General features: G+C 69.6%; 10 protein-coding genes and 1 pseudogene (1 of these 11 running past the window's edge). All 11 read left to right on the forward strand.

What is annotated here, in order from left to right:
• Nucleotides 1–721: 721 nt before the first annotated feature.
• On the forward strand, nucleotides 722–913 hold the full coding sequence (locus AB4850_RS22575) for an MbtH family protein (RefSeq protein WP_414445204.1): 192 nt from the start codon (nucleotides 722–724) through the stop codon (nucleotides 911–913).
• A 269-nt stretch (nucleotides 914–1,182) separates the two neighbouring features.
• Complete coding sequence (locus tag AB4850_RS22580; protein ID WP_414445205.1) at nucleotides 1,183–2,325, forward strand: efflux RND transporter periplasmic adaptor subunit; 1,143 nt, start codon at nucleotides 1,183–1,185, stop codon at nucleotides 2,323–2,325.
• Entirely contained in the window at nucleotides 2,322–4,319 is a 1,998-nt protein-coding gene (locus AB4850_RS22585; protein ID WP_414445206.1) for a MacB family efflux pump subunit, read from the forward strand. Before AB4850_RS22580 ends, AB4850_RS22585 begins: the two co-directional genes overlap by 4 nt.
• 8 nt (nucleotides 4,320–4,327) lie before the next feature.
• Nucleotides 4,328–5,866: an efflux transporter outer membrane subunit gene (locus AB4850_RS22590; RefSeq protein ID WP_414445207.1), complete on the forward strand. Its 1,539-nt coding sequence runs from the start codon at nucleotides 4,328–4,330 to the stop codon at nucleotides 5,864–5,866.
• A 9-nt stretch (nucleotides 5,867–5,875) separates the two neighbouring features.
• Complete coding sequence (locus AB4850_RS22595; protein WP_414445208.1) at nucleotides 5,876–7,477, forward strand: MBL fold metallo-hydrolase; 1,602 nt, start codon at nucleotides 5,876–5,878, stop codon at nucleotides 7,475–7,477.
• A 74-nt stretch (nucleotides 7,478–7,551) separates the two neighbouring features.
• Nucleotides 7,552–8,817: a Zn-dependent hydrolase gene (locus tag AB4850_RS22600; protein ID WP_414445209.1), complete on the forward strand. Its 1,266-nt coding sequence runs from the start codon at nucleotides 7,552–7,554 to the stop codon at nucleotides 8,815–8,817.
• Nucleotides 8,818–8,970: 153 nt separating this feature from the next.
• Nucleotides 8,971–20,652, forward strand: a pseudogene (locus AB4850_RS22605) (amino acid adenylation domain-containing protein); the annotation flags it as partial.
• Nucleotides 20,653–20,674: 22 nt separating this feature from the next.
• Nucleotides 20,675–33,538, forward strand: coding sequence for an amino acid adenylation domain-containing protein (locus tag AB4850_RS22610; protein ID WP_414445210.1), 12,864 nt, complete (start codon nucleotides 20,675–20,677; stop codon nucleotides 33,536–33,538).
• Between the two features lie 86 nt (nucleotides 33,539–33,624).
• Nucleotides 33,625–38,295: a beta-ketoacyl synthase N-terminal-like domain-containing protein gene (locus AB4850_RS22615; RefSeq protein WP_414445211.1), complete on the forward strand. Its 4,671-nt coding sequence runs from the start codon at nucleotides 33,625–33,627 to the stop codon at nucleotides 38,293–38,295.
• Nucleotides 38,296–38,305: 10 nt separating this feature from the next.
• Complete coding sequence (locus AB4850_RS22620; RefSeq protein WP_414445212.1) at nucleotides 38,306–51,136, forward strand: amino acid adenylation domain-containing protein; 12,831 nt, start codon at nucleotides 38,306–38,308, stop codon at nucleotides 51,134–51,136.
• Between the two features lie 26 nt (nucleotides 51,137–51,162).
• A protein-coding gene (locus AB4850_RS22625) for an amino acid adenylation domain-containing protein (protein ID WP_414445213.1) crosses the window boundary here: on the forward strand, nucleotides 51,163–57,671 show its 5' portion. 3,133 nt of this gene lie beyond the right edge of the window; 6,509 of the gene's 9,642 nt are visible here — the first part of the coding sequence; it begins with the start codon at nucleotides 51,163–51,165; the stop codon falls past the right edge of the window.

Genomic DNA, 57,671 nt, shown 5'->3' on the forward strand with positions numbered 1-57,671 from the left:
CGTGCTGCGACTGCGTCGCGCACCGACCGGTAAGTCTCCCATCTCCCATGCGCGTGCCAACCCGCAACCGCTAACTCGCGGGAAGTCCACCCGTCGTGCTTCATGCGACAGGATTTCGTCAAAAAGCGGCATGGATTAAAAAATCAGTCGTATAACTTGAGGAAAAAATGAGAATTGAACGCCAATCCGGCGATATTCATTGCGTTCCCATTTTGATCTCGGTTATTGCATGTTTTTTTGAAACTCCGATACAGGGTTATCCCGATTGCATGCCTTCCATCCCTTGTCGGATAAGGCCAAACCATTGATTGCCGAAGCTTATTAGAAAATTTTCGTTGCAATGCCACGAGAAAAACATTTAGGCAATTTAGTGTTGCTTCGCATCAATTGGGATGTTGTTGACATTGCAAAATTTGAAACTTAGACTTCTGCTCACCTTGAGAGAAGTTGCTCACCTGAGGATTCGAATCCCCGCTCCGTAAGGATAACGTAGGGTTTTCGGGGCCAACGAACCGGTGAGCGGTTTGCGAGAATGCGCGGCGTCCGAACGCTGGCGCACCACGGCGCCAAGCCGTCGAATGGTAAAAATCAAAATGCCGGAGACAGCCGCCAGGCTTAATTCTTCGTTATACGAACTAATACGCGAAGCCTCACGTATCCGCGGAATTTCTATCCGCTCCATGTTCCATGTTCTTTCGCAGGGTGATCAGCTATGAGCGAGATGTCCGAAGAAATTTACACCGTGGTCGTCAATCACGAGGAACAGTACTCGATCTGGCCTGAGTACAAGGACGTGCCGGCCGGTTGGAAAGCGGTCGGCAAGGTCGGCCCGAAGCAAGCGTGCCTCGATTACATCAACGAGGTCTGGACCGACATGCGTCCCCTCAGCCTGCGTCGACAAATGGACGCGTGAGCCTCGCGGCCCAGGCCGCGCCCTGCATCACGCATCACGCACCCTGCCATGTGGTGACCCGCTTGCCGCCCCGATCGTCGTGATCGGGGTGGGGGCCGCGCTCATGCCTGGTCGGCCCGAAGTCAGCGATTCCGGCGTGTCCCGCATCGATCCCGGTGCGGCGCCGCCGTGGCCGTCGCACGTGCCGTGCCTGGCCTTTCATCAGGGGTTTCATGTCCAACCCGGTTCAGTTCGCTCGACGCAGGCCGTTATTGGCAGCGTGCGCCGTCATGGTGATCGTGGGGCTCGCGGTGATCGTCTGGCTGTTCGCCATTCGGCCCGAGCCGCCGCAATACCTGACGGCGACCGTCACGCGTGGCGATCTGGACGAGAACGTGCTCGCCACCGGGACGATCCACCCCTCGCAACAGGTCTCGATCGGCGCGCAGGTCAACGGCCAGATCCAGTCGATTCCGGTCAAGCTAGGCGATCGCGTCAGGCGCGGCCAACTGCTCGCGACCATCGATCCGCAACTGGAACAGAACGCGCTGCGCAGCGCGCAGGCCTCGCTCGACAGCGCCCGCGCGCAGCGCGATTCGAAGCGGGCGTTGCTCACGCAATACCTGCACGAACTCGACCGCCAGGCCTTCATGCTCCAGCACGACGCCAGCTCGCGCGCGAACTACGAAGTGGCGCAGGGCAACGTGGACACCACGCGGGCCGATCTCGCGTCGCTGAACGCGCAGATTCTGGTGTCGTCGGTGGCGGTCGACAACGCGCGCACCCAGCTTTCCTACACGCACATCACCGCGCCGATGGACGGCGAGATCATCGCGATGGTCGCGCAGCCGGGGCAGACGGTGGTGGCCGCGCAGATCGTGCCGGTGCTGATGATTCTCGCCAACCTGGACACCGTGACGGTGCGCGCGAAGATCTCGGAAGCCGACGTGGTGCGCGTGAAGCCGGGCATGCCGGTGCACTTCACGATCCTCGGCGATCCCGACCGCCAATACGACAGCCGCCTGCGCGCCGTCGAGCCGGCGCCCGAATCGATCGTCGCGCAGGCCATGCAGCCCTATCAGAGCACGCAGTCGCAAGCGCCCGCCGCGATCTACTACAACGGGCTGTTCGATGTCGCGAACCCGCAGCGCACGCTGCGCGCGTCGATGACGGCGCAGGTGTCGTTCGTGCTCGGCCACGCCGCCAATGCGCTGATCCTGCCGCGCGCCGCGCTCGGCAAGCGGCTCGGCGCGCAGCGCTACGAGGTGCGCGTGCTCGCGGGCGAGGCGGCGCAGGCGCGCGAGATCCGCGTCGGCCTGATGAACGACACGGACGTGCAGGTGCTGTCCGGGCTGGCCGCGGGCGAGCATGTGATCGTCGGCACCTCGCTCGATCAGGCCTTGAAGGCGGCGGCGCAGGGGAACGGCGCGTGATCGGCGACCACGACACGCCGCCGCTGCTCGATCTGGAGAAGGTCGAGCGCCGCTTCGCGGTGGGCGACACCGAGGTCGCGATCCTCAAGCAGATCGACTTGCAGATCCGGCGCGGCGAACTGGTGGCGATCACCGGGCAGTCGGGCTCGGGCAAGTCGACGCTGATGAACATCCTCGGTTGTCTCGATCGCCCGAGCGCGGGCCGCTACCGGATCGCCGGCGAGGACGTGCGCGCGCTCGACGGCGACCAGCTCGCGCGCCTGCGCCGCGAACATTTCGGCTTCGTGTTCCAGCGCTATCACCTGCTGCCGCACCTGAGCGCGGAAGACAACGTGCAGATCCCGGCGGTGTACGCCGGCACCGCGAAGCCGGCGCGCCGCGAGCGCGCGCAGGCGCTGCTCGCGCGGCTCGGCATCGGCGCGCGCGCGAGCCACCGCCCGACCACCTTGTCGGGCGGCGAGCAGCAGCGCGTGAGCATCGCGCGTGCGCTGGTCAACGGCGGCGAGGTGATCCTCGCCGACGAGCCGACCGGCGCGCTCGATTCGCACAGCGGCCGCGAGGTGATGCGCATCCTGCTGGAGCTGAACGCGCTCGGCCACACCGTGATCCTCGTCACGCACGATCACCAGATCGCCGCGCATGCGCGCCGCATCATCGAGATCAACGACGGCCGGATCGTCGCGGATCGCCCGAACGACGCGGTGGTGGCCGTGCCGCCGGCCGGCGCGGCCGATGCGCTCGCGGGCGGCGTTGGCGGCACGGGCAGCACGCGTGGCCGCCGCGCGGATGCCACCAGCGCCGCCAGCCTCGGCGCCGCGTTCAAGATCGCGTGGATCGCGATGGTCACGCATCGCTTGCGCACGCTGTTGACGATGCTCGGCATCGTGATCGGCATCGCCGCGGTGGTGACCGTGGTCGCGCTCGGCGAGGGCGCGCAGCGCAGCGTGATCGCCTCGATCGAGGCGATCGGCACCAACACGGTGGACGTGAACCCGGGGCGCGACTGGGGCGACGAAAACGCCGGCGCGATCCACACGTTGGGGCCGGGCGACGTGGCCGTGCTGCGCGCGCAGTTCTACGTGGACAGCGTGACGCCGCTGGTGCTGTCGAGCCAGACGCTGCAACGCGGCAACGTCAAGGCGCACACCTCGGTGCGCGGCGTGGGCGCCGAGTATTTCCGGGTGCACGGCACCCGCTTCGCGGCCGGCCAGCCGTTCGACGCGGCGCAGGCGCTGCGCCGCGCGCAGGTCGTGGTGATCGACGACAACACGCGCCAGCGGCTGTTTCGCGGTTGGGAGCAGCCGATCGGCCAGATCATCCTGGTCGGCTCGCTGCCGTGCACCGTGATCGGCGTGACCGCGCGCAACGACGGCCTGTTCGGTTCGAGCCCGGACCTGCAGGTGTTCATTCCGGACACCACGGCCGTCGATCGCCTGACCGGCCAGTCGTGGTTCAACGGCATCACGGCGCGGATTCGCGACGGCGTGCCGAACCGCATCGCGGAACAGAACATCAAGACGCTGATCGCCGGCCGCCACTTGACGCAGGACTTCTTCACGAGTTCGAGCGACAGCATCATGCAGACGGTCGAGGACACCACCCACACGCTGACGCTGCTGATCATGTGCGTGGCCGTGATCTCGCTGCTGGTGGGCGGCATCGGCGTGATGAACATCATGCTGGTGTCGGTCACCGAGCGCATGCACGAAATCGGCATCCGCATGGCGGTGGGCGCGCGGCAGTCGGACATCATGCAGCAGTTCCTGATCGAAGCGGTGCTGATCTGCGTGGCCGGCGGCGTGCTGGGCGTGCTGCTCGCGTTCGCCGTGAGCGGCGTGTTCTCGCTGTTCGTGAAGGTGATCGTGCTGCGCTTCTCGGTGCTGTCGATGGCGGTGGCCTGCGCGTGCTCGACGCTGATCGGCGTGGCGTTCGGTTTCTGGCCCGCGCGCAACGCGTCGCGGCTCGATCCCATCGATGCGCTGGCGCGCGAATGAGGCACGCCATGAATCCGCTCGCGTCCTTCCGTTTCCGATCCCGTTTCTGTTCCCGATCGCGCCGCGCGTTGCTGGCGGGCGCGATGCTGGCGGCCTGCGGGCTGGCCGGCTGCGGCGCGCTGACCAAGAGCGAATACCAACGCACCCAACTCGACGTGCCCACCCAATGGGACAGCAACACGCTGCCGCTGACCGGCACGGCGTTCGCGCAGGCGGACCCATGGTGGCGCCGCTTCGGCGACCCGCAACTCGACGACCTGATCGAGCGCGCGCTGCGCACCAACAACACGCTCGCCGCGGCGGCCCTCAAGCTCTACAGCGCGCGGCTGCAGGCCGGCCTCACGGATACCAACCTCACGCCCACCCTGGCGGTGAGCGGCAGCGGCAGCTCGGCGCGCAACCTGACGCGCGGCGGCGGCTCCGTGCGCTCGTACACCACCAGCAGCACGGTCAGCTACGAGCTGGATTTCTGGGGGCACCTGGCCCGGCAGCGCGACGCCAGCAACTTCGAGGCGGTGGCCACCGAGTACGACCGCCGCAGCGCCGCGCTCACGCTGGTCAGCCAGACGGCCAGCGCCTATTGGCAGATCGGCGAGCTCAAGAGCATCGGCGCGACCGTGCGCGAGGCGATCGAAACAGCCCAGCGCACGCTGCGCTTCGTGCATATCCAGCACGTGGCCGGCGAGGCGAGCGACTACGAGGAATCGCAGGCCCTGAGCACGCTGAAGACGCTGGAAGGCCAGCAGACCGAGGTGAACGCGCAGCTCGAAGCGCAGCGCAATACGCTCGCGATCCTGTTCGACCAGTCGCCCGAGCACCGCGAACCCGAGCCGGACAGCCTGCCGATCCGCCCGATGCCGGCCGTGCCGCCGGTGGTGCCGGCCGATCTGCTCGGGCGCCGGCCCGACCTGCAGGCCGCCGAGGCGCGCCTGCGCGAATCGCTTGCGCAGGCGGACGTGCAGCGCCTGTCGTTCTATCCGACCTTCTCGCTGTTCGGCTCGGTCACCAGCGGCAGCGCCACCGAAACCACGCTGTCCAACATCCTGAAGGACCCGATCGGCACGCTCGGCGCGACGCTGTCGCTGCCGTTCCTGCAATGGAACACCGCCAGCCTGACCATCAAATCGTCGAAGGCCACCTACGACACGGCGGTCGTCACGTTTCGCCAGACCTTCTATCAGGCGCTGGCCGACACGCGTTCGGCGTGGGCCGCGTGCGTGCAATCGGATCGCGAGGTCAAGGCGCTGTCGGAGGCGGTCACCGCCGCCCGGCGCGCCGAAGCGCTGGCCGAGATCCGCTACCGGGCCGGCAACACCACGCTGACCGACTGGCTGACCCTGCAGCAGACGCGCCAGCAGGCCGACGTGCAACTGGAGGAAGCCGTGTATGCGCAATACGCCAACGCGCTGACCTTGTATCTGGCGCTGGGGGGTGACCCCGCCGCGCAGGACGTCGCGCCGCCCGATGTGCGGCAGGCCGCGCCCGGGCCGACCGAAGCACCGTATCCGCAAGCGCCCTCGGGCCGGAACCTCGAACAGTCCTCATGAGAACCCGCCATGCGATTCCAATCTGACGCCCCCGTTTTCCTGAAGCCGTCCATCAAGATGGAGCTGCTGCTCGATCGCTGGCTGGCCTGGCCGCACCTGGTGCCGCCGGTGCAGTACGCGATGAACCTCGCGTTCCGCTACCTGCCGGCGATGCAGTCGTTCGTCGGCAATCCGAAGATGCATGTGGCCGCGTCGAGCGATCCGGCCATGTTCGGCGGCCCGTTCATGGATCTGCCCGAAGCGGCCGCGCCCGAGATCGCGCGGGTGCTGGAGGAGACCAAGGCCCGCTCGGCGGACCTGATCCGCTTCGCGAACGATTTCAAGGCGTTCGACCGCCTGTTGCAGGAAGAGGCGAGCGGCTATTCGCTGGACGGCCTGTACGAGAAGCTGCCGGCCTCGCTCGCGGGCCTGACCGAACTGGTGTACGACCAGAACAACCAGCCCGCGATCCGCATCATCGAGGAACTGGTGGAGCGCACCGGCCTCACCAACCGCGCGAGCCAGGAGCTGCTGCTGACCACGGTGGCCGACGCCGACCGCAAGTTCTTCATGAACACGCCGCGCGTGAGCGGCCCGGGCAACGTGTTCGCGCGCGTGCCGTTCGCCTCGCCGCTGCTCGACCGGCTTGCGTCGATGCGCACCCAGGCCGCGCCGTTCGGCGAACTGGCCGCGCTGTTCGATGCGGCCACGCTGGAGCGCGCCGATTTCCTCGACATGTTCACCACCACGCCGCCCGCGCGCAAGCAACCCGATTACCACGGCGAGGCGGTGCGGGTGCGGCACTTCGGCCACGCCTGCGTGCTGATTCAATCGGCCGACGTGACGATCCTGATCGATCCGATGTTCACCTGGGATGCCTCGACGGAAGACGGCCGCTTCACGTACGCCGATCTGCCGGACCGCATCGATTACCTCGTGATCTCGCACTGCCACCAGGACCATTTCTCGCCCGAGGCGCTGGTGCAACTGCGCCACAAGGTCGGCCAGGCGATCGTGCCGCGCAATCGCACCGGCAGCCTGGCCGATCCGTCGATGGAGCTGGCGCTGCGCAGCCTGGGCTACACCGACGTGCGCACGGTGGGCGCGTTCGATGCCGTGCCGGTGCCGGGCGGCGAGATCCTGAGCCTGCCGTTTACCGGCGAGCACGCCGATCTCGACATCTACAGCAAGCAGACGCTGCTGGTGCGCGTGAACGAGCGGCGCTTCTTCTTCCTGGTCGATTCGGACGCGATCAACCCGGCGCTGTACCGCCTGGTGCGCGACACGGCCGGCCGGCCCGACGCGGTGTTCGTCGGCATGGAGTGCAACGGCGCGCCCCTGAGCTGGCTGTACGCGCCGCTGATGACCCGGCCGCTCGCCCGCCGCGACGACGAGTCGAGGCGGCTCTCCGCGTCGAATTCGGCGCGGGCGTGGAAGCTGCTGTCCGACCTCGGCAGCCGCACCGCGTTCATCTACGCGATGGGGCAGGAGCCGTGGCTGCGCTACGTGATGGGCGCCGAATACGCGCCCGACAGCATCCAGGCCACCCAGATCGCCGATTTCTTCGCGCGTTGCCGCGAGGCGGACATCACGTTCGAGCACCTGCATATCGGCAAGGAAATGCTGTTCTGAGCGACGCATCGGGTTCCACGTGGATCCAGACGCTGCACCGGGCCTGCTGCCCGTCCATATCGAGGAGATTTCAGATGTCCGAACTGACCAACATCGAGCTGAGTTCGACCACCTGCGTCAACGGCAAGCGTCTGTGGGACAGCCTGATGGAGCTGGCGAAGATCGGTGCGACGCCAAAGGGCGGGGTATGCCGGCTCACGCTGACCGATCTCGACCGGCAGGCGCGCGACCTGATCATCGGCTGGGCCAAGGCGGCCGGCTGCACGGTGTCGATCGACACGATGGGCAACGTGTTCATGCGCCGCAAGGGCCGCAACGATGCGCTGTCGCCGGTCATGACCGGCTCGCATACCGATTCGCAGCCGACTGGCGGCCGGTTCGACGGCATCTACGGCGTGCTCGGCGGCCTGGAGGTGCTGCGCGCGCTGAACGATCTCGGCATCGAGACCGAGCGCCCCGTCGAACTGGTGATCTGGACCAACGAGGAAGGCTCGCGCTTCGCGCCCGGCATGATCGGCTCCGGCGTGTTCGCGGGCCGCTACACGCTGGAGCACGGGCTGGGGCTGCGCGACGTGGACGGCAAGACGATCGGCGAGGAATTGCGCCGCATCGGCTACGCGGGCGACGTGCCGTGCGGCGGCCGCCCGGTGCACGCCGCGTTCGAGCTGCATATCGAGCAGGGGCCGATTCTCGAAACGGAAGGGCATGCGATCGGCGTCGTGACCGACGCGCAGGGGCAGCGCTGGTACGAGGTGCTGCTGACCGGCCAGGATTCGCATGCGGGCACCACGCCGATGCCGCGCCGGCGCGATGCGCTGCTCGGCGCGTCGCGCGTGGTGCAGCTCGTCAACGAGATCGGCCTGCGCCACGCGCCGCTCGCCTGCGCGACGGTCGGCATGATGCAGGTGCGCCCGAACTCGCGCAACGTGATCCCGGGCCAGGTGTTCTTCACCGTGGATTTCCGCCATCCGCAGGATGCCGTGCTGGCGCGCATGCACGCCGAGCTGCTGGAAGGCGTCGCGCGGCTCGCCGAGGACGCCGGGCTCGATGCCCGCGTCGATCCGATCTTCTATTACGCGCCGGTGCCGTTCGACGCCACCTGCGTGCAGTCGGTGCGGGCCGCCGCGCAGCGCTTCGGCTATTCGCATCGCGACATCGTGTCGGGCGGCGGCCACGACGCCTGCTACCTGTCGCAGGTCGCGCCGGCCTCGATGGTGTTCGTGCCGTGCATCGGCGGCATCAGCCACAACGAGATCGAGGATGCCAGGCCGGAATGGATCGAGGCCGGCGCCAACGTGCTGCTGCACGCGGTGATCGATCGCGCGTCCGAGCCGGATTGAACGGCGGCGGCGCAGCGCCGCCACACCGTGCCCATGCCGGCGCTTGCGCCGGGGTTTCCAGAACACAGCCGTGGTTGGGGGAGAGCGATGAACAGTGCAACTGGCCCGCAAGGCGAACGCGTATTGCCCGGCGAGCAGTTGGTCGCCTTGCTGATGCATCGCGCCGACGTGCAGCCCGACGCCTGCCTCTACACCTTCCTCGCGCCGGAAGGCGGCGCGGACGAATCCATCACGCACCGCGAGCTGGATCAGCGCGCGCGCCGCATCGCCTGCCTGCTGACGGCGCGCGGCGTGCCGCAGGCGCACCCGGTGCTGCTGCTGTTCCATCCCGGCATCGATTACATCTGCGCGTTCTTCGGCTGCCTGTATGCCGGCGCGATTCCGGTGCCGGCGTACCCGCCCACCCATGCGCGGCAGATCGGACGCCTGCAGGCGATCGTCGACGACGCGGCCGGCCGTTTCGCGCTGACCGGCCGGGCCGAGTTCGGGCAGATCGCGGCGATGGGCGAGCGCGGCACGCCGCTGTCGGTCGAGCAGTGGCTGCTGATCGAAGACGCGCCCGCCAGCGCCGACGGCTGGCGCGCGCCCGCGCTCGACGGTGCGGACATCGCGTTCCTGCAATACACCTCGGGCTCCACCGGCTCGCCGAAGGGCGTGATGGTGAGCCACGCCAACGTGCTGTGGAACCTGCGGCTGATCACCGGCTTCCTGTCGGCCGGCGCCGACGACGTGCTGGTGTTCTGGCTGCCGCCGTATCACGACTTCGGCCTGATCGGCGGCGTGCTCGGGCCGCTCGTGATGGGCTGCCGCGCCGTGCTGATGCGGCCCGCGTCGTTCCTGCTGAACCCGCTGCGCTGGCTGAAGACGATCGCGGCGTTTCGCGCCACGCTGACCGGCGCGCCGAATTTCGCCTACGACCTGTGCGTGCGCGCGATGGCGGGCCAGGATCTGTCCGGGCTCGACCTGAGCAGCCTGCGGATCGCGTTCAACGGCGCGGAGCCGATTCGTCAGGAGACCTTGACGCGTTTCACGCAGGCATTCGCGCCGTACGGCTTCCGGCCGGAAAGCTGGCTCGCCGCGTACGGGCTGGCCGAATCGACGCTGATGGTGTCGGGCCGCTGGGGCGTCACCGCCGGGGGCACGCCCGAGGCGCTGCCGTTCGAGAAGGCCGCGCTCGCGCAGGGCCGCGCCGTGCCGGCCACGCCGGACAGCGCCGTGGAAAGCCGCGTGCTCGTCAATACCGGCGTGCTGCTGCCGCAACACGAGGTGGCGATCGTCTCGCCCGAGACCGGCGCGCGATGCGCCGCCGGCGAGATCGGTGAAATCTGGGTGCATGGGCCGTGCGTGGCGCAGGGCTACTGGCGGCGCGAGGCGGCCACGCGGGACGCGTTCCACGCGCGGCCGGCCGGCGAGGCCACGTCGCCGGACTGCATGCGCACCGGCGATCTCGGTTTCGTGCGCGATGGCCAGTTGTATATCTGCGGGCGCGAGAAGGACCTGATCATCGTGCAAGGCCAGAACGTCTATCCGCAGGATATCGAGCTGGCCGCGTTTTCGAGCCATCCCACGCTGCGCCGCGACGGCGCGGTGGCGTTCTCCGTCGAGGCGGACGAGGGCGAGCGTCTGGTAATCGTGCAGGAACTCGATTTCGGCCAGCCGGTGGACCCGCTCGCCGTGCAGGCGATCGTGCCGGCCGTGATGGCGGCCACCGGCCACGCGCCCGACGTGGTGGTGCTGGTGAAGGCCGGGCGCATTCCGCGCACGTCGAGCGGCAAGGTGCGGCGGCGTCAATGCCGCGACGATCTGCTCGGGGGTGAGCTGCAGGTGGTGCATCGGTGGGAGCGGCCGCGCGGGAACGCGCGGGCGGGTGGGGTGGTGGGGCTGGGCTCGGGGGTGGCCGATGTTGCGGCGGCGTCGGTTGGTTCGGTTGCATCGATTGGTTCGGCGGCGGCGGGTGCATCGGCGACATCGGTTGGTTCGGCGGCGTCGGGTGCATCTGCGACATCGGTTGGTTCGGCGGTATCGGGTGCGTCGGCGGAATCGGGTGGATCAGCGCCGTCGATTACATCGGACGCGTCGACCGCATCGGTTGGCTCGGCTGCTTCGGTTGCATCCTCCGCTTCGCCTGCACCAGCACGATCCGCAGCCGACATTGAGGCGTGGCTCTGCGCGCAGATCGCCGAGCGCGTCGGCATCGAGGCCGCGCTCATCGAGCCCGAGCAGCCGTTCGCGATGGTCGGCCTGAGCTCGGTGGTGGCCGTGCAGCTTGCCGCCGCGCTCGGCGAGTGGTTGCAGATGCCGCTCACGCCGGTGGTGTTCTGGGATTACCCCACGCCCGCGCAGTTGGCCCGCCATCTGGCCTCCGCAGGCGCGAACGCGCCGATCACCAAAGTCCAAACCGAAACCAACACCCAAGCCGCCGCGCACGATGCCGAGCCGATCGCCGTGATCGGCATCGGCTGCCGCTTCCCCGGCGCGAGCGATACGCAAGCGTTCTGGCAACTGATCGACGCGGGGCACGACGGCATCCGCGAGATTCCCGCCGCGCGCCTCGCCGCGCGCACCTTCGACCTGAAGCCCGACCATCTCGCGCCGACCCGCTGGGGCGGCTTTCTCGACGAGGTCGATCGCTTCGACGCGTCGTTCTTCGGCATTTCGCCGCTCGAAGCGCAGCGCATGGACCCGCAGCAGCGCCTGCTGCTGGAAACGGCCTGGCACGCGTTCGAGGACGCCGGCATCGCGCCCGCCAGCGTGGCCGGCACGCAAACCGGCGTGTTCGTGGGCATCTCGACGCACGACTACGACGGCTTTCAGGCACAGGACGGCGACGGCCTCAACGTCTATGCGGCAACCGGCAGCGCGGCGAGCATCGCGGCGAACCGGCTCTCGTATGTCCTCGATGCGAACGGCCCGAGCCTCGCGATCGACACCGCCTGCTCGTCGTCGCTGGTGGCGGTGCACCATGCCTGCGCGAGCCTGCGTCGCGGCGAATCCGTGCTGGCGCTGGCCGGCGGCGTGAACCTGATCCTGTCGTCCGATTCGGGCCGGCCGTTCGCGCAGGGCGGCATGCTGTCGCCCACCGGACACTGCCGCGCGTTCGACGCCGAGGCGAACGGCTACGTGCGCGGCGAAGGCTGCGGCGTGGTGGTGCTCAAGCGGCTGGCCGACGCGCTGCGCGACGGCGACCCGGTGCGCGCCGTGATCGCCGGCTCGGCGATGATGCAGGACGGCCGCAGCAACGGCCTGGTCGCCCCGAACGGGCAGGCGCAGGCGCGGCTGATCCGCCGCGCGTTCGACGCGGCGGGCGTCGCGCCGGCCCAGGTCGGCTACGTGGAGGCGCACGGCACCGGCACGGTGCTCGGCGACCCGATCGAACTGAATGCGCTGAAGGGCGTGTTCGGCAGCGCAAGCTGCCGGGTAGGCTCGGTCAAGTCGCAGATCGGGCATCTGGAGGCCGCGGCCGGCATCGCCGGGCTGATCAAGGCGGTGCTCGCGCTGGAGCACGGCCTGGTGCCGGCGCAGCGCCATTACCGTGCGCCGAATCCGCATTGCCCGCTCGATGGCACGGGCCTGTCGATTCCGACCGAACGTCAGACGTGGACGAGCGGGCCGGGCGAGCGCCGTCATGCCGGCGTCAGTTCGTTCGGCTTCGGCGGGACGCTGTGTCATGTGGTGCTGGCCGAGGCACCGGTGTTCGATCTCGCGGATGCCGGGGCCGATGCCGATGGCGCTGATGGCGCTGATGGCGAGCCGCAATTGCTGCTGCTGTCGGCCCACTCCGAGCCGGCGCTGGCGGCAGTCTCGGCGCGTCTCGGCGGCACGTTGCGCGAGTCGCCGCGGCACGCGCTGGCGGACGTCGCGCGCGGCCTGCGGCGGTCGCGTCAGGCGCTGAACTGGCGCCGCGCGCTGGTGTGCGCGGATCGCGAGCAGGCGATCGCCGCGCTCGAAGCACCGCTGCGCGACGCGCGGCAGGTGCGCGGCGGCGCCGCCCCGGTCGCGTTCCTGTTTCCCGGTCAGGGCGCGCAGCGCCTGCGCATGGGGCAGGCGCTGTACCGCTCGCACGCGGCGTTTCGCGCGCACGTCGAAGCCGGCGCGCAGCGCCTTCGCGAGATCACCGGCCTCGATCTCCTGAGCGCCCTGTATCCGCTCGATCCGGCCGGCGACGCCACTGCCACGGCCGCGCTGACGGCCACGGCGCTCGCGCAGCCGGCGCTGTTCGTGATCGAGCACGCGCTCGCCCGCACGCTGCTCGACGCGGGCGTGCAACCCGTGGCGATGCTCGGCCACAGCCTCGGCGAATACGTGGCCGCCACGCTGGCCGGCGTGTTCTCGCTCGACGACGCGCTCGGGCTGGTCGCGGCGCGCGGCGCGCTGATGCAGGCGCAGCCGGCCGGCGCGATGCTCGGCGTCGCGAGCGGCGAGGCCGCACTGCGGCCCTGGCTCGACGAACCGGTGTCGCTGGCCGCCGTCAATGCGCCCGAGCGCTGCGTGGTGGCGGGGCCGGAGGCGGCCGTCGCCGCGCTCGAACAGCGGCTCGGCGAGGCCGGCGTGTCGTGCCGCCGCCTGGCGGTGTCGCATGCGTTCCACTCCGCGATGATGGCCCCGGCCGCGCCGGCCTTCGCCGAACGGCTGGCGCGCGTCGCCTTGCACGCGCCCCGGCTGCCGTTCGTCTCGAACCTCACCGGCACGTGGATCACGGCGGCCGAGGCCACCGATCCCGCCTATTGGGTGCGCCATCTGCTCGAACCGGTGCGCTTCGCCGACGGTCTGGCCACGGTGCGGGCAAGCGGTGCGCGCCTCGTGCTCGAACTCGGCCCCGGCCAGACGCTGTGCTCGCTCGCACGCCTGCAGGCCACGGGCGACCAGGCCGCCTCGATGGAATGCTGGCCGGCACTCGACCGCGACGCCGCCGACGCGCAGTCCGGCGCAGCGTGGCTGCGCATGCTCGGCGCGCTGTGGACCTGGGGGCACCCGCTTGACGAATCGCTGTTCGGCGCGGCGCGCGGGCGCCGGGCGGCGCTGCCGGCCTATCCGTTTCAGGGCGAGCGGCACTGGGTGTCGCTGCCGGCCGCGTCCATCGTTCCCGTCGTTTCCGCTGTTTCCGCCGCCCCGGCCCTGCTGGCCGTTGCGTCCGCCGATGCGGCATACCTTTCCCCCCTTGCCGAGACGCCCATCATGACTTCCGGTACGCAGGCCCTCGCCGGGCGCAGGGACGAGATCGAAGGCGCGCTGCGCGCGCTGGTCGCCTCGTCGCTGCGCAGTCGCCCCGAACAGGTCGATCCGCATGCGCCGCTGCTCGAACTCGGCGCGGATTCGCTGGTGCTGGTCCAGGTGATCCGCACCATCGAGCAGCGCTACGGCGTCACGCTGTCGGTGCGGCAGTTGTTCGAGGAACTGACGACCATCGCGGCGATCGCCGGCTATTTGGCCGAGCACAGCGCACCGCCAGTGCAGGCGGTGCCGGTGGTACCGGTGGTGCTGGCGACGGCCGTTCCGGCGACGGGCGAGGCGGGCGGGCAACCGGTCGCGGCCTCGGCCGTGGCGACTCACGGCGCGCTGCCCGCTGCGGTGGCGGCCTCGGCTGCCTTGCTGCCGCCCGCCGAGGCCGTGGCGTCGGCGTCGGCGCTGGAGCGCGTGATCCGCGAGCAACTGTCGAGCTTCGAGCGCATGACGCAATCGCAGCTTGCCGCACTGAGCGGCGTGGGTGCGGGTGCAAGCCTTGCGCAGCCCGTGGCGCTGGTTGCGCCCGGGACGCAAACCGTGGCCGCCACCGCGCCCGTCGCGGCGCAGGCCTCCGTGGCAGCACAAGCCTCGGCCGCAGCGCAGGCTCCCGTTGCAGCGCAGACCTCTGCCGCACCACAAGCCCCCGTCGCAACGCAGACCTCCGCCGCCGCACAAGCCTCGTTTGCGGCGCACGCCTCGGTCGCACCGATACCGGCCGCCAATCGCCCGTTCGTGCCGTACCAACCGGCCGCCGTCACGCTCAAGAGCGACCTGAACGGCAATCTGACGCCGCGTCAGCGCGCGTTCCTCGACCGCTTCATCGATGCCTACATCGCCCGCACGCAAGGCTCGAAGGAGCGCGCGGCGCGGTCCCGCCCGGTGCTGGCCGACAACCGCGCGTCGGCCGGCTTCCGCTTCTCGGTGAAGGAGCTGCTGTATCCGATCGTCAGCGAGCGCTCGGACGGCGCCACCGTATGGGACGTCGACGGCAACGCCTACCTCGACCTGACGATGGGCTTCGGGGTGAATCTGTTCGGACACCGGCCCGACTTCATCGAGCGCGCCCTGGAGCAGCAATTGCGCACCGGCTTCGAACTCGGGCCGCAGGCCGTGCTGGCGGGCGAGGTGGCCGAGCTCGTGCACCGGCTCACCGGCATGGAGCGCGTGACGTTCACGAACTCGGGCACCGAGGCGGTGACGCTGTCGCTGCGTCTCGCGCGCACCGTCACGCGGCGCAACAAGATCGCGATCTTCGCCGGCTCGTTCCACGGCTGGGGCGACGATACGCTGGCCGAGGCCGACCCGCGCGGCGGCAGCGTGGCGCTCGCGCCCGGCGTCCAGCCCGGGGCCGCGGCCCACACGCTGGTGCTCGATTACGGCACCGACGCGGCGCTGGAGACGATCCGCCGGCACGCGGGCGAGCTGGCCGCGGTACTGGTGGAACCGATCCAGAGCCGCCGCCCGGATTTTCATCCGCGCGAATTCCTGCACGCGCTGCGGGCGCTGACGCGCGAGCACGGCATCGCGCTGATCTTCGACGAGATGATTTCCGGCTTCCGCCTGCATCCCGGCGGCGCGCAGGCGTGGTACGACGTGCGCGCGGACATCGTCACCTACGGCAAGGTGGTGGGCGGCGGCATGCCGGCCGGCATCGTGGCCGGGGCCGCGCAGTTCCTCGATGCGGTGGACGGCGGCCAGTGGCGCTACGGCGACCGCTCGTTCCCGCAGCACACCACCACCTTCTTCGCCGGCACGTTCTGCAAGCATCCGCTGATGCTGGCCGCCGCGCGCGCCGTGCTGCTCAAGCTGATCGACGCCGGCCCGGCGCTGCAGACGCAACTCAACGCGCGCACCGCGCAACTGGCCGCGCGGCTGAACCGGATCTTCACCGACGCGCAGGCGCCGATCCACGTCGTGCATGCCGGCTCGCTGTTCCGCTTCGTGGCGTCGCAGAACGTCGATCTTCTGTTCTATCAGTTGCTGTTTCGCGGCCTGTATATCTGGGAAGGCCGCAACATGTTCCTGTCCACCGCGCATACCGATGCCGACCTGGCGCGCGTGGAGGAGGCCGTGCGTCAAAGCGTACAGGCGCTGCGCGAGGGCGGGTTCCTTCCGGGCGCGACGCCGCCCGATGATCCCGGCGGCGCCGATGGCGGCGGCCCGGGCGAAAAGCGGGCCGTGCCCGAGGCCGCCGAGCCGGCCGTCATGGCGGCTGCCGCCACGGTGGCCACGGCATTCAGAAGCACGTCCGTCGTCGCGGCCCGGACTGGCGACGGTAACGCCGCGTCCGCCGAGCCAGTCGTAACGGCTGCCACCGCGTTCAGAAACACGTCCGCCATCGCGGCCCGAACCGGCGACAGCGACGCCGAGCCCGCCGTAACGTCCGCCGCCGCGTTCAGAAGCACGTCCCCCGTCGCGGCCCGAACCAACGCCGAAGAGACCGCGCCCGCCACGCACCTCGCGCCCATGCATTTCAGCCTGTCGTTCTTCGGCCACTACGACGCCGGCTACGACGCCGGCAAGTACGACCTGCTGATCGATGCCGCGCGCTACGCCGACACGCACGGCTTTCACGCGCTGTGGGTGCCCGAGCGGCATTTCCACGCGTTCGGCGGCCTGTCGCCGAACCCGGCCGTGCTGGCGGCGGCGCTGGCGCGCGAAACCACCTCGATCCGCTTGCGCGCCGGCAGCGTGGTGCTGCCGCTGCACCACCCGATGCGCGTGGCCGAGGAATGGTCGGTGGTCGACAACCTCTCGAACGGGCGCGTGGGCATCGCCTGCGCATCGGGTTGGCATCCGAACGATTTCGTGTTCGCGCCCGAGGCGTTCGGGCAGCACCGCGAGCTGATGTTCGAGCGCCTGACACAGGTGAAATCGCTCTGGCGCGGCGAGGCGATGCGCGCGCGCGACGGCTCGGGCAAGGACATCGACGTCTCGCTTTACCCGATGCCGCGCCAGGCCGACTTGCCGGTGTGGATCACCATCGTCAACAACGCGGACACCTATCGCCGCGCCGGCGAGGCCGGCGCGGGCGTGCTGACCAACCTGATGGGGCAGAGCATCGACGAGCTGCGCGAGAACCTGCGCATCTACCGCGACGCCCTGCGGCAACACGGCCACGACGCGAGCGCGGGCCACGTGACCGTGCTGCTGCATACCTTCGTCGGCGACGATCTGGCGGCGGCGCGCGAGGCCGCGCGCCAGCCGTTCATCCGCTACCTCGAAACCTCGATCGGGCTGTTCCAGAACATGGCCCGCAGCCTCGGCATGAACATCGACGTGCAGTCGCTGAGCGCGGAAGATCGCGGCTATCTGCTCGATGTCGCCTACGACCGCTACGTGAAGTCGAGCGCGCTGATCGGCACGCCCGAAAGCTGCGAGCCGATCGTGGCGCGCCTGCGCGAGATCGGCGTCGATGAAATCGGCTGCTTCGTCGATTTCGGCGTGGCGGCGGATGCGGTGATGGCGGCCATGCCGCATCTGGACGCGCTGCGGCAGCGTTGCGCGGTGGCCGACGCGACGCCTGCCGGCGCGACGGAAAGCTTTCCGCTCAGCGAGGCCCAGCAGGGGATCTGGTTCGAATGCCAGCTCGATCGCGAGACGGCGCTCGGCTACCACGCCGTCACGGTGCTGCGCCTGAGCGGCGCGCCCGACGTGGCGGCCCTGCGCGACGCGCTGGCCACGCTGGTGGCGCGCCACGCGGCGCTGCGCACCGTGTTCGACGCCGACGGCGCGCGCCAGCACACGCTCGCCTCGGCGCCGGTCGAGCTGGGGCACGTGACGCTCGCAGATTCGGGCGACGGCGTGGAAGCCGCCGCCGAGCGCTGGCTGCGCGAGAACAATCATCGGCGTCTCGATCCGGTCAACGGCCCGCTGATGCGTTGCGACCTGCTGACGCTCGGCCCGTTCGAGCACCGGCTCGTGCTGACGTTTCACCATCTCGTGATGGATGGCCTGTCGCAGGAGGTGCTGTTGCAGGAGCTGGCCGAGTGCTACGGCGCGCGCCGCGAGGGGCGCGCTGCCGTGCTGCCCGCTGCCGTGCCGTTTTCGGCCTACGTGGCCGAGCACCGGGCGTATGCGCGCAGCGCGCAGTTCGCGCTCGACGAGGCGTATTGGCTCGGCCGCTTCGCCGGCGAATTGCCGCCGGCGCTGCTGCCGCCCGGCACCGGGCCGATGCCCGCGCGGCCGGGCAGCCGCGCCGCCGTGCACACGGTGCATCTCGACGGCGAACGCTACGCGCGGCTCGTCGCGGCCAGCCGCCGCCTCGGCGCCACGATGACGATGACGGTCGGCGCGTGCCTCGCGGTGCTGCTGCATCGCCTGACCGGCCAGCCCGACCTCGTGATCGGCATGCCGATGATCGCCGGGCGTCCCGAGATCGGCGACGCGCACCTCGTCGGCTATGCGTTGAACCTGGTGCCGGTGCGTTTCGAATGGCGCGGGCAGCCCGATTTCGCGCAGTATCTGGCGGGCGTCAAGCGGCAGTTGATCGACGCCTACGAGCACTCGCGCTATCCGTTCGGGCAGTTGCTGCGCAAGCTCGGCCTGCGCTACGAATCGCGCCGGCGCGCGCTGGCGCCCGTCATGTTCAACCTGAACCGGTCGCTGGCGGCCCCCGAACTCGAGGGGCTGGACAGCGAACTCCTGAGCGGGCCGGTGGATTTCAGCGCGCACGAACTGATGATCGACGCGATCCAGTTGCCGGAGCGCCTGGAACTGCGCATCCAGTACGGCGTGGACCTGTTCGTCGCGCAGGACATCGCGCGGATGGCCGAGCGTTTCGTGCGGCTTCTGGAGGCCGTGGCGGACGATCCGGCCGTGCGTATCGGGGCCTTGCCGATGCTGGCGGACAGCGAGCGGCGGCAGGTCCTGCACGACTGGAACGACACGGCGATGGCTTACGCGCCGTCGCTTGGCGTGCACGGGGCGTTCGAGGCGCAGGTGGCGCGCACGCCCGAGGCGGTCGCTGTGCGGTTCGAGGATCAGGCGTTGACGTATGCGCAACTCGATGCGCGGGCGAATCGGCTGGCGCATCGGCTGGTCGCGCTTGGCGTGGGTCGCGAGGTCGTCGTTGGCGTGTGCCTGCATCGCGGCATCGATCTGCTGGCCGCGTTGCTGGCCGTGATGAAAGCGGGTGGGGCGTACCTGCCTTTGGACCCGGCGTTCCCGGCCGAGCGGCTGGCGATGATGCTCGACGATGCGCAACCGGCACTGGTGCTGACGCATGACGGCTTGCTGGCTGATCACGACAAGCGGCTCGATCTGGGCGAATGGCCGGAGCAATCCGAGCAATTCGACAACGCGCGGCTTGATAGCGGCGGCAGCGAACTGGCTTACGTGCTGTACACGTCCGGTTCGACGGGCCGCCCGAAAGGCGTGCAGGTCACGCAGCAAAACGTGATGAACCTGCTGGCGTCGATGCAGCGCGATCTGCCATTGCAGGCGCACGGCCGGCTGTTGAGCGTGACGACGCTGTCGTTCGACATCGCGGCGCTGGAACTGTATCTGCCGCTGATCAGTGGCGCATGCGTGGTGATTGCGTCGCGGGAGACGGCGCAGGAACCGTCGCGTCTGGCGTGGGAGATCGAATCGCAGCGCATCACCGCGATGCAGGCCACGCCATCCACCTGGCGCATGCTGGCCGATCACGGATGGCAGCCGAAGCCGGGTTTCATGGTGTTGAGCGGCGGTGAAGCGCTGCCGCGCGATCTGGCGGAATCCTTGCTGCAAACGGTGCCGTCGCTGGTCAATCTGTACGGACCGACGGAAACCACGATCTGGTCGACGTTCTCACGTTTGGCGCACAGCGAGGCAGGGACGCGCATCGACATCGGGCGGCCGATCGCCAACACGCAGGTTCACGTCCTCGATGACGCGCTGGAACTCGTGCCGGCCGGCGTCGCCGGGGAGCTATTCATCGCGGGCGACGGCGTGGCGCGCGGTTATCGAAGCCGCCCGGACCTGACGGCCGAACGCTTCGTACCGAACCCGTATGGCGCGCCCGGCAGCCGCATGTACCGCACCGGCGATCGCGTGCGCTGGCTGCCGCACGGCGAGCTGGACTATCTCGGCCGGATCGACCAGCAGGTCAAGCTGCGCGGCTTCCGCATCGAGTTGGGCGAGATCGAAGCCGCGCTGCGCGCGCAGCCCGAAGTGCGCGACGCGGCGGTGACGATCCGCGAGGATCAACCGGGCCAACCGCGCCTGGTGGCCTATGCCGTGGCAACGCACGGCCACCAGCCGACGAGCGTGCAGGCACTGCGCCAGGCGCTGTCGAAGACGCTGCCGGACTACATGATCCCGTCGCAACTTGTATGGCTGGACGCCTTGCCGCTGACGCCGAACGGCAAGCTCGACCGCCGCGCGTTGCCCGCACCGGATGCGCCGCACAGCGAAACCGAATACGTCGCCCCGCGCACGGACACCGAGCAGGCCTTGAGCGCGATCTGGCAGGACATCCTCAAGATCGACCGCGCGGGCCTTCACGACAACTTCTTCGACCTCGGCGGCCAGTCGCTGCTGGCCGTGCAACTGGCGTCACGCATCCGCAGCCGGTTGGGCGTGGAAATCCCGTTGTCCGAACTGTTTGCCCACCCGACGCTGGGCCGGTTCGCGCAAGCGGTGGAGCACGCGAATGCCAGCGCGCTGCCGCCGATCGTGTCGCGCGGCGCGAACCAGGCCGCGCCGCTGTCGTTCGCGCAGCAGCGGCTGGTGGTTCCTCGATCAACTCGACAAGCGCGCCAGCGCCGCCTATCACATCCCGGCAGGCGTGCGCCTGAGCGGCGCGCTCGATCTCGACGCGCTGCACCGGGCCCTGAATCGCATCGTCGAACGGCATGCGGTGCTGCGCACGCGCTTCGTGCTGGTGGACGGCGAGGCGGTGCAGCGCGTCGATGCCCCTGCGCCGTTCGCGTTGACGGTGCACGATCCGGTCGGCTCGGAACGCGACGTGCTGCGTCATGCGCGGGACGAAGCGGCAGCGCCGTTCGATCTGTCGGCGGGGCCGCTGGTGCGCGGCCGGCTGCTGAAGCTCGGCGAGCGCGAGCATGTGCTGCTGGTGACGATGCATCACATCGTCAGCGACGGCTGGTCGATGGGCGTGCTGATCCGCGAGTTCGGCGTGCTGTACCGCGCGTTCGCCGAAGGGCGAGACGATCCGCTGACGCCGCTGGCGATCCAGTACGGCGATTACGCGGCGTGGCAACGTCAATGGCTGGCGGGCGACGCGTTGCAGACGCAACTGGCGTACTGGCGCACCACGCTGCAAGGCGCGCCGGAGCTGACCACGCTGCCGCTCGATCGCGTCCGGCCCGCCGTGCAGGATTACGCGGGCGACAGCATCGACGTGACGCTCGACGCGCCGCTCAGTGCGAAGCTCAAGGCGCTGGCTCGGCGGCAAGGCACGACGGTGTTCAACGTGGTGCTGGCCGCCTGGGCGGCTTTGGCGGGCCGTTTGTCGGGGCAAAACGACGTGGTGATCGGCACGCCGGTGGCGAACCGCACGCGCTCGGAAGTCGAGCCGCTGATCGGCTTCTTCGTCAATACGCTGGCGTTGCGCATCGATCTGTCGGGCCGTCCTTCCGTGAACGAACTGCTCGAGCGCATGCACGACACGACGCTGGCCGCGCAAAGCCATCAGGACGTGCCGTTCGATCAGGTGATCGAGGCGGTCAACCCGTCGCGCTCGCTGGCGCATGCGCCATTGTTCCAATTGCTGCTGGTCTGGCAGAACAACGTGCAGGACGATCTCGATCTCGGCACGTTGACGCTCGACGGAATCCACGCGGCACAGGCCCCCGCGCAGTTCGACATGTCGCTGGAACTCGGTGAATCCGGCGCATGCATCGCGGGCAACGTCACGTTCGCGACGTCGCTGTTCGAGCGGGCGAGCGTGGAGCGGTATCTCGGTTATTTCAAGGCGCTGCTCGACGGCATGGTGGCCGATGCCGATCAGCCGATGTTGCAATTGCGGATGCTGCCGGAAGCGGAACGCCGGCAAGTCATGCTGGGCTGGAACGATACGGCGATGGCGTGCGAGCGCTCGCAAAGCGTGCACGGCATGTTCGAGGCGCAAGTAGCGCGTACGCCCGATGCGGTGGCGGTGCGGTTCGAGGATGAGGCGTTGACGTATGCGCAACTCGATGCGCGGGCGAATCGGCTGGCTGATCACTTGGTAAAGCGCGGCGTCGGCCCGGACGTGATGGTCGGCATCTGCATGCATCGAGGCATCGATCTGCTGGCGGCGTTGCTTGGTGTCATGAAAGCGGGCGGCGGTTACTTGCCGTTGGACCCGGCGTTCCCGGCCGAGCGGCTGGCGATGATGCTGGACGACGCGCAACCGGCGCTGGTGCTGACGAACGATGGTTTGCTGCCCGACCACGCAGGACGGTTGGACCTGAGCGAATGGCCGGCCGGCAACGACGATTTCCGCGTGGAAACACGGCCCGATGGCGACCAGATCGCCTACATCCTTTACACGTCGGGTTCGACGGGTCGGCCGAAGGGCGTTCAGGTCACGCAGCACGGCATGCTGAACATCCTCATGTCCTTGCAGCGGGATCTCAAGCTGGAAGCGCAAGACAAGCTATTGAGCGTATCGACGCTGTCGTTCGATATCGCCGCGTTGGAGCTTTGCTTGCCGCTGTTCAGCGGTGCCTGCGTGGTGATCGCGTCGAGAGAAACGGCGCTCGATCCGTCGAAGCTGTCTCAAGCGCTCGCATCCCATGAAATCACGGCGATGCAAGCCACACCATCGACGTGGCGGATGTTGATGGACTTCGGCTGGACGCCCGCCAAGGATTTCCTGCTGATCAGCACCGGGGAGGCTTTGCCGCGCGATTTGGCGGAGCAATTGCTGCAATCGGTAGCGTCGGTCGTGAACCTCTACGGCCCGACCGAAACCACGATGTATTCGACGATCTCGCGTGTATTCCCTAGCGAGCACGGCATACGCATCGACATCGGCCGCCCGGTGGCGAACACGCAGGCGCACGTCCTCGATAAAGCACTGGAACTTGTACCGATCGGCGTGGCGGGAGAACTGTTCCTCGCCGGTGCGGGCGTATCGCGCGGCTACCGTGATCGTCCGGACCTCACAGCCGAACGCTTCGTGCCGAACCCATACGGCGAACCCGGCAGCCGCATGTACCGCACCGGGGATCTGGTGCGATGGCTGCCGCACGGCGAACTCGAATATCTGGGCCGCATCGATCAGCAAGTGAAGCTGCGCGGCTTCCGCATCGAACTCGGCGAAATCGAAGCCACGCTGCGCAGCCTGCCCGAAATCCGCGACGCGGCGGCGATGGTCCGTGAGGATCAACCGGGCCACAAGCGCCTGGTGGGCTACGTCGTCGCGGCCGAAGGCCACGCGCCGACCGGCACGCAAGCCTTGCGGCAAGCGCTGTCGCGCACGCTGCCCGACTACATGGTCCCGTCGCAACTGATGTGGCTGGACGCACTGCCGCAAACCCCGAACGGCAAGCTCGACCGTCGCGCGCTGCCCAAGCCTGAAGCGCTGCAAGGCGAAACCGGCTACGTCGCCCCGCGCAACGAAACCGAGCAGGCATTGAGCGCGATCTGGCAGGACATCCTGAAGCTCGACCGCGTGGGCATCCACGACAACTTCTTCGAACTCGGCGGCCATTCGCTGCTGGCCGTGCAACTGGCGGCGGCTATCCGCAATCGACTCGGCATGGAGATCACGCTGGCCGCGCTGTTCGCCGCGCCGACCATCGCCGCGCTGGCCGAGGCAGCCGCTGCGGCCGATGCCCCGGCCGATGCCGTGATCGCGATCGCGCCACCGAACCGGATCGCCGAAGGCACCACCCGCATCACGCCGGACCTGCTGACGCTGATCGACCTGAGCCAGCACGACATCGATACGGTGACGCAGCGCGTGCCGGGCGGTGCGGCGAACATCGCCGACATCTATCCGCTCACGCCGTTGCAGGAAGGCATCCTGTTCCATCACCTGATGAATCGCGACGGCGACGCCTACCTGTTGTCGATGCAGGTGTCGCTGGACACGCAGGCGCATGCCGAGCGCTTCGTCGCCGCGCTGAACGAGGTAGTCGGCCGTCACGACATCCTGCGCAGCGCCGTGCTCTGGGAAGGGCTGCCGCAACCGCTGCAGGTGGTGCAACGCCACGTCGCCATCGAGGTGGAGCGACCCGCGCCCGAGGCCGGAACCGCCGGAGCCGCCGGAGCCACCGACATCGCCGCCTGGCTGCGCCATCGCTACGACCCGCATCATTACCGCCTCGATATCCGCGATGCGCCGCTGCTGCGCGTCGCGATCGTCGAGGACGCCGGCAACCAGCGCTGGCTGATGCAACTGCTGTCGCATCACCTGATCGCGGATCACACCTCGCTCGAACTCGTGATCGGCGAGATTCGGCAGATCGTGCAGGGCGCGTCCGACCGTCTGCCGCCGCCGGTCGCGTTCCGCGACTTCGTCGCGCGATCGGTCGCCGGGCGCGGCGACGCCGCGCACGAAGCGTTCTTCACCGAGATGCTGGCGCCGCTCACGCAGCCGAGCGCGCCGTACGGCCTGCTGAACGTGCGCGGCGACGGCTCGGACCTCGACGAGGCCACGCTCGAACTCGGCGCGGCGCTGTCCGGGCGCTTGCGCCAGCAGGCGCGCAGCCTCGGCGTGAGCGTGGCGAGCGTGATGCATCTGGCGTGGGCGCGCGTGCTGGCCGCGGCGTGCGGGCATCGGGACGTGGTGTTCGGCACGGTGCTGCTCGGCCGCACGCAAGGCGGCGCCGGGGTGGAGCGGGCGATGGGCATGCTGATGAACACCTTGCCGGTGCGGTTCCACGTCGGCGCGCTGAACGTGCGCGACGCCGTGCGGCAGGCGCAGGCCACGCTGGCCGGGCTGCTGCGTCACGAGCACGCCTCGCTCGCGCTCGCGCTGCGCGCCAGCCCGCTCGGCGCCGGTACGCCGCTGTTCTCGTCGCTGCTCAACTATCGCCATACCGATGCGGCGGCGGAGCGCGGCGAGGCGGCGTGGGGCGGCTTCCGGCAATTGGCATTCAAGGAACGCACGCATTACCCGGTCGGCATGATGGTGGACGACCTCGGCCGCGATTTCCGTCTGACGGCGCAGATCGGCGGCGACGTGAAGCCGGACGCCGTGTGCATGGCCATGCACACGGTGCTGGAAAACCTCGTGACGGCGCTCGAAACCACGCCGGCGCTCGCACTCGACGCGGTTCGCGTCATGCCGGAAGCCGAGCGCGCGCAAGTGCTGCACGGCTGGAACGATACGGCGATGGCGTGCGAGCGTGCGCAAAGCGTGCAGGGGATGTTCGAGGCGCAGGTGGCGCGGACGCCCGATGCGGTGGCGGTGCGGTTCGATGACGAAGTGCTGACCTATGCGCAACTGAACGCGCGGGCGAATCGGCTGGCCGATCATTTGGTGACGCGTGGCGTCGGCCCCGATGTGATGGTCGGCATCTGCATGCATCGCGGCATCGATCTGCTGGCGGCGCTGCTTGGTGTCATGAAGGCCGGTGGCGGTTATTTGCCGCTGGACCCGGCGTTCCCGGCCGAGCGGCTGGCGATGATGCTGGACGACGCGCAACCGGCGTTCGTACTGACGAACGATGGCTTGCTGGCCGACCATGAAAGACGGTTGGACCTGAGCGAATGGCCTGACGGCGACGACGATTTCCGCGTTGAATCACGGCCCGATGGCGACCAGATCGCCTACATCCTGTACACGTCCGGTTCGACCGGTCGGCCGAAGGGCGTTCAGGTCACGCAGCACGGCATGCTGAACATCCTCATGTCCTTGCAGCGGGATCTCAAGCTGGAAGCGCAAGACAAGCTATTGAGCGTATCGACGCTGTCGTTCGATATCGCGGCGCTGGAACTGTGTCTGCCGCTATTCAGCGGTGCGTGCGTGGTGATCGCGTCGAGAGAAACCGCGCTCGATCCGGCAAAGCTTTCGACAACGCTTGAACAACAGCAGATCACGGCGATGCAGGCCACGCCATCGACGTGGCGGATGTTGATGGACTTCGGCTGGACGCCAAGCACGGATTTCCTGCTGATCAGCACTGGCGAAGCTCTGCCGCGCGATCTGGCCGAACAACTGCTGCAATCGGTAGCGTCGGTCGTGAACCTCTACGGCCCGACTGAAACCACGATGTATTCGACGATCTCGCGCGTATTCCCGAGCGAGCACGGCGTGCGCATCGATATCGGTCGCCCGGTGGCAAATACGCAAGCCCACATACTCGATGAAGCGCTGGAACTCGTACCGATCGGGGTAGCGGGCGAATTGTTCCTGGCAGGCGCGGGCGTATCGCGCGGCTACCGTGATCGTCCGGACCTCACGGCCGAACGCTTCGTGCCGAACCCTTACGGCGAACCCGGAACCCGCATGTACCGCACCGGCGACCTGGTGCGCTGGCTGCCGCACGGTGAACTCGAATATCTCGGCCGCATCGACCAGCAAGTGAAACTGCGCGGTTTCCGCATCGAGTTGGGCGAAATCGAAGCGACGCTGCGCAGCCTGCCCGAAGTGCGCGACGCGGCGGCGATGGTCCGCGAGGATCAGCCGGGCCACAAGCGCCTCGTGGGCTACGTCGTCGCCGCCGAAGGCCAAACGCCGGTCGGCACGCAAGCGTTGCGGCAAGCGCTGTCGCGCACGCTGCCCGACTACATGGTCCCGTCCCAACTGATCTGGCTGGACGCCTTGCCGCAAACCCCGAACGGCAAGCTCGACCGCCGCGCGCTGCCGACTCCGGACGCGTTGCAGGCCGAATCGGCGTACGTCGCCCCGCGCACGCCGACCGAGCAGGCGCTCGGCGACATCTGGCGCGACATCCTGAAGCTCGACCGCGTGGGCGTCCACGACAACTTCTTCGAACTCGGCGGCCATTCGCTGCTGGCCGTGCAGGTGGCGTCCGCCGTGCGCAGCCGGCTCGGCATCGAAGTGCCGCTGGCCGAGCTGTTCGCGCATCCGACGCTGGCGCTGTTCGCCTCGGCCGTGGAACACGCGAGCGCGAGCAGCCTGCCGCCGATCGCCGTGCGCGACACGCGCGAGGCAGCCCCGCTGTCGTTCGCGCAGCAACGGCTGTGGTTCCTCGACCAGCTCGACAGGCAAGCGGGTGCGGCGTATCACATCCCGGTGGGCGTGCGCCTCGGTGGCGAACTGCACACCGAGGCGCTGCAACAGGCGCTGAACCGCATCGTCGAACGCCACGAGGTGCTGCGCACCCGCTTCGCGGTGGTGAACGGCGAACCCGTGCAACGCATCGACGCGCCCGCCCGGTTCGCGCTGACCACCCACGACCTCGCCACGCAAGCCGACCCGCAACGCGACGTGCAACGGCATGTCGATCAGGAAGCCGCCGAACCGTTCGACCTGGCGAGCGGCCCGCTGGTGCGCGGCCGCCTGCTACGCGTGAGCGAGCACGAGCACGTGCTGCTGGTGACGATGCATCACATCGTCAGCGACGGCTGGTCGATCGACCTGCTGGTGCGCGAGTTCGGCGCGCTGTACCGGGCGTTCGCCGAAGGGCGGGGCGATCCGCTGCCGCCGCTGGCGATCCAGTACGGCGATTACGCCGCGTGGCAGCGCCACTGGCTCGCGGGCGACGTGCTGCAACGGCAATTGGCGTATTGGAAAGCGACGCTGCAAGGCGCGCCGGAACTGACCACGCTGCCGCCCGATCATGCGCGTCCGGCCGTGAAGGACTACGCGGGCGACAGCGTCGCGGTGACGCTCGACGCCCGCCTGAGCGCGCGGATCAAGACGCTGGCCCGGCAGCAGGGCACCACGGTATTCAACGTGGTGCTGGCCGCCTGGACCGCGCTGGCCGGGCGGATGTCGGGGCAAGACGACGTGGTGATCGGCACGCCGGTGGCCAACCGCACGCGCTCGGAGGTCGAGCCGCTGATCGGCTTCTTCGTCAACACGCTGGCGCTGCGCATCGATCTGTCGGGCCGGCCGGACGTGGGCGAACTCGTCGCGCGCGTGCACGCTGCCACGCTGGCCGCGCAAAGCCATCAGGACGTGCCGTTCGATCAGGTGATCGAGGCGGTTAATCCGTCGCGCTCGATGGCGCATGCGCCGCTGTTTCAATTGATGCTGGCCTGGCAGAACACGGCCCGGGCCGATCTCGACCTCGGCGGCGTGACGTTGCGAAGCATCGAGCGGCGCCAAGCCCCGGCGCAGTTCGACATGACGCTGGAACTCGGCGAATCGGACGACGGCATCGCGGGCAGCCTGACGTACGCCACCTCGCTCTACACGCGCGCCGGCGCCGAGCGCGTGCTGCGCTACTTCACGACGCTGCTCGACGGCATGGTGGCGAACGCCGCGCAGCCGATCGCGCGCCTGCGTCTGCTCGACGACGCCGAACAGGCGCAACTCCTGGCCGCGCACGGCGGCCTGCGTCACCTCGAACCAGCGGAGCCGGCCATCCACGCGCGCTTCGAGGCGCAGGCCGCGCGCACGCCGGATGCGATCGCCCTGAGCGACGACGGCCAGCATCTGAGCTACGGCGAACTGAACGCGCAGGCAAACCGCGTGGCGCATCGGCTGCGCGAGCTCGGCGTGGGGCCGGACGTGCTGGTCGGCCTGTTCGCCGAACGCTCGATCGGCATGCTGGTGGGCCTGCTCGGCATCCTGAAGGCCGGCGGCGCCTACCTGCCGCTCGATCCGGCCTACCCCGGCGAGCGGCTGGCCGGCATGCTCGACGATGCGCGCCCGGCGGCGCTGGTCACGGATTCGCGCCTGAGCGGCGCGCTGCCGGCCCACGCGCTGCCGGTCGTGTGCGTCGATGCCGGGCTCGATGCCGAACCCGACCACGATCCCGCGCCGTGCGTCGCGGCCGACAACCTGGCCTACGTGATCTACACCTCGGGCTCGACCGGCAAGCCGAAGGGCTCGCTGCACTCGCACCGGAACGTGCTGCGCCTGTTCGACGCCACCCAGCCCTGGTTCGGCTTCGGCCCCGCCGACGTCGGCGCGCTGTTCCATTCGTTCGCGTTCGACTTCTCGGTCTGGGAGATCTGGGCCGCGCTGCTGTACGGCGGCCGGCTCGCGATCGTGCCGTATGCCGTGTCGCGCTCGCCGCAAGCGCTGCACGCGCTGCTGCTGCGCGAGGGCGTGACGGTGCTGAACCAGACGCCGTCCGCGTTCCAGTCGCTGATTCCGGTGGTGCTCGAGCAGGGCGCGCTACCGGCCTTGCGCGTGGTGGTGTTCGGCGGCGAGGCGCTCAATCGCGATGCGCTCGAACCATGGATCGCGCGCCACGGCTACGCCATGCCGCAGCTCGTCAACATGTACGGCATCACCGAAACCTCGGTGCACGTCACGTATGCGCCGCTGTCGGCTGACGCGCGCGTGCGCAGCGCCGTCGGCGTGCCGATCCCCGATCTCGCCGCCTACGTGCTCGATGCCGACGGGCAGCCGGTGCCGGCCGGCGTGACGGGCGAGCTGTTCGTGGCGGGCGGCGGCGTGGGGCGCGGCTACCACGGCCGCGCGGCCCTGAGCGCCGAGCGCTTCGTGCCGGACCCGTTCGGCGCCCCGGGCAGCCGCATGTACCGCACCGGCGATCTGGCGCGGTGGCTGCCGCACGGCGAACTCGACTACCTGGGGCGGATCGATCATCAGGTCAAGATTCGCGGCTTTCGCATCGAACCGGGCGAGATCGAGGCGGCGCTGCTCGCGCTGCCCGAGGTGCGCGACGCCACCGTGACGGTGCACCACGACGCGCACGGCCACCCGAGCCTGGTCGGCTATCTGGTCGCGGCGAACGCACTGGCGCAGCCGGCTGCGCCGGCGTTGCGCGAGGCGCTGGCCGCGTCGCTGCCCGACTACATGGTGCCGTCGCGCTGGGTCTGGCTCGATGCCTTGCCGCTCACGCCGAACGGCAAGCTGGACCGCCGCGCGCTGCCGGCGCCGGGCGCAATCGAGAGCACGGCCGACTACGTCGCGCCGCGCACATCCACCGAGCAGGCGCTGGCGCGGCTCTGGTCCGAGGTGCTCGGCGTCGAGCGGGTGGGCCTGCACGACAATTTCTTCGATCTCGGCGGCCATTCGCTGCTGGCCGTGCGCCTGACGGCCGCGGTGCGCCGCGAACTCGGCGTGGAGGTGCTGCTGGCCGACCTGTTCGCGCATCCGGTGCTGGGCCGGTTCGCCGGCGCGGTAGCGCAGGCCGATGCGAGCACGCTGCCGCCGATCGCACCGCGCGACTCGGGCGATTCGGGCGACATGAGCGAGCCGGCCCCGCTGTCGTTCGCGCAGCAGCGGCTGTGGTTCCTCGACCAGTTGGACCGGCGCGCGAGCGCGGCCTATCACCTGCCGATCGGCCTTCGCCTGAGCGGTGTGCTCGACGTCGCGTCGTTGCAGCGCGCGCTCGACCGCATCGTCGAGCGGCACGAAGCGCTGCGCACACGCTTCGACCTGGTGGACGGCGAGCCGGTGCAGCACATCGATGCGCCCGCGCGCTTCGCGCTGGCCACGCACGATCTGAGCACGCTGGCGGTCCCCGAGCGCGAGGCCTCATGGCATGCCGAGGCCGCAGCCGTGGCCAGCGAGCCGTTCGATCTGGCAGCCGGCCCGCTGGTGCGCGGCAGCCTGCTGAGGCTGGGCGAGCACGAGCATCTGCTGCTGATCACGATGCATCACATCGTCAGCGACGGCGGCTCGATGGGCGTGCTGATGCACGAGCTCGGCGCGCTGTACGCCGCCTTCGTCGAGGGGCGCGCCGATCCGCTGCCGCCGCTCGCGCTGCAATACGCCGATTACGCCGCCTGGCAGCGCCGCTGGCTCGCGGGCGAGGTGCTGCAACAACAGCGCGCGTACTGGCAATCGGCCCTGCGCGGCGGGCCGGAGCAGACCACGCTGCCGCTCGACCGGGCGCGTCCGGCCGTGCAGGACTACACCGGCGACAGCCTCGACGTGACGCTCGCCCCGGCGCTCGGCGCGCAGGTCCGGGCGCTGGCGCGCCGGCACGGCACCACCGTGTTCAACGTGGTGCTGGCCGCCTGGGCGGCGCTGGCGGGCCGCCTGTCGGGCCAGCACGACGTGGTGATCGGCACGCCGGTGGCGAACCGCACGCGCGCCGAGGCCGAGCCGCTGATCGGCTTCTTCGTCAACACGCTGGCGCTGCGCATCGACCTGTCGGGCAGGCCGACCGTGAGCGCGCTGCTCGAACGCGTGCACCACACGACGCTGGCCGCGCAGGCCCACCAGGATCTGCCGTTCGATCAGGTGATCGAAGCCGTGAACCCGCCGCGCTCGATGGCGCACGCGCCGCTGTTCCAGTTGATGCTGGCCTGGCGCAACGACGCGCCGCTGCCGGCGCGACTGGGCGGCGTGGCGCTGGAAAGCCTGCCGGCCGCGCAGGTGCCGGCGCAGTTCGACGCCACGCTGGAACTGGGCGACGACGGCGCGACGATCGCCGGCCGCCTGACGTTCGCCGCGTCGCTGTTCGAGCGCACGAGCATGGCGCGCACCCTCGGCTATTTCGAGGCGCTGTTGACGGCGATGGTGGCCGATGCGAACCGCCCGATGCCGCAATTGACGTTGCTGCCCGACGTGGAGCGGCAGCAGGTGCTGGCGCGCGGAACCGGCGCCCGCGTGGCGCGCGACCCGGCGCAGAGCGTGCACGGGCTGTTCGAGGCCCAGGCGCGCCGCGCGCCCGACGCAGTGGCGCTGGTCGGCGCGGACAGCGTGCTGACCTATGCGGAACTGAACGCGCGCGCCAACCGGCTGGCCCGTCATCTGGCGGCACTCGGCGTCGGCCCGGAGGCGAGGGTGGCGCTGTGCCTGGAGCGCGGCGTGGCGATGGTGGTGGCCCTGCTGGCGGTGCTGAAGGCCGGTGCCGCCTACGTGCCGCTCGATCCGCGCCTGCCGGCCGAACGGCTCGCACGGATGCTGGAGGATTGCACGCCGGCCGCCGTGCTGGCCGACCAGGCGACGCTCGCGCGCCTGCCGGATGGGCTGCACAGCGTGCTGCACGGCGCGCTGGCGCTCGACGGCCCGCATGCGCCCGATCTGTCCGGCCTCGACGCGCACGACCTGCTGCTGCCCGTGCACGCCGAGCAGGCCGTCTACTGCCTCTACACGTCCGGCTCCACCGGCCAGCCGAAGGGCGTGATCAACACGCACGCGGCGGTGGTGAACCGGCTGCTGTGGATGCAGGACGCCGGCCAGCTCGACGAGCACGACGTGGTGCTGCAAAAGACGCCGTACGCGTTCGACGTATCCGTCTGGGAATTCTTCTGGCCGCTGCTGGCCGGCGCGCGGCTCGCGATGGCGCGCCCCGACGGCCACAAGGACCCGGATTACCTGGCGCGCTGCCTGGTGGACGAGGCGGTATCGACGCTGCACTTCGTGCCGTCGATGCTGCAGGCGTTCCTCGATGCGGAGCCCGCGCTCGACGGCCACGTCGTGCGGCAGATCTTCTTCAGCGGCGAGGCCATGCCCGCTGCGCTGCTGACGCGCTGCCAGGCGCGCTTCCCGGGCACGGCGCTCTACAACCTGTACGGCCCGACCGAAGCGGCGGTGGATGTCACGGCCTGGCGCTGCCCGCCGGGTTTCGACGGCGAGACGGTGCCGCTCGGCGCGGCGATCGACAACGTCACGGTGCAGGTGCTCGACGACGCGTTCGAGCCGGTGCCGGCCGGCGTGGCCGGCCAGATCGCGATCGGCGGCGTGGCGCTCTCGCGCGGCTACCTGAACCGCCCCGATCTCACCGCCCAGCAGTTCGTGCCGGACCCGTTCGGCGCGGCGGGTGCGCGCCTGTACCTGACGGGCGATCTCGGCCGCCGCACCGCCGACGGCGCGCTCGACTACCTCGGCCGCATCGATCACCAGGTCAAGCTGCGCGGGCTGCGGATCGAACTCGGCGAGATCGAGGCCGCGCTGCGCACGCTGCCGGAGGTGCGCGACGCGGTGGCGACAGTGCACGGCGCGGGCGGTGCGGACCCGCGCCTGGTCGGCTACGTGGTGGCGGCGCAAGCGCACGAAGCCGGCAACCCGCAGGCGCTGCGCGACGCGCTGGCGGCCGTGCTGCCCGACTACATGGTGCCGGCGCAACTCGTCTGGCTCGACGCGCTGCCGCTCACGCCGAACGGCAAGCTCGATCGCCGCGCGCTGCCCGCGCCCGGCGCGCTCGCGAGCACGGCCGGCTACGTCGCGCCGCGCACCGCCACCGAGCGCGCGCTCGGCGAGATCTGGGCGGAGGTGCTCCAGGTCGAGCGGGTGGGCATCCACGACAACTTCTTCGAGCTCGGCGGCCATTCGCTGCAATTGATCCGGCTGCATCGTCGGCTCGTGCCGCTCGCGGCGCAGCCGGTGTCGGTGGTGGACCTGTTTCAGTACCCGACCATCTCGCAGCTCGCCGGGCTGCTGCACGCGGAGCAGGGCGAGGCGCAATCGCGCATCCGGCACCAGGTCGATGCGGCCGCCCGGCGCGGCGAACGGCGGCGGAGGCGGTTTGCCGCGCCGGCGGTGCGGGAGAAGGTCGATTGACGGGCCGCGTCGGCTTGCTCGACTCGCTCCAACCGGCATTCCACAGCGCGGCCCGAGGCCACGCACTTGATAAATAGGTAATCGGCATGAACGATCACATCGATCACGAAGATCACGAAGACCCGCATCAGAACGCCGTCGCCATCATCGGGTTGAGCGGTCGGTTCCCGAAGTCCGACAGCGTGGACGCGTTCTGGGCCAACCTGCGCGCGGGCGTGGAATGCATCGAGTCGTATTCCGAGGACACGCTGCTGAAGGCCGGCGTCGATGCCGCCACGCTCGCCAACCCGAACTACGTGCGGGCCGGCGCGGTGGTGAAGGACATCGACCGCTTCGACGCGAAGTTCTTCGAGATGACGGCCTCCGACGCGGCGTTGACCGATCCGCAACACCGCCTGTTCCTGGAAGTGGCGTGGGAGGCGCTGGAGATGTCGGGCTACGCGCGCCGCGATTTTCCGGGGCTGGTGGGCGTGTATGCCGGTGTCTCGTACAGCCGCTACCTGTTCGAGAACCTCATGCAGAACCCGGGCCTGATGGCCACGCTGAACCCGATGCAACTGATGATCGGCACCAGCAAGGACGCGCTGTGCTCGATGCTGTCGTACAAGCTGAACCTGCGCGGGCCGGCCGTGACGATCCAGACCACCTGTTCCACCTCGCTGGTGGCCGTCCATACCGCCTGCCAGGCGATCCTGAACGGCGAGTGCGACCTCGCGCTGGCGGGCGGCGTGTCGCTGCGCAACTTCCGCGAGGAAGGCTACTTCTACGCCGAAGGCGACATCAGCTCGCCCGACGGCCATTGCCGCACGTTCGACGCGGACGCGGCGGGCACCATCGGCGGCAACGGCGTGGGCATCGTGGTGCTGAAGAAGCTCGAGCACGCGCTGGCCGACGGCGACACGATCCACGCCGTGATCCTCGGCTCGGCCGTCAACAACGACGGCTCGCAGAAGGTCGGCTTCACCGCGCCGAGCGTGACGGGCCAGATGAGCGTGATTTCCGAGGCGCTGGCGGTGGCCGGGGTGGGGCCGGAGGACGTGTCGTATATCGAGGCGCACGGCACCGGCACGATCCTCGGCGACCCGATCGAGCTGCGCGCGCTCAACCATGTATTCGCCACCGACGGCTTCGCGCCGCGCGCATGCGCGATCGGCGCGGTCAAGACCAATATCGGCCATCTCGACGCCGCGGCCGGCGTGGCCGGCCTGATCAAGGTCACGCAGGCGCTGCGGCACCGGGAGATCGCGCCGACGCTGCACTTCAAGCGCCCGAATCCGAACTTCGACCTGGCGAACAGCCCGTTCTACATCAATGCCGAACTGCAAGCCTGGCAGCCGAAGGCGGCCGGCCGCATCGCCGGCGTCAGTTCGTTCGGGATCGGCGGCACCAACGCGCATCTGATCGTGGCCGAAGCGCCGCCGCCGGCACCGGCACCGGCCGCGCCGTCGCGCCGGACCCCGACGCTGCTGGTCTCGGCCAAGACGCCGGCCGCGGTGCGCGCCGGGATGGCGCGGCTGCGGCAGCGCCTGGCCGACGAGCCGGGTATCTCGCTCGCAGACGCCGCGTTCACGACGCAGGTGGGCCGCGAGCATTTCGCGTATCGCGCGTCGATCGCCTGCGACAGCCTGGACGATGCGCTTCGCCAGCTCGACGGCAGCGGCGAGATCGCCGTCAGCCACGCCGCCGAGCGCGGCGCGTCGGCGCTGCCGGTGGTGTTCATGTTCCCGGGGCAGGGCATTCAATACGCCGGCATGGCGCGCGAGCTTCACGACGCCGAGCCGGCCTTCGCGCGCGAACTCGATGCGTGCCTGGCGCTGTTTCGCGAGATCCACGCGCTCGACCTGCGCGCCGTGCTGTTCCCGTCGCCGGCCGAGGCCGAGCGGGCGAGCGCCGCCATCGACGCCACGGACCTGGCGCAGCCGGCGATCTTCTCGGTCGAATACGCGCTGGCGCGCTACCTGATCGGCCTCGGCATCGCGCCGACGGCGATGCTGGGGCACAGCATCGGCGAATACGTGGCCGCCTGTCTTGCCGGCGTGTTCTCGCTGGAAGACGCGGTGCGGCTGGTGGGCGAGCGCGGCAAGCTGATGGCGCGCTCGCCGGCCGGCGCGATGCTGGCCGTGCACGACGGCGAGGCCGCGATCCGCGCGCTGCTGGGCGCGGATCTGTGGATCGCCGCCGTCAATTCGCCCGCCTCGTGCGCGGTGTCCGGCACGCCCGAGGCGATCGAGCGGCTGGAGGCGACGCTGCGCGAACGGTCGATCGACTGCTCGCGGCTGCGCGTGACGCGCGCCTTCCACTCCGGGCTGCTGGACGGCGTGGCGGCCGAGTTCCGCGCCTGTGTCGAACGCGTGCCGCTGCACGCGCCGGCGATCCGCTTCGCCTCCAACGTCACGGGCGAATGGATCACCCACGAAGCCGCGACCGATCCGGGCTACTGGGTCTCGCACCTGCTCGGCGCGGTGCGCTTCGCCGATTGCGCGCAAACGGTCGCGAACGACGGCGACGGCGCGTGGATCGAGGTCGGCCCCGGCAAGACGCTCGCCAACCTCGTCAAGTACGGCCTCGCGCCGAACCCGGCGCGCTGCGTGGTGCCGACGCTGCCCGATATCAGGCAAACGCAGCCGGCGGCGCAGGCGGTGGCCGGTGCGCTCGGCGCGCTGTGGGCGCATGGCGTGCCGGTCGACTGGGCGGCCCTGCACGCGGGCGAGGCGCGACACCGGATTCCGTTGCCGACCTATGCGTTCGAGCGCGAGCGGCATTGGATCGAGGCCTCGGGCGCGGCGTTCGAGCCGCAGCTTGCGGCATCGGCCGCGCCGGTGCAGGGCAAGCAGGCCGACGTGTCGAAGTGGCTGTACCTGCCGTCGTGGCGGCGGCGCGCCGAACTGCCGCGCAAGGCGCGCACCGCGCCGCTCGCCGGGCCGGTGCTGGTGTTCGGCAACCCGGGCGCGCAAACGGACGCGGTGGTACAGGCGCTGCGCGCGAGAGAGGCGAACGTCGTGCTGGTGCGCGAGGCGGACGCGCTGTCGCTCGACGCGGGCGATGCGCTGGCCGTGAACCCGTCGAACCCCGAGCACTACGCGGCGCTGTTCGCGCATCTGGTGCAGACCGGCCGGCTGCCGGTGGCGCTGCTGCATCTGTGGTCGCTGTCGGAACCGGACGACGCGCTCGGTCATTCGCGCTACCACGACCTGCTCGGCCTCGCCAACGTGCTCGGCAACATCCAGAGCCCGGAGCCGATCTCGCTGACGGTGGCCGGCCACGGCGTGCATGCCGTGCTCGGCGACGAACCGCTGCGCCCGCACGCGGCGCTGATCGCGGCGGCCTGCAAGGTGATCCCGCTCGAATTCCGCAACCTGCTCGTCAATTACGTGGATGTCGTCGCGAGCGAGTTGAGCGCGCCCGCGTCGAGCATCGCCGGCCTGCTGGGCGACGAAGTCCTGCGCAATCGCGGCACCGGGCAGGTGGCGCTGCGCGGGCGCGGCGCGTGGGTCGAGGAGATCGTGCCCACCGACCTCGCGGCGGACGAGCCGGTGTTCGCGCTGCGCGACGCAGGCGTGTATCTCGTCACGGGCGGCCTGGGCGGCATCGGCATGGTGTTCGCGCAGCATGTCGCCGATCGCGTCAAGGCGCCCGCGCTCGTGCTGGCGGGCCGCACCGCGCTGCCGCACGCGAGCGAATGGGATGCGTGGCTGGCCGAACACGGCGCGGACGACGCCGTCAGCATCAAGATCGCCAGCATCCGTGCGCTCGAACGCAAGGGCGCGCGCGTGCACTACGTGGCAGCCGATCTGGCGTCCGACGCCGACGTCGCGCGCCTCGCCGAGCGCGTCGCGGCTGTCGGCAAGCCGAGCGGCATCTTCCACGCGGCCGGCGTGGGCGACATCGCGCTGCTGCATTTCCGCACCCGCGAGGCGGCCGAGCGGCTGCTCGCCGCCAAGGTTGCCGGCACCGCGCGGCTGAAGCGGCACTTCGCGCTCGACCGGCTCGATTTCACGATCCTGTGCGGCTCGGTCAACGGCCTGTGCCCGACGATCGGCCAGACCGACTACTGCGCGGCCAGCGCGTTCCTCGACCTGTTCGCGCAGGCGGAGCGGGCCGCGTCGGGTGCGAACGTGCTGTCGGTCGATTGGGGCACCTGGCACGAGACCGGCATGGCGGCGCAGGCCGGGTACACGGCGAACGCGGCGGATGCGGGTGATACGGCCGGCGACATCGGCATCCTGAACGCCGAGGGCGTGCAGGTGTTCGAGCTGCTGACGCGATGCGCCGCGCCCCGGATCGTCGTGTCGCCGTACGCGTTTTCGCAATTCGCCGAGCGCGTGGCCGCCGCCAATGCAGGCTTGGCATCGGAAGCGGGCCCGCGCGCCGAGCAGACCGGCACAACCGGCGTGCTCAACGATCCCGAAGCGCCCACCGAGACGCGGCTGCTCGCGCTGTGGCGCCAGTTGTTCGGCACCGAGGCCTTGGGCGTGGACGACAACTTCTTCGAGAACGGCGGCCACTCGCTGCTGGCGCTGCAAATGCTGGCGCGAATTCGCGACGTGTTCCAGGTCAACTTCGGGCTGCACAACGTGTTCGAGGCGCCCACCGTGGCCTTGCTGACGCGCAAGGTGGACGAGGCCGTGGCGCAGAAGAAGGCCGCGTCGGAGAAGACCTTCATCGAAGCCGCCAAGGCCAACCTCGACGGCATGTCGCGGGAAGCGTTGATGAAGCTGCTGGAAGAAAAGCGCCGCGCGAAGGCGAGCGCCAACTAGGGAGCGGGCGATGGAAGAGCTGTCTCTGGACGCGATCAAGCAGGAATTGCTGGCGCTGATGGCCGCCGAAGCGGGCGACCTGCCGGCCGACGACGACGATGCCCGGCCGACGCCGGTGGCGCGCGAGGCGGGCATGCCGCTGTCGTTCGCGCAGCGCCGGCTGTGGTTTCTCGACCGGCTCGACCGGCAGGCCGGCGCGGCCTATCACGTCAACGTGGCGCTGCGCCTGAGCGGCGCGTTGAACGCCGAGGCCCTGCGCCGCGCGCTCGCGCGGATCGTCGAGCGGCACGAGGTGCTGCGCACCCGCTTCGAGCTGGTGGACGACGAGCCGGTGCAGCGCATCGCCGCGCACGCGCCGTTCGTGCCGGTGCAGCGCGACCTGGCCGGCCTGGCCGACCCGCACGCCGAGGCGCTGCGGCTGGCGCGCGAGCAGGCAAGCGCGCCGTTCGACCTGGCGGCCGGCCCGCTGGTGCGCGGCAGCCTGCTGCGGCTCGGCGAGCACGAGCACGTGCTGCTGGCCACCATGCACCACATCGTCAGCGACGACTGGTCGCTCGCCGTGCTGATCGGCGAGCTGCGCGTGCTGTACCGGGCGTTCGCCGCGGGCCTCGACGATCCGCTGCCGCCGCTGGCGATCCAGTACGCCGATTACGCCGCGTGGCAGCGCCGCTGGCTGTCCGGCGACGCGCTGCGGGCGCAGCAGGACTACTGGCGGGCCACGCTGCAAGACGCGCCGGCGCTGACCGAACTGCCGCTGGATCGCCCCCGGCCCGCCGTGCAGGACTACACCGGACACAGCCTCGACGTCCGGTTCGATGCGCCCTTGAGCGGGCAGCTCAAGGCGCTCGCGCAGCGGCACGGCACCACCGTCTTCAACGTGATGCTGGCCGCCTGGGCCGCGCTGGTGGGGCGCCTGGCCGGGCAGGACGACGTGGTGATCGGCACGCCGGTGGCGAATCGCACGCGCACCGAGGTGGAGCCGCTGATCGGCTGCTTCGTCAACACGCTGGCGATGCGCATCGACCTGTCGGGCCGCCCGAGCGTGGGCGCGCTGCTCGAACGCGTGCATGCGGCGACGCTGGACGCGCAGCGTCATCAGGACATTCCGTTCGATCAGGTGATCGAGGCGGTCAATCCGCCGCGCTCGATGACGCACACGCCGCTGTTCCAGTTGGTGCTGAACTGGCAGAACGCCGAGCCGGACGGCCTCGCGCTCGGCGACGTGACGCTGCGCGGCCTGCCGATGGAGCAGGCGCGCGCGCAGTTCGACGCGAACCTGGAGTTGCGCGAGGATCACGGCGCGATCGTCGGCACGCTGACGTTCGCCACCGCGCTGTTCGACCCATCGAGCATGGCGCGCACGCTAGAGCGCCTCGCCACGCTGCTGGCCGGCATGGTGCGCGACGACGCGGCCTGCATCGACGCGATCGACCTGCTTTCCGCCGCCGAGCGCGAACGCCTGCTCGTGCAATGGAACGACACGGCGCGCGCGACGCCGCAGGCGGGCCTCGGCGCGCTGTTCGAGGCGCAGGCCGATCGCACGCCCGACGCGGTGGCGGTGGTGTACGACGATGACGGCGATGACAATGACGCCCCGGCCGCCCCGACCCATCTGACCTATCGCCAGCTCGACCGGCGCGCGAACCGGCTCGCGCATCACCTGCGCGCGCTCGGCGTGGCCGAGGGCAGCCGCGTGGGCCTGTGCCTGCCGCGCGGCATCGACGCGATCACCACCGTGCTCGCCATCGTCAAGGCCGGCGCGGCCTATGTGCCGCTCGACCCCGCGCATCCGCCGCAACGGCTCGCGCTGATGCTGGACGACAGCGGCGCCGCGCACGTGGTCACGCAAGCCGCGCTGGCGGGCCGCCTGGCAGAAGGCGGTTTCGCCGGCCACACGATCGAACTCGACGCGCCGCATGCGCCGTGGGCGGCAAGGCCCGACACGCCGCTCGGCCTCGACGGCCACCGCCAGTCGCTCGCGTATCTGATCTACACGTCGGGTTCGACGGGCCGCCCCAAGGGCGTGATGGTCGAGCACGGCTCGGTGATCGACCTGGTCGTCAACACCGATTACGTCGAACTGCGCGCCGGTCATGTCGTCGCACACGTGTCGAACCTGGCGTTCGACGCGGCGACCTTCGAGATCTGGGGCGCCTTGCTGACGGGCGCGCGCCTCGCCTGCATCGGCAGGCAGACCGCGCTCGATCCGCGCCGCTTCCTGCAGGCGCTCGAACGGCACGGCGCCGACGTGATGTTCCTGACCACCGCGCTGTTCAATCAATTGGCCGCGCACGACAGCGGCGCGTTCGCGCGCTTCGACTGCCTGCTGGTGGGCGGCGAGCAGCTCGACCCGGCCGCGATCGCGCGGGTGCTCGCGAGCGGTCCGCCGCGGCGGCTGCTCAATGCCTACGGCCCGACCGAAACCACCACGTTCGCGGTGTGCCACGAGATCACGGAAGCCTCGCCAGGGCACGGCGTGCCGATCGGCAAGCCGATCGGCAACATGCGCGCCTACGTGCTCGACGCACGGTTGCGGCCGGTGCCGATCGGCGTGCCGGGCGACCTGTACCTGGGCGGATCGGGCGTCGTGCGCGGCTACCTGAACCAGCCGGCGCTGACAGCCGAGCGCTTCGTCGCCGATCCGTTCTCGACCGACCCGCAGGCCCGGCTGTATCACACCGGCGACCGCGCGCGCTGGCTGCCCCAGGGCGTGTTGCAGTATCTCGGGCGGATCGATCATCAGGTGAAGCTGCGCGGTTTCCGGATCGAACTCGGCGAGATCGAGACGGCGCTGCGCGCGCTCGATGCGGTGGCCGACGCGGTGGCGATGGTGCGCGAGGACGCGCCGGGCGACCGGCGGCTGGTGGCCTACGCGGTGGCGGCGCACGGGCACGCCGCGCCGGGGCTGGCGGCGCTCAAGGATGCGCTGTCGGGCACGCTGCCCGACTACATGGTGCCGGCGCAGGTGGTGTGGCTCGCTGCGCTGCCCGTCACGCCGAACGGCAAGCTCGACCGCCGCGCGCTGCCGGCGCCGGACGCGATCGTCAGCGACGCGGCCTATGCCGCGCCGCGCACCGCGACGCAGCGCGCGCTCGCGCAGATCTGGGCCGAGGTGCTGAAGGTCGAGCGGGTGGGCCTGCACGAAAACTTCTTCGAACTGGGCGGGCATTCACTGCTGGCCGTGCAACTGGCCTCGCGCGTGCGCGGCCGGCTCGGCGTGGAGGTGGCGCTGGCCGAACTGTTCGCGCATCCCACGCTCGGGCAGTTCGCCGACGCGGTCGAGCAGGCGGGCACCAGCGCCTTGCCGCCGATCGTGGCGCGCGATTGCGGTCGCGATGAGGCCGCCGCGCTGTCGTTCTCGCAGCAGCGCCTGTGGTTCCTCGACCGGCTGGAGCAGGGCGCGAGCACGGCCTATCACGTGATGGTGGGCCTGCGCCTGAGCGGCGCGCTCGATGCCGAGGCGCTGCGCCGCGCGCTGGACCGGATCGTCGCGCGTCACGAGATGCTGCGCACGCGCTTCGGAGTGGTGGACGGCGAGCCGGTGCAGCGCGTGGCGCTTCATGCGCATTTCGCGCTGGCGGAGCACGACCTGAGCAGCGAGGCCGACGAGGACGACGCGCAGGCGCAGGTGCGCCGCCATTTCGCGGACGAAAGCGATACGCCGTTCGACCTGGCCGCCGGGCCGCTCGTGCGCGGTCGGCTGCTGCGTCTCGCCGAGCACGAGCATGTGCTGCTGGCGACGATGCACCACATCGCGAGCGACGGCTGGTCGATGAGCGTGCTGGTGCGCGAGTTCAGCGCGTTGTATCACGCCTTCAGCCAGGGGCAGGCCGATCCGCTCGCGCCGCTCGCGATCCAGTACGCCGATTACGCGACGTGGCAGCGCGGCTGGCTGACCGAAGCCGTGCTCGCACGGCAACTGGCGTACTGGCGCGACGCGCTGCAAGGCGCGCCCGAACTGCTCACCCTGCCGACCGACCGGCCCCGGCCCGCGGTGAAACGGCAGCGCGGCGCGATCCTGCCGCTGCGCTGGCCGGCTGCGCTGAACCGTGATTTGAAGACCCTCAGCCAGCGCGCGGGCGCAAGCCTGTTCATGACGCTCGCCGCCGCGCTCGGCGTGGTGCTCGGGCGGCATGCCGGCCAGCACGACGTATGCATCGGCCTGCCGAGCGCGAACCGTCATCACGCGGAGATCGAGCCGCTGATCGGCTTCTTCGTCAATACGCTGACGCTGCGCGTGCGCGCCGAACCGGCGCTGCCGTTCGACGCGCTGCTCGCGCAGGTGCGCTCGGACGCGTTGCAGGCCTATGCGTTCCAGGATCTGCCGTTCGAGCAGGTGGTCGATGCGCTGAATCCGGGCCGCACCACCAGCCATGCCCCGATCTGCCAGGTGTCGTTCAACCTGCAGAACGAGCCGTCGGCCGCGCTGGCATTGCCGGGCTTGACGATCGAGATGCTGGATGCCCACGGCGCGACGGCGAAGCTCGATCTGTCGGTGCATCTGCACGAGGCCGACGGCGATCTGGTGGGCGCGGTGGAATACGACACCGATCTGTTCGAGCGCACGACGATCGAACGCCTGTTCGCGCATTACGCGGTGCTGTTGCGCGCGGTGGTCGAGGCGCCGCACACGCCGGTCGGCCGGCTCGCGCTGCTGCCCGATGATGAGCGGGCGCAGGTGCTGGCCGGATGGAACGACACGGCGTCCGATCGCGGCGTCGCGCGCAACGTTCAGGCGCTGTTCGAGGCGCAGGTCGATCGCACGCCGGATGCCGTGGCTTTGATATTTGCCGATGAAGCGCTCACCTACGCGCAACTCGATGCACGTGCCAACCAAATGGCGCACCGTCTTCAGGCGATGGGCGTGCAGCCGGAAACGCCGGTGGCGATCTGCCTGGATCGTTCGATCGAGTTGGTGGTGGCGGTGCTGGCCGTGCTGAAGGCGGGCGGGGCTTACGCGCCGCTCGATCCGTCGCAACCGTCGGACCGTTTGGCGTGGATCGTCGAGGATGCCGCGCTGCCGTTGCTCATCACGACCTCGGCGCTATCCGACCATGTGCCCGGTTTGATGCTGTTCCGCCTGCTGGTGGACGAGCACGCGGCGGCGATCGCTTCGCAGCCGACCGAACGCCTCGGGTTGGACGTGCACCCTCGGCAACTGGCCTACGTGATCTACACGTCGGGCTCGACGGGGCAGCCGAAGGGCGCGCAGCTTCCGCACGAAGGCTTGCTGAACCTCGCGCATGCGCAATCGAGGCTGTTCGGCGTGCAGCCCGGCGAACGCGTGCTGCAATTCGCGGCGTTCGGCTTCGACGCCTCGACGTGGGAAATCTTCATGGCCCTGAGCGCAGGCGCGACGCTGTGCCTGGCGCCCCGCGATCAACTGATGCCGGGGCTGACGCTCGAAGCGACCATCGCACGCCTGGGCGTTCAGGTGGCGACGCTGCCGCCGGTGGTACTGGCCGCCAGTTCCCCCGAATCGATGCCGACGTTGCACACGTTGATCAGTGCAGGCGAGGCGTGCTCGCAAGAACTGGTCGCGCAATGGTCGCAAGGACGGCGCTTCTTCAACGCTTACGGACCGACTGAAGTGACCGTATGCGCGACGGCCTACGAAGCAGAAGGCGCGCGGCTGCAAGCGCCGCCGATCGGCAGGCCTGTTGCGAACGCACAGGCGTACGTGCTGGATGCCTCGCTGGAGCCGGTTCCTATCGGCGTAGCGGGTGAACTGTTCGTGGCGGGCGCAGGACTCGCGCGCGGCTATCGCGGCCGAGCGGACCTGACAGCCGAGCGCTTCGTGCCGAACCCGTACGGCGAGCCGGGAAGCCGGATGTACCGCACCGGCGACCTGGTGCGCTGGCTGGCCGACGGCAATCTGGAATATCTCGGCCGGATCGACCATCAAGTCAAGATCCGCGGCTTCCGCATCGAGCTGGGCGAGGTGGAAGCCGCGCTGCGCGCGTTGCCGCAGGTTCGCGACGCCGCCGTGCTCATGCACGAGGCCGATGCCGGCGAAAAGCGCCTCGTCGGCTACGCGGTGCCGGCCGACGGCCACGCGCGGGCCGAGCCTTACGTGCTGCGCGAGGCGCTGGCGAAGAGCTTGCCGGACTACATGGTGCCGGCGCAACTGATCTGGCTGGACGCGCTGCCGCTGACGCCGAACGGCAAGGTGGACCGGCGCGCGCTGCCCGCGCCGGGCGAGATGACGAGCGGCGCGGCCTACGTCGCGCCGGGCACGCAAGCCGAGCGGACGCTCGCGGCGATCTGGGCCGAGGTGCTGAAGGTCGAACGCGTGGGCCTGCACGAGAATTTCTTCGAACTGGGCGGCCATTCGCTGCTGGCCGTGCAACTGGCGTCGGCGATCCGCAGCCGGCTCGGCGTGGAAGTGCCGCTGGCGGAACTGTTCGCGCATCCCACGCTGGGCCGCTTCGCGCAGGTGCTCGAACAGGCCGGCGCGAGCCGCCTGCCGCCGATCGAGCCGCGCGAATCTGGCGAAGCCGTGCCGCTGTCGTTCGCGCAGCAGCGCCTGTGGTTCCTCGACCGGCTCGACCCGCGCGCCAGCGCGGCATACCGGATTCCGGTGAGCGTGCGCCTGAGCGGCGCACTCGATACCGAGGCGCTGCGCCGCGCGCTGGACCGGATCGTCGCGCGGCACGCGGTGCTGCGCACCCGCTTCGATGCGACCGACGGCGTGCCGATGCAGCGCATCGATGCGCACGCGCGCTTCGCGCTGACGCTGCACGATCTGGCCGCGCAGCCCGACCCGGAACGCGGCGTGCACGCGCATGCCGAGGCCGAAGCGGGCGAGCCGTTCGATTTCTCGGCGGGGCCGCTGGTGCGCGGCCGCCTGCTGCGCCTGAGCGAACGCGAGCATGTGTTGTTCGTGACGATGCATCACATCGTCAGCGACGGCTGGTCGATGAGCGTGCTGGTGCGTGAACTGGGCGCGCTGTATCGCGCGTTCCGCGAGGGGCGCGACGACCCGCTGGCCCCGCTGCCGATCCAGTACGCGGATTACGCGGTGTGGCAGCGCCGCTGGCTCGCGGGCGAGGTGCTGCAACAGCAGCTTGCCTACTGGAAAGCCACGCTCCAGGGCGCGCCGGAACTGAGCACCTTGCCGCCCGACCACGCGCGCCCGGCGGCGCAGGACTACGCGGGCGAGAGCCTCGGCGTGCGGATCGACGCCGCGCTCGGCGGCCGCATCAAGGCGTTCGCGCAGCAGCGCGGCACCACGGTGTTCAACGTGGTGCTGGCCGCGTGGGCGCTGCTGGCCGGCCGCCTGTCGGGGCAGGACGACGTGGTGATCGGCACGCCGGTGGCGAACCGCACGCGCACCGAGGTCGAGCCGCTGATCGGCTTCTTCGTCAACACGCTGGCGCTGCGCATCGACCTGTCGGGCCACCTCGGCGCGGGCGAACTGGTGACCCGCGTGCACGCGGCGACGCTCGCGGCCCAGGCGAACCAGGACCTGCCGTTCGAACAGGTGATCGAGGCCGCCAACCCGTCGCGCTCGATGGCGCACGCGCCGCTGTTCCAGTCGATGCTGGTCTGGCAGAGCCAGGCCCAGGCCGACCTCGATCTCGGCGACGTGACGCTGCGGGGCATGGCCCCCGAGCGCGACCAGGCGCAGTTCGACGTGACGCTGGAACTCAGCGAAACCGGCGACGGCATCGCCGGCAGCCTGACGTTCGCCACCGCGCTCTACGAGCGCGCGAGCGTCGAGCGCTACCTCGGCTACTTCACGACGCTGCTCGACGCGCTGGTGGCCGACGCGAACCGGCCGGTGCGGCAACTCGACATGCTGACGGCCGCCGAGCGGCAAGCCCTGGCCCAGGACGGCAACGATCCGGCCGAGGCGCGCGACCCGTCGCAGAGCGCGCACGGCATGTTCGAGGCGCAGGCGGCGAGCACGCCCGATGCGCTGGCGGTGATCTTCGACGAGACGGCCCTGAGCTACGCCGCGCTCAATGCGCGCGCCAACCGGCTGGCCCGCGAGCTGGTGTCGCGCGGCGTCGGCCCGGAGGTGCCGGTGGCGCTGTGCCTGCCGCACGGCATCGACATGCTGGTGGCGATCCTCGGCGTGCTGAAGGCCGGCGGCGCCTACGTGCCGCTCGATACGCAATTGCCCGACGAACGGCTGCGCCAGATGCTGCGCGACTGCGCACCGCGGCTGGTGCTCGCCGATCACGCGCTGCTCGAGCGGCTGCCCGACGGCGCGCTCGCGCTGAACGGCCCGCACGCCATCGATGTATCCGGCTGGCCCGACGGCAATCTGCAACGGCCCACGCACCCGGCCCAGTTGGCCTACTGCATTTACACCTCCGGCTCCACCGGGCTGCCGAAGGGCGTGCAGCTCGCGCACGGCGGCCTGGTGAACCTGATCCATGCGCAAACGCCGCTGTTCGGCGCGAAGCCGGGCGAGCGCGCGCTGCTGTTCGCGCGCTTCAGTTTCGACACCTCGGTCACCGACATCTTCATGGCGCTGACGGCCGGCGCGACGCTGTGTCTGGCGCCGCGCGAGCGGCTGATGCCGCGCGGCCCGCTGGAGGCGACCATCGCCCGCCTGGGCGTGCAGATCGCCACGCTGCCGCCGGCCGTGCTCGCCTCGATGGACGCCGATGCCTTGCCGTCGGTGCATACGCTGGTCACCGCGGGCGAGGCCTGCACGCAGGCGCTGGCGGCGCGCTGGGCCAACGGGCGCCGCTTCTTCAACGCGTACGGCCCGACCGAGGGCACGGTGTGCGCGTCGGTGCAGCGGATCGCGGCCGACGCCGCACGCGATCCGTCGATCGGCCGGGCGCTGGCCAACGTGCGGCTGCACGTGCTCGATGCCGACGGGCGGAGGCTGCCTCCCGGCGTGGCCGGCGAGTTGTTCATCGCGGGCGACGGCGTGGCGCGCGGCTATCGCGGCCGGCCGGACCTGACGGCCGAGCGCTTCGTGCCCGATCCGCATGGCGCGGCGGGCGGCCGCATGTATCGCACCGGCGATCGGGTGCGCCGGCTCGCGAACGGCGAGCTGGAATATCTGGGCCGGATCGATCATCAGGTGAAGCTGCGCGGCTTCCGCATCGAATTGGGCGAGATCGAAGCGGCGCTGCGCGCGCAGCCTGCCGTGCGCGACGCGGCGGTGATCGTGCGCGAGGATCAGCCCGGCCACCGGCGCCTGGTGGGCTACGTGGTGACGGCCGACGGCCACGCCGCGGCGGACCTGCCGGCGCTGCGGCACACGCTGGCCGCGACGCTGCCCGACTACATGGTGCCGTCGCAACTGATGCGGCTCGATGCGCTGCCGCTCACGCCGAACGGCAAGCTCGACCGCCGCGCGCTGCCTGCGCCGGGCGAATTGCACGGCGGGGCGGATCATGTCGCGCCGCGCACGCCCACCGAGCAGGCGCTCGCCGAGATCTGGTCGGCGGTGCTGAAGGTCGGGCGGGTGGGCGTGCACGACAATTTCTTCGATCTGGGCGGGCACTCGTTGCTGGCCGTGCAGCTTGTATCGGCAATCCGCAGCCGCCTGAACGTGGAAGTGGCGCTGGCCGAGCTGTTCGCGCATCCGGTGCTGGAACGGTTCGCGCGGGTGGTGGAGCACGCGGGCACGAGCGCGCTGCCGCCGATCGGCGGGCGCGAAGCCGGCGACGCCGCGCCGCTGTCGTTCGCGCAGCAGCGGCTGTGGTTCCTCGACCAGCTCGACCCGCGCGCCAGCGCCGCGTATCACATTCCGGTGGGCGTGCGCTTGAGCGGTGAGCTCGATGTCGAGGCGTTGCGGCTGGCATTGAACCGCATCGTCGCGCGTCATGAGGTGCTGCGCACCCGCTTCGTGCTGGTGGAGGGCGAGCCGGTGCAGCGCATCGACTCGCCCACCTCGTTCGCGCTGTCGGTGCACGACTTGAGCGGGCTGGCCGACGCGGAACACGAGGTGCTGCGTCATGCGCGGGACGACGCCGGCGCGCCGTTCGATCTGTCGGCGGGGCCGCTGGTGCGCGGCCGGCTGCTGAAGCTCGGCGAGCGCGAGCATGTGCTGCTGGTGACGATGCATCACGTCGTCAGCGACGGCTGGTCGATGGGCGTGCTGATTCGCGAGTTCGGCGCGCTGTATCGGGCGTTCAGCGAGGGGCGTGACGATCCGCTGACGCCGCTGGCGATCCAGTACGGCGATTACGCGGCGTGGCAGCGCCACTGGCTCGCGGGCGACGTGCTGCAACGGCAACTGGCTTACTGGAAGACGACGTTGCAAGGCGCGCCGGAACTGACCGCGTTGCCGCTCGATCACGCCCGGCCCGCTGTGCAGGATTACGCGGGGCAGAGCGTCGAGATTCGCTTCGATGCCGCACTGAGCGCGGGCATCAAGGCATTGGCCCGGCAGCAGGGCACGACGGTGTTCAACGTGGTGCTGGCCGCGTGGGCCGCACTGGCGGGCCGCCTGTCGGGGCAGGACGACGTGGTGATCGGCACGCCGGTGGCGAACCGGATGCGCTCGGAAGTCGAGCCGCTGATCGGGTTCTTCGTCAATACGCTGGCGTTGCGTATCGATCTGTCGGGCCGCCCGGCCGTGAGCGAACTGCTCAAGCGTGTGCACGACACGACGCTGGCGGCGCAAAGCCATCAGGACGTGCCGTTCGATCAGGTGATCGAGGCGGTCAATCCGTCGCGCTCGATGGCGCATGCGCCGCTGTTCCAGTCGATGCTGGTCTGGCAGAACACGGCGCGGGCCGATCTCGATCTCGGCACGGTGACGCTGCGGGGGATGGCGCCCGCGGCCGTCCCGGCGCAGTTCGACGTGACGCTGGAGCTGGGCGAGTACGACGACCTTATCGCTGGGAGTTTGACGTTCGCGACGTCGCTGTTCGAACGCGCGAGCGTGGAGCGGTATCTCGGGTATTTCACGGCGCTGCTCGACGGCATGGTGGCCGATAGCGGCCAGCCGATGGTGCAACTGAAGATGCTGCCGGAGGCGGAACGCCGGCAAGTCATGCTGGGCTGGAACGATACGGCGATGACGTGCGAGCGTGCGCAAAGCGTGCAGGGGATGTTCGAGGCGCAGGTGGCGCGAACTCCCGAAGCGGTCGCGGTGCGCTTCGATGACGAGGCGCTGACCTATGCGCAGTTGAACGCGCGTGCGAATCGGCTGGCGGATCATTTGGTGACACGCGGCGTCGGCCCCGATGTGATGGTCGGCATCTGCATGCATCGCGGTATCGATCTGTTGGCAGCGTTGCTCGGTGTCATGAAGGCCGGCGGCGGTTATTTGCCGCTGGACCCGGCGTTCCCGGCCGAGCGGCTGGCGATGATGCTGGACGACGCGCAACCGGCGTTGGTGCTGACGAACGAGGGTTTGCTGGCCGACCACGCAAAACGTTTGGACCTGAGCGAATGGCCGGCCGGCAATAGCGATTTCCGGCGCGATGCACGGCCCGACGGCGATCAGATCGCCTACATCCTGTACACGTCGGGTTCGACAGGCCGGCCGAAGGGTGTCCAAGTCACCCAGCATGGGATGCTGAACATCCTCATGTCCTTGCAGCGCGATCTGAAGCTGGAAGCGCAAGACAAGTTGTTGAGCGTATCGACGCTGTCGTTCGATATCGCCGCGCTGGAGCTGTGTCTGCCTTTGTTCAGCGGTGCCTGCGTGGTAATCGCGTCGAGAGAAACCGCGCTCGATCCGTCGAAGCTGTCTCACGCGCTCGAATCCCGTGAAATCACGGCGATGCAAGCCACACCATCGACGTGGCGGATGTTGATGGATTTCGGCTGGACACCGGCCAAGGATTTCCTGCTGATCAGCACCGGCGAAGCCCTGCCGCGCGATTTGGCCGAAGAACTTCTCCAATCGGTCGCATCGGTCGTGAATCTCTACGGCCCGACCGAAACCACGATGTATTCGACGATCTCGCGCGTGTTTCCTAGCGATCACGGCATCCGCATCGATATCGGCCGTCCGGTAGCGAACACGCAGGCGCACATCCTCGATGAAGCACTGGAACTCGTACCGATCGGGGTGGCGGGCGAATTGTTCCTCGCCGGTGCGGGCGTATCACGCGGCTACCGTGATCGTCCTGACCTCACAGCCGAACGCTTCGTGCCGAATCCGTACGGCGAACCCGGCAGCCGCATGTATCGCACCGGGGATCTGGTGCGCTGGCTGCCACATGGCGAACTCGAATACCTCGGCCGGATCGACCAACAAGTGAAGCTGCGCGGCTTCCGCATCGAGTTGGGTGAAATCGAAGCCACGCTGCGCAGCCTCCCTGAAGTGCGCGACGCGGCGGCGATGGTCCGCGAGGATCAGCCGGGCCACAAGCGCCTCGTGGGCTACGTCGTTGCGGCCGAAGGCCACGCGCCCACCGGCACGCAAGCCCTGAGACAAGCCCTGTCGCTCACGCTGCCCGACTACATGGTCCCGTCGCAACTGATGTGGCTCGACGCGCTGCCGCAAACCCCGAACGGCAAGCTCGACCGCCGCGCGCTGCCGACACCGGACGCGTTGCGAGCCGAATCGGAGTACGTGGCCCCGAGCACCGAGGTCGAAAAAACCCTGAGCGCGATCTGGTCCGAGGTGTTGAAGCTCGACCGCGTGGGCATCCACGACAACTTCTTCGAACTCGGCGGCCACTCGCTGCTGCTGGTGCGCGTGCATCAGCGCCTGGCGAGCCTGACGTCGAGGCCCGTGTCGATCATCGATCTGTTCCAGTACCCGACGATTTCCCAACTCGCGAGCCTGCTGCATGCCGACGCCGACGCGCAACACTCGCAGATCAAAACCCAGGTCGACGCCGCGGCGCGGCGCGGCGAGCAACGGCGCAGGCGCCACGCCGCCGCGCCCGGCAGGACGAGGCAAGCATGACGGCCAACGCTGAACAAGGAACGACCGTGGAAGATCTTTCACTCGATGCCCTCAAGGAAGAGCTGCTGGCGCTGCTGGCGGCGGAAGCCCCGGGCTTGCCCACGGCGGACGACGAGGCGCCGGTGCCGGTGGCGCGCGACGCGGCGATGCCGTTGTCGTTCGCGCAGCAGCGCATGTGGTTCCTCGACCGGCTCGACAGCCGGGCCGGCGCGGCGTATCACGTGCCGGCCGGCGTGCGTCTGAGCGGCGCGCTGGATGTGGCGGCCCTGCGCCGGGCGCTCGATCGCATCGTCGAACGCCATGAGGCGCTGCGCACGTGCTTCGAGGTGGTCGGCGGCGAGCCGGTGCAGCGCATCGATGCGCCGGCGCCGTTCGCGCTGGCGACGCACGACCTGAGCCCGAGCGGCACGGCCGATGTCAATGCCGATATCGACGCTCAGGCGCAGCGGCACCTGCGGGCGGAAGCCTCCACGGCGTTCGATCTCGCCACCGGGCCGCTGGTGCGCGGCCGGCTGCTGAAGCTCGGCGAGCGCGAGCATGTGCTGCTGGTGACGATGCATCACATCGTCAGCGACGGCTGGTCGATGGGCGTGCTGATCCGCGAATTCAGCGCGCTGTACCAGGCCTTCAGCGCGGGGCGCGCCGATCCGCTCGGCCCGCTGCCGATCCAGTACGCCGATTACGTCGCGTGGCAACGCCGGCGGCTCGGCGGCGAGGCGTGGCAGGCGCAGTTGGCGTATTGGGCTCGCTCGCTGCACGACGCGCCCGCGCTGTCCACGCTGCCGGCGGACCGCGCGCGGCCCGCCGTGCAGGATTACGCCGCGAGCAGCGTGGAGGTGGCGTTCGATGCGGCGTTGAGCGGGCGGGTCCGAGCGTTTGCGCAGCGCCACGGCACGACGGTGTTCAACGTGGTGCTGGCGGCGTGGGCGGCGCTGCTGGGCCGCCTGTCGGGGCAGGACGAGGTGGTGATCGGCATGCCGGTGGCGAACCGCACCTGCACGGAAGTGGAGCCGCTGATCGGCCTGTTCGTCAACACGCTGGCGTTGCGCATCGATCTGTCGGGGCAACCGCGCGCGCACGCGCTGGTGGCGCGCGTGCACGCGGCCACGCTGGCCGCGCAAGGCCACCAGGACATCCCGTTCGATCAGGTGATCGAGGCGGTCAACCCGCCGCGCTCGCGCGCGCATGCGCCGCTGTTCCAGACGATGCTGGCATGGCAGACCAGCGCGCAGGACGCGCTGGCGCTGGGCACATTGGAACTGCACGGGATGGTGGCGGATCGCGGCGAGGAAGGGCGCGACCTGACGCAACTCGACCTCAGCCTCGAACTCGGCGAATACGACGGCGGTATCGCCGGCCACGCGATGTTCGCGACGTCCTTGTTCGAGCGGGCGAGCATCGAGCGGTATCTCGGGTATTTCGAGGCGCTGCTGGGGGCGATGGTGGATGAAGCGAGCGCGCCGGTGCAGCTGATCGGGTTGCTGGCGGAAGCCGAGCGGCGGCAGGTCATGGACGGTGGGAACGATACGGCGATGGCGTATATGCCTTCGCTGGGCGTGCATGGGGCGTTCGAAGCGCAGGTGGCGCGCACGCCGGATGCGGTGGCGGTGCGGTTCGGGGATCAGGCGCTGACGTATGCGCAACTCGACGCGCGGGCGAATCGGCTGGCGCATCGGCTGGTCGAGTTGGGCGTGGGTCGCGAGGTCGTGGTGGGGGTGTGCCTGCATCGCGGCGTCGATCTGCTGGCCGCGTTGCTGGCCGTGATGAAGGCGGGCGGGGCGTATCTTCCGCTGGACCCGGCGTTCCCCGCCAAGCGGCTGGCGATGATGCTGGAGGACGCGCAACCGGCGCTGGTGCTGACGCGTGACGGCTTGCTGGCTGATCACGACAAGCGGCTCGATCTGGGCGAATGGCCAGTTGGGCCCGAACAATTCGACAGCGTGCGGCTTGATGGCAGCGGCGGCGAACTGGCTTACGTGTTGTACACGTCCGGTTCGACAGGCCGGCCGAAGGGCGTGCAGGTCACGCAGCAAAACGTGCTGAATCTGCTGGCTTCGATGCAGCGCGATCTGCCATTGCAGGCGCACGACCGGCTGTTGAGCGTAACGACGCTGTCGTTCGACATCGCCGCGCTCGAACTGTATCTGCCGCTTTTGTGTGGCGCATGCGTGGTGATTGCAGCGCGGGAGACGGCGCTTGAGCCGTCGCGTCTGGCGCGAGAAATCGAGACGCAACAGATCACGGCGATGCAGGCCACGCCGTCCACCTGGCGCATGCTGGTCGATCACGGCTGGCAACCGAAGCCGGGGTTCATGGTGTTGAGCGGTGGCGAAGCGCTGCCGTGCGATCTGGCGGAATCCTTGCTGCGAGCGGTTCCGTCGCTGGTCAATTTGTATGGCCCGACGGAAACCACGATCTGGTCGACGCTCTCGCGTTTGGCGCACAGCGAGGAAGGTACGCGCATCGACATCGGGCGACCGATCGCCAACACGCAGGTTCACGTCCTCGATGACGCGCTGGAACTGGTGCCCGTCGGCGTGGCCGGCGAACTGTTCATCGCGGGCGACGGCGTGGCGCGCGGCTATCGAAGCCGCCCAGACCTGACGGCCGAACGCTTCGTGCCGAACCCGTACGGCGCACCGGGCAGCCGCATGTACCGCACCGGCGACCGCGTGCGTCGCCTCGCGACTGGCGAGCTGGCGTATCTGGGCCGAATCGACCAGCAAGTGAAGCTGCGCGGCTTCCGCATCGAGTTGGGCGAGATCGAAGCCACGCTGCGCGGGCAGCCCGAGGTGCGCGACGCGGCGGTGACGATCCGCGAGGATCAGCCGGGACAAAAACGCCTGGTGGCTTACGTGGTGGCGGCCCACGGTCAAGAACCGGCAAACGTGCAGGCATTGCGCCAGGCGCTGTCGCGCAGGCTGCCGGAGTACATGATCCCGTCGCAACTGGTGTGGCTGGACGCCTTGCCGCTGACGCCGAACGGCAAGCTCGACCGCCGTGCCTTGCCCACACCGGACGCCCCGCAAAGCGGCACCGACTACGTCGCCCCGCGCACGGAAACCGAGCAGACGTTAAGCACGATCTGGTCGGACATCCTCAAGATCGACCGCGTGGGCCTCCACGACAACTTCTTCGACCTCGGCGGCCACTCGCTGCTGGCCGTGCAACTGGCCTCGTCGATCCGCAGCCGGTTGGGCGTGGAAGTCCCGTTACCGGAACTGTTTGCCCACCCGACGCTGGGCCAGTTCGCGCAAGCAGTGGAACACGCGAATGCCAGCGCGCTGCCGCCGATCATGGCGCGCGGCGCGAACCAGGCCGCGCCGCTGTCGTTCGCGCAGCAACGGCTGTGGTTCCTCGACCGGCTCGACAAGCGCGCCGGCGCGGCCTATCACATTCCGGTGGGCGTGCGCCTGAACGGCGCGCTCGATGCCGATGCGCTGCGCCAGGCGCTCGACCGGATCCTCGCGCGCCACGACGTGCTGCGCACGCGCTTCGTGCTGGCGAATGGCGAGCCCGAGCAACGTGTCGATGCCGCCGCCCGATTCGCCTTGACCGCGCACGACCTGAGCGCGCTGGCGCAACCGGAAGCCGAGGTGCAACGCCACGCCGAAACCGAGGCGGCCGAGCCGTTCGATCTGTCTGCGGGGCCGCTGGTGCGCGGCAGGCTGCTGCGCCTGAGCGAGCACGCGCATGTGCTGCTGGTGACGATGCATCACACCGTCAGCGACGGCTGGTCGATGGGCGTGCTGATCCGCGAGTTCGGCGCGCTGTACCGCGCGTTCAGCGAAGGGCGGGGCGATCCGCTGCCGCCGCTGGCGATCCAGTACGGCGATTACGCCGCGTGGCAGCGCCATTGGCTCGCGGGCGAGGTGCTGCAACGGCAACTCGCCTATTGGAAAACGACGCTGCACGGTGCATCGGAACTGACCACGCTGCCGCTCGATCGCGCCCGGCCCGCCGTGCAGGACTACACCGGCGACAGCATCGACGTGACGCTCGACGCGCCGCTGAGCGCAAAGCTCAAGACGCTGGCGCGGCGGCAAGGCACGACGGTGTTCAACGTGGTGCTGGCGGCATGGGCGGCGCTGGCGGGCCGCCTGTCGGGGCAGGACGACGTGGTGATCGGCACGCCGGCCGCGAACCGGATGCGCTCGGAGGTCGAGCCGCTGATCGGCTTCTTCGTCAACACGCTGGCGCTGCGCATCGATCTGTCGGGCCGGCCTTCCGTGAGCGAACTGCTCAAACGCGTGCACGACACGACGCTGGCGGCGCAGAGCCACCAGGACCTCCCGTTCGATCAGGTGATCGAGGCGATCAACCCGTCGCGTTCGCTGGCGCACGCGCCGCTGTTCCAGACGATGCTGGTCTGGCAGAACAACGCGCGGGCCGATCTCGATCTCGGCGACATCACGCTGCAAGCGATGGCGGCGGCGCAGGCGCCTTCGCAATTCGACGTGACGCTCGAACTGGGCGAGAGCGATACGGGCATCGCCGGGCGTTTGATGTTTGCCTCGTCGGTATTCGAGCGGGCAAGCGTGGAGCGGTATCTCGGCTATTTCACGGCGCTGCTCGACGGCATGGCGGCCGATGCCGATCAGCCGATGTTGCAACTGAGAATGCTGCCGGAGGCGGAACGCCGGCAGGTGATGCACGGCTGGAACGATACGGCGATGGCCTGCGAGCGTGCGCAAAGCGTGCATGGGATGTTTGAAGCGCAGGTGGCGCGGACGCCTGATGCCGTGGCGGTGCGCTTCGAGGACGAGGCGCTGACGTATGCGCAACTGAACGCGCGGGCGAATCGGCTGGCCGATCATTTGGTGACGCGTGGCGTCGGCCCCGATGTGATGGTCGGCATCTGCATGCATCGCGGTATCGATTTGCTGGCGGCGCTGCTTGGCGTCATGAAAGCGGGCGGCGGTTACTTGCCGTTGGACCCGGCGTTCCCGGCCGAGCGGCTGGCGATGATGCTCGATGACGCTCACCCGGCGTTCGTGCTGACGAACGAGGGTTTGCTGGCCGACCACGCAAAACGTTTGGACCTGAGCGAATGGCCGGCCGGCAATAGCGATTTCCGGCGCGATGAACGGCCCGACGGCGATCAGATCGCCTACATCCTGTACACGTCGGGTTCGACAGGCCGGCCGAAGGGTGTCCAAGTCACGCAGCACGGCATGCTGAACATCCTGTTGTCCTTGCAGCGCGATCTGAAGCTGGAAGCGCAAGACAAGCTATTGAGCGTATCGACGCTGTCGTTCGATATCGCCGCGTTGGAACTTTGCTTGCCGCTGTTCAGCGGCGCCTGCGTGGTGATCGCTTCACGCGAAACCGCGCTCGATCCGTCGAAGCTGTCTCAAGCGCTCGAATCCCGTGAAATCACGGCGATGCAGGCCACGCCCTCGACGTGGCGGATGCTGATGGACTTCGGTTGGAAACCGGTCAAGGATTTCCTGCTGATCAGCACCGGCGAAGCGTTGCCGCGCGATTTGGCCGAACAACTGCTGCAATCGGTGGCCTCGGTCGTCAATCTGTACGGCCCGACCGAAACCACGATGTATTCAACGATCTCGCGCGTATTCCCGAGCGAGCACGGTGTACGCATCGACATCGGCCGCCCGGTGGCGAACACGCAGGCGCACATCCTCGACGAAGCGCTGGAACTTGTACCGATCGGGGTAGCGGGAGAACTGTTCCTGGCAGGCGCGGGCGTATCGCGCGGCTACCGTGATCGTCCGGACCTCACGGCCGAACGCTTCATTCCGAACCCCTATGGCGAACCCGGCAGCCGCATGTACCGCACCGGCGATCTGGTCCGCTGGCTGCCGCACGGTGAACTCGAATATCTCGGCCGCATCGATCAGCAAGTGAAGCTGCGCGGCTTCCGCATCGAACTCGGTGAAATCGAAGCGACGCTGCGCGGCCTGCCCGAAATCCGCGACGCGGCGGCGATGGTCCGCGAGGATCAGCCGGGCCACAAGCGCCTGGTGGGCTACGTCGTGGCCGCCGAAGGCCACGCGCCGGCCGGCACGCAAGCGTTGCGGCAAGCGCTGTCGCTCACGCTGCCCGACTACATGGTCCCGTCGCAACTGATGTGGCTCGACGCGCTGCCCCAAACCCCGAACGGCAAGCTCGACCGCCGCTCGCTCCCCAAGCCCGAAGCGCTGCAAGGCGAAGCCGACTACCTAGCCCCGCGCACCGAAACCGAGCAGGCATTGAGCGCGATCTGGCGCGACGTCCTGAAGCTCGACCGCGTGGGCGTCCACGACAACTTCTTCGAACTCGGCGGCCATTCGTTGCTCGCCGTGCAGGTGGGTTCCGCCGTCCGCACCCGGCTGGGCGTCGAGGTGCCGTTGGCCGCGCTGTTCGCCCAACCCACGTTGAGCCGCTTCGCGCAGGTAGTCGAACATGCCGCCGCCACCGACCTGCCGCCGATCGCCTTGCGCGACTCGCGCGAGGCGGCGCGCCTGTCGTTCGCGCAGCAACGGCTGTGGTTCCTCGACCAGCTCGACAAGCGCGCCGGTGCGGCCTACCACAT

This window comes from Burkholderia sp. 22PA0106 (genome assembly GCF_047497155.1).
Lineage (GTDB): Bacteria > Pseudomonadota > Gammaproteobacteria > Burkholderiales > Burkholderiaceae > Burkholderia.

What these genes read in the sequence shown, in the direction of transcription:
- AB4850_RS22580 (WP_414445205.1), top strand. Translation starts at nt 1,183, where the DNA reads ATGGTGATCGTGGGGCTCGCGGTGATCGTCTGGCTGTTCGCCATTCGG.
- AB4850_RS22610 (WP_414445210.1), top strand. Translation starts at nt 20,675, where the DNA reads ATGCCAGCGCGCTGCCGCCGATCGTGTCGCGCGGCGCGAACCAGGCCG.
- AB4850_RS22590 (WP_414445207.1), top strand. Translation starts at nt 4,328, where the DNA reads ATGAATCCGCTCGCGTCCTTCCGTTTCCGATCCCGTTTCTGTTCCCGA.
- AB4850_RS22620 (WP_414445212.1), top strand. Translation starts at nt 38,306, where the DNA reads ATGGAAGAGCTGTCTCTGGACGCGATCAAGCAGGAATTGCTGGCGCTG.
- AB4850_RS22595 (WP_414445208.1), top strand. Translation starts at nt 5,876, where the DNA reads ATGCGATTCCAATCTGACGCCCCCGTTTTCCTGAAGCCGTCCATCAAG.
- AB4850_RS22575 (WP_414445204.1), top strand. Translation starts at nt 722, where the DNA reads ATGTCCGAAGAAATTTACACCGTGGTCGTCAATCACGAGGAACAGTAC.
- AB4850_RS22600 (WP_414445209.1), top strand. Translation starts at nt 7,552, where the DNA reads ATGTCCGAACTGACCAACATCGAGCTGAGTTCGACCACCTGCGTCAAC.
- AB4850_RS22615 (WP_414445211.1), top strand. Translation starts at nt 33,625, where the DNA reads ATGAACGATCACATCGATCACGAAGATCACGAAGACCCGCATCAGAAC.